The 55,565-nt window shown below is 64.9% G+C and carries 62 protein-coding genes and 3 tRNA genes (2 of these 65 running past the window's edge); 26 read left to right on the forward strand and 39 right to left on the reverse strand.

Annotation, left to right across the window (positions count from 1 at the left end; genetic code table 11):
- Window positions 1-9, forward strand: the final stretch of a protein-coding gene (locus CJ028_RS11680) for a hypothetical protein (protein ID WP_105035413.1). It extends 246 nt beyond the left edge of the window; 9 of the gene's 255 nt are visible here — the last part of the coding sequence; the start codon falls outside the window, past its left edge; its stop codon occupies window positions 7-9.
- 82 nt (window positions 10-91) lie between these two features.
- Window positions 92-1,075, forward strand: coding sequence for an o-succinylbenzoate synthase (locus tag CJ028_RS11685; protein ID WP_105035652.1), 984 nt, complete (start codon window positions 92-94; stop codon window positions 1,073-1,075).
- Between the two features lie 86 nt (window positions 1,076-1,161).
- On the opposite strand, the gene ccsB is transcribed toward CJ028_RS11685, so the two are convergent.
- The 10 genes from ccsB to CJ028_RS11735 all read right to left on the reverse strand — a co-directional run bounded on the left by ccsB (window position 1,162) and on the right by CJ028_RS11735 (window position 9,244).
- Window positions 1,162-2,160: a c-type cytochrome biogenesis protein CcsB gene (gene ccsB / locus CJ028_RS11690; RefSeq protein ID WP_105035653.1), complete on the reverse strand. Its 999-nt coding sequence runs from the start codon at window positions 2,158-2,160 to the stop codon at window positions 1,162-1,164.
- 69 nt (window positions 2,161-2,229) lie between these two features.
- Window positions 2,230-3,906 carry a cytochrome c biogenesis protein ResB gene (gene resB, locus CJ028_RS11695; protein ID WP_105035414.1) on the reverse strand — a complete coding sequence of 559 codons (1,677 nt, stop codon included), beginning with the start codon at window positions 3,904-3,906 and terminating at the stop codon, window positions 2,230-2,232.
- Entirely contained in the window at window positions 3,890-4,651 is a 762-nt protein-coding gene (locus CJ028_RS11700; RefSeq protein ID WP_105035415.1) for a cytochrome c biogenesis CcdA family protein, read from the reverse strand. The genes resB and CJ028_RS11700 overlap by 17 nt, the downstream gene beginning before the upstream one ends.
- Complete coding sequence (locus tag CJ028_RS11705) at window positions 4,648-5,229, reverse strand: TlpA family protein disulfide reductase (protein WP_338064137.1); 582 nt, start codon at window positions 5,227-5,229, stop codon at window positions 4,648-4,650. The genes CJ028_RS11700 and CJ028_RS11705 overlap by 4 nt, the downstream gene beginning before the upstream one ends.
- 17 nt (window positions 5,230-5,246) lie before the next feature.
- On the reverse strand, window positions 5,247-5,891 hold the full coding sequence (locus CJ028_RS11710; protein ID WP_105035417.1) for a histidine phosphatase family protein: 645 nt from the start codon (window positions 5,889-5,891) through the stop codon (window positions 5,247-5,249).
- A 49-nt stretch (window positions 5,892-5,940) separates the two neighbouring features.
- Window positions 5,941-6,507, reverse strand: coding sequence for a hypothetical protein (locus CJ028_RS11715; protein WP_129590474.1), 567 nt, complete (start codon window positions 6,505-6,507; stop codon window positions 5,941-5,943).
- On the reverse strand, window positions 6,504-7,130 hold the full coding sequence (locus CJ028_RS11720) for a hypothetical protein (protein WP_105035419.1): 627 nt from the start codon (window positions 7,128-7,130) through the stop codon (window positions 6,504-6,506). Before CJ028_RS11720 ends, CJ028_RS11715 begins: the two co-directional genes overlap by 4 nt.
- Entirely contained in the window at window positions 7,123-7,659 is a 537-nt protein-coding gene (locus tag CJ028_RS11725) for a hypothetical protein (protein WP_105035420.1), read from the reverse strand. The genes CJ028_RS11720 and CJ028_RS11725 overlap by 8 nt, the downstream gene beginning before the upstream one ends.
- A complete protein-coding gene (locus tag CJ028_RS11730; protein WP_105035421.1) occupies window positions 7,653-8,954 on the reverse strand; it encodes a hypothetical protein in 1,302 nt (433 codons plus the stop codon). Before CJ028_RS11730 ends, CJ028_RS11725 begins: the two co-directional genes overlap by 7 nt.
- Window positions 8,951-9,244, reverse strand: coding sequence for a type VII secretion target (locus CJ028_RS11735; RefSeq protein WP_105035422.1), 294 nt, complete (start codon window positions 9,242-9,244; stop codon window positions 8,951-8,953). Before CJ028_RS11735 ends, CJ028_RS11730 begins: the two co-directional genes overlap by 4 nt.
- 78 nt (window positions 9,245-9,322) lie before the next feature.
- Here CJ028_RS11735 and aspS point away from each other — a divergent pair, with 78 nt between their 5' ends.
- Window positions 9,323-10,651, forward strand: coding sequence for an aspartate--tRNA(Asn) ligase (aspS, locus tag CJ028_RS11740; protein ID WP_167395139.1), 1,329 nt, complete (start codon window positions 9,323-9,325; stop codon window positions 10,649-10,651).
- A gap of 137 nt (window positions 10,652-10,788) precedes the next feature.
- On the opposite strand, the gene CJ028_RS11745 is transcribed toward aspS, so the two are convergent.
- The 4 genes from CJ028_RS11745 to CJ028_RS11760 form a co-directional block, all read right to left on the reverse strand.
- Complete coding sequence (locus CJ028_RS11745; protein WP_105035424.1) at window positions 10,789-11,088, reverse strand: Dabb family protein; 300 nt, start codon at window positions 11,086-11,088, stop codon at window positions 10,789-10,791.
- A complete protein-coding gene (locus CJ028_RS11750; RefSeq protein ID WP_105035425.1) occupies window positions 11,085-11,354 on the reverse strand; it encodes a glutaredoxin family protein in 270 nt (89 codons plus the stop codon). Before CJ028_RS11750 ends, CJ028_RS11745 begins: the two co-directional genes overlap by 4 nt.
- Window positions 11,355-11,493: 139 nt before the next feature.
- On the reverse strand, window positions 11,494-11,592 hold the full coding sequence (locus CJ028_RS11755) for a 30S ribosomal protein bS22 (RefSeq protein WP_003792170.1): 99 nt from the start codon (window positions 11,590-11,592) through the stop codon (window positions 11,494-11,496).
- Window positions 11,593-11,701: 109 nt separating this feature from the next.
- Window positions 11,702-12,169, reverse strand: coding sequence for an ArsR/SmtB family transcription factor (locus tag CJ028_RS11760; RefSeq protein ID WP_105035426.1), 468 nt, complete (start codon window positions 12,167-12,169; stop codon window positions 11,702-11,704).
- A 93-nt stretch (window positions 12,170-12,262) separates the two neighbouring features.
- On the opposite strand from CJ028_RS11760, the gene CJ028_RS11765 reads away from it, so the two are divergent.
- The 3 genes from CJ028_RS11765 (at window position 12,263) to CJ028_RS11775 (ending at window position 15,885) form a co-directional block, all read left to right on the forward strand.
- Complete coding sequence (locus CJ028_RS11765; RefSeq protein WP_439099040.1) at window positions 12,263-13,705, forward strand: TrkH family potassium uptake protein; 1,443 nt, start codon at window positions 12,263-12,265, stop codon at window positions 13,703-13,705.
- Window positions 13,698-14,369: a potassium channel family protein gene (locus CJ028_RS11770; RefSeq protein ID WP_105035427.1), complete on the forward strand. Its 672-nt coding sequence runs from the start codon at window positions 13,698-13,700 to the stop codon at window positions 14,367-14,369. The genes CJ028_RS11765 and CJ028_RS11770 overlap by 8 nt, the downstream gene beginning before the upstream one ends.
- A gap of 115 nt (window positions 14,370-14,484) precedes the next feature.
- A complete protein-coding gene (locus CJ028_RS11775) occupies window positions 14,485-15,885 on the forward strand; it encodes a MinD/ParA family ATP-binding protein (RefSeq protein ID WP_105035428.1) in 1,401 nt (466 codons plus the stop codon).
- A 78-nt stretch (window positions 15,886-15,963) separates the two neighbouring features.
- Here CJ028_RS11775 and proC read toward each other — a convergent pair whose 3' ends face one another.
- On the reverse strand, window positions 15,964-16,812 hold the full coding sequence (gene proC / locus CJ028_RS11780) for a pyrroline-5-carboxylate reductase (protein WP_105035429.1): 849 nt from the start codon (window positions 16,810-16,812) through the stop codon (window positions 15,964-15,966).
- A gap of 92 nt (window positions 16,813-16,904) precedes the next feature.
- Between proC and CJ028_RS11785 the strand changes: the two genes are divergently transcribed.
- Complete coding sequence (locus tag CJ028_RS11785) at window positions 16,905-17,867, forward strand: cation diffusion facilitator family transporter (protein ID WP_105035430.1); 963 nt, start codon at window positions 16,905-16,907, stop codon at window positions 17,865-17,867.
- Between the two features lie 3 nt (window positions 17,868-17,870).
- On the opposite strand, the gene tadA is transcribed toward CJ028_RS11785, so the two are convergent.
- A complete protein-coding gene (gene tadA, locus CJ028_RS11790; protein WP_240607223.1) occupies window positions 17,871-18,347 on the reverse strand; it encodes a tRNA adenosine(34) deaminase TadA in 477 nt (158 codons plus the stop codon).
- A 44-nt stretch (window positions 18,348-18,391) separates the two neighbouring features.
- On the opposite strand from tadA, the gene upp reads away from it, so the two are divergent.
- From upp to CJ028_RS11810, 4 genes are all read left to right on the forward strand, one after another.
- The gene (gene upp / locus CJ028_RS11795; protein ID WP_105035432.1) at window positions 18,392-19,024 is read left to right on the forward strand and encodes a uracil phosphoribosyltransferase; all 633 of its coding nucleotides are present in this window, start codon (window positions 18,392-18,394) and stop codon (window positions 19,022-19,024) included.
- A 520-nt stretch (window positions 19,025-19,544) separates the two neighbouring features.
- Entirely contained in the window at window positions 19,545-20,249 is a 705-nt protein-coding gene (locus CJ028_RS11800; protein WP_105035433.1) for a winged helix-turn-helix domain-containing protein, read from the forward strand.
- Window positions 20,250-20,590: 341 nt separating this feature from the next.
- On the forward strand, window positions 20,591-21,052 hold the full coding sequence (locus tag CJ028_RS11805; RefSeq protein WP_439099041.1) for a MarR family winged helix-turn-helix transcriptional regulator: 462 nt from the start codon (window positions 20,591-20,593) through the stop codon (window positions 21,050-21,052).
- 250 nt (window positions 21,053-21,302) lie between these two features.
- Complete coding sequence (locus CJ028_RS11810; RefSeq protein ID WP_105035435.1) at window positions 21,303-22,001, forward strand: SDR family NAD(P)-dependent oxidoreductase; 699 nt, start codon at window positions 21,303-21,305, stop codon at window positions 21,999-22,001.
- Between the two features lie 2 nt (window positions 22,002-22,003).
- Here the strand turns inward: CJ028_RS11810 and CJ028_RS11815 are convergent, their stop codons facing one another.
- Together CJ028_RS11815 and CJ028_RS11820 are read right to left on the reverse strand one after the other, a co-directional pair.
- Window positions 22,004-23,467, reverse strand: coding sequence for a cryptochrome/photolyase family protein (locus tag CJ028_RS11815; protein ID WP_161498968.1), 1,464 nt, complete (start codon window positions 23,465-23,467; stop codon window positions 22,004-22,006).
- Window positions 23,468-23,556: 89 nt separating this feature from the next.
- Window positions 23,557-23,629, reverse strand: a tRNA-Arg gene (locus tag CJ028_RS11820).
- Window positions 23,630-23,856: 227 nt separating this feature from the next.
- Here CJ028_RS11820 and CJ028_RS11825 point away from each other — a divergent pair.
- The 6 genes from CJ028_RS11825 (at window position 23,857) to CJ028_RS11845 (ending at window position 26,547) form a co-directional block, all read left to right on the forward strand.
- Window positions 23,857-24,201: a hypothetical protein gene (locus CJ028_RS11825; protein ID WP_105035437.1), complete on the forward strand. Its 345-nt coding sequence runs from the start codon at window positions 23,857-23,859 to the stop codon at window positions 24,199-24,201.
- 89 nt (window positions 24,202-24,290) lie between these two features.
- A complete protein-coding gene (locus CJ028_RS11830; RefSeq protein ID WP_105035438.1) occupies window positions 24,291-24,479 on the forward strand; it encodes a hypothetical protein in 189 nt (62 codons plus the stop codon).
- A 205-nt stretch (window positions 24,480-24,684) separates the two neighbouring features.
- Window positions 24,685-24,861: a hypothetical protein gene (locus CJ028_RS20965; RefSeq protein ID WP_161498969.1), complete on the forward strand. Its 177-nt coding sequence runs from the start codon at window positions 24,685-24,687 to the stop codon at window positions 24,859-24,861.
- A gap of 125 nt (window positions 24,862-24,986) precedes the next feature.
- Window positions 24,987-25,724: a flavodoxin family protein gene (locus CJ028_RS11835; protein ID WP_105035439.1), complete on the forward strand. Its 738-nt coding sequence runs from the start codon at window positions 24,987-24,989 to the stop codon at window positions 25,722-25,724.
- Window positions 25,725-25,814: 90 nt separating this feature from the next.
- A complete protein-coding gene (locus tag CJ028_RS11840; protein WP_240607224.1) occupies window positions 25,815-26,111 on the forward strand; it encodes a carboxylesterase family protein in 297 nt (98 codons plus the stop codon).
- 16 nt (window positions 26,112-26,127) lie between these two features.
- Window positions 26,128-26,547: a DUF1294 domain-containing protein gene (locus CJ028_RS11845; protein WP_105035440.1), complete on the forward strand. Its 420-nt coding sequence runs from the start codon at window positions 26,128-26,130 to the stop codon at window positions 26,545-26,547.
- Here the strand turns inward: CJ028_RS11845 and CJ028_RS11850 are convergent.
- Window positions 26,544-27,113: a hypothetical protein gene (locus CJ028_RS11850; protein WP_105035441.1), complete on the reverse strand. Its 570-nt coding sequence runs from the start codon at window positions 27,111-27,113 to the stop codon at window positions 26,544-26,546. The two genes, CJ028_RS11845 and CJ028_RS11850, sit on opposite strands and share 4 nt — an antisense overlap.
- Before the next feature lie 420 nt (window positions 27,114-27,533).
- On the opposite strand from CJ028_RS11850, the gene CJ028_RS11860 reads away from it, so the two are divergent.
- On the forward strand, window positions 27,534-27,998 hold the full coding sequence (locus tag CJ028_RS11860) for a hypothetical protein (RefSeq protein ID WP_129590475.1): 465 nt from the start codon (window positions 27,534-27,536) through the stop codon (window positions 27,996-27,998).
- Window positions 27,999-28,338: 340 nt separating this feature from the next.
- On the opposite strand, the gene CJ028_RS11865 is transcribed toward CJ028_RS11860, so the two are convergent.
- From CJ028_RS11865 to serS, 12 genes are all read right to left on the reverse strand, one after another.
- Window positions 28,339-30,084: a SulP family inorganic anion transporter gene (locus tag CJ028_RS11865; RefSeq protein WP_105035444.1), complete on the reverse strand. Its 1,746-nt coding sequence runs from the start codon at window positions 30,082-30,084 to the stop codon at window positions 28,339-28,341.
- A 460-nt stretch (window positions 30,085-30,544) separates the two neighbouring features.
- Window positions 30,545-33,064 carry an MMPL family transporter gene (locus CJ028_RS11870; RefSeq protein WP_105035445.1) on the reverse strand — a complete coding sequence of 840 codons (2,520 nt, stop codon included), beginning with the start codon at window positions 33,062-33,064 and terminating at the stop codon, window positions 30,545-30,547.
- 5 nt (window positions 33,065-33,069) lie between these two features.
- Window positions 33,070-33,729: a TetR/AcrR family transcriptional regulator gene (locus CJ028_RS11875; RefSeq protein ID WP_105035446.1), complete on the reverse strand. Its 660-nt coding sequence runs from the start codon at window positions 33,727-33,729 to the stop codon at window positions 33,070-33,072.
- A 63-nt stretch (window positions 33,730-33,792) separates the two neighbouring features.
- Window positions 33,793-34,434, reverse strand: coding sequence for an MBL fold metallo-hydrolase (locus CJ028_RS11880; RefSeq protein ID WP_105035447.1), 642 nt, complete (start codon window positions 34,432-34,434; stop codon window positions 33,793-33,795).
- Entirely contained in the window at window positions 34,434-35,528 is a 1,095-nt protein-coding gene (locus CJ028_RS11885; RefSeq protein WP_105035448.1) for an S-(hydroxymethyl)mycothiol dehydrogenase, read from the reverse strand. The genes CJ028_RS11880 and CJ028_RS11885 overlap by 1 nt, the downstream gene beginning before the upstream one ends.
- A gap of 106 nt (window positions 35,529-35,634) precedes the next feature.
- Window positions 35,635-36,138, reverse strand: coding sequence for an SRPBCC family protein (locus tag CJ028_RS11890; RefSeq protein ID WP_105035449.1), 504 nt, complete (start codon window positions 36,136-36,138; stop codon window positions 35,635-35,637).
- Between the two features lie 22 nt (window positions 36,139-36,160).
- Window positions 36,161-36,886, reverse strand: a complete 726-nt coding sequence (locus CJ028_RS11895) for a mycothiol-dependent nitroreductase Rv2466c family protein (protein WP_105035450.1) — start codon at window positions 36,884-36,886, stop codon at window positions 36,161-36,163.
- A 173-nt stretch (window positions 36,887-37,059) separates the two neighbouring features.
- A tRNA-Ser gene (locus CJ028_RS11900) sits at window positions 37,060-37,150 on the reverse strand.
- 90 nt (window positions 37,151-37,240) lie between these two features.
- Window positions 37,241-38,527, reverse strand: a complete 1,287-nt coding sequence (locus CJ028_RS11905; protein WP_105035451.1) for an LCP family protein — start codon at window positions 38,525-38,527, stop codon at window positions 37,241-37,243.
- 65 nt (window positions 38,528-38,592) lie between these two features.
- Window positions 38,593-38,677: transfer RNA gene (locus tag CJ028_RS11910), tRNA-Ser, on the reverse strand.
- Window positions 38,678-38,797: 120 nt separating this feature from the next.
- A complete protein-coding gene (locus CJ028_RS11915) occupies window positions 38,798-39,613 on the reverse strand; it encodes an HAD family hydrolase (protein ID WP_205684010.1) in 816 nt (271 codons plus the stop codon).
- Complete coding sequence (serS, locus tag CJ028_RS11920) at window positions 39,610-40,890, reverse strand: serine--tRNA ligase (protein ID WP_105035452.1); 1,281 nt, start codon at window positions 40,888-40,890, stop codon at window positions 39,610-39,612. Before serS ends, CJ028_RS11915 begins: the two co-directional genes overlap by 4 nt.
- Before the next feature lie 63 nt (window positions 40,891-40,953).
- Between serS and CJ028_RS11925 the strand changes: the two genes are divergently transcribed.
- A complete protein-coding gene (locus CJ028_RS11925) occupies window positions 40,954-41,949 on the forward strand; it encodes a diacylglycerol/lipid kinase family protein (RefSeq protein WP_105035453.1) in 996 nt (331 codons plus the stop codon).
- Here the strand turns inward: CJ028_RS11925 and CJ028_RS11930 are convergent.
- A complete protein-coding gene (locus tag CJ028_RS11930; RefSeq protein ID WP_105035454.1) occupies window positions 41,938-42,393 on the reverse strand; it encodes a hypothetical protein in 456 nt (151 codons plus the stop codon). The genes CJ028_RS11925 and CJ028_RS11930 overlap by 12 nt on opposite strands.
- 24 nt (window positions 42,394-42,417) lie before the next feature.
- Window positions 42,418-43,374, reverse strand: coding sequence for a prephenate dehydratase (gene pheA / locus CJ028_RS11935; protein WP_105035455.1), 957 nt, complete (start codon window positions 43,372-43,374; stop codon window positions 42,418-42,420).
- Window positions 43,375-43,409: 35 nt separating this feature from the next.
- Here pheA and pgm point away from each other — a divergent pair, with 35 nt between their 5' ends.
- Window positions 43,410-45,026 carry a phosphoglucomutase (alpha-D-glucose-1,6-bisphosphate-dependent) gene (pgm, locus tag CJ028_RS11940; protein ID WP_105035456.1) on the forward strand — a complete coding sequence of 539 codons (1,617 nt, stop codon included), beginning with the start codon at window positions 43,410-43,412 and terminating at the stop codon, window positions 45,024-45,026.
- Here pgm and CJ028_RS11945 read toward each other — a convergent pair.
- Complete coding sequence (locus tag CJ028_RS11945; RefSeq protein ID WP_161498970.1) at window positions 45,023-45,727, reverse strand: amidase domain-containing protein; 705 nt, start codon at window positions 45,725-45,727, stop codon at window positions 45,023-45,025. The genes pgm and CJ028_RS11945 overlap by 4 nt on opposite strands.
- Window positions 45,728-45,761: 34 nt before the next feature.
- A complete protein-coding gene (locus CJ028_RS20970) occupies window positions 45,762-45,899 on the reverse strand; it encodes a hypothetical protein (protein ID WP_161498971.1) in 138 nt (45 codons plus the stop codon).
- Window positions 45,900-46,091: 192 nt separating this feature from the next.
- Here CJ028_RS20970 and CJ028_RS11950 point away from each other — a divergent pair, with 192 nt between their 5' ends.
- Window positions 46,092-47,507 (forward strand): GH1 family beta-glucosidase, encoded by a 1,416-nt coding sequence (locus CJ028_RS11950; RefSeq protein WP_105035458.1) that lies wholly within the window; start codon window positions 46,092-46,094, stop codon window positions 47,505-47,507.
- Window positions 47,508-47,609: 102 nt separating this feature from the next.
- On the opposite strand, the gene CJ028_RS11955 is transcribed toward CJ028_RS11950, so the two are convergent.
- The gene (locus tag CJ028_RS11955; RefSeq protein ID WP_105035459.1) at window positions 47,610-48,533 is read right to left on the reverse strand and encodes an LLM class F420-dependent oxidoreductase; all 924 of its coding nucleotides are present in this window, start codon (window positions 48,531-48,533) and stop codon (window positions 47,610-47,612) included.
- A 10-nt stretch (window positions 48,534-48,543) separates the two neighbouring features.
- The gene (locus CJ028_RS11960) at window positions 48,544-49,419 is read right to left on the reverse strand and encodes a DNA-methyltransferase (protein ID WP_105035460.1); all 876 of its coding nucleotides are present in this window, start codon (window positions 49,417-49,419) and stop codon (window positions 48,544-48,546) included.
- Between the two features lie 49 nt (window positions 49,420-49,468).
- Here CJ028_RS11960 and CJ028_RS11965 point away from each other — a divergent pair, with 49 nt between their 5' ends.
- Window positions 49,469-49,807, forward strand: a complete 339-nt coding sequence (locus CJ028_RS11965) for a GNAT family N-acetyltransferase (RefSeq protein WP_105035461.1) — start codon at window positions 49,469-49,471, stop codon at window positions 49,805-49,807.
- Between the two features lie 47 nt (window positions 49,808-49,854).
- Here the strand turns inward: CJ028_RS11965 and lplAB are convergent, their stop codons facing one another.
- A complete protein-coding gene (gene lplAB / locus CJ028_RS11970; RefSeq protein ID WP_105035462.1) occupies window positions 49,855-50,907 on the reverse strand; it encodes a lipoate-protein ligase LplAB in 1,053 nt (350 codons plus the stop codon).
- A 9-nt stretch (window positions 50,908-50,916) separates the two neighbouring features.
- The gene (locus CJ028_RS11975) at window positions 50,917-51,777 is read right to left on the reverse strand and encodes an alpha/beta fold hydrolase (RefSeq protein WP_105035463.1); all 861 of its coding nucleotides are present in this window, start codon (window positions 51,775-51,777) and stop codon (window positions 50,917-50,919) included.
- Between the two features lie 79 nt (window positions 51,778-51,856).
- On the opposite strand from CJ028_RS11975, the gene CJ028_RS11980 reads away from it, so the two are divergent.
- From CJ028_RS11980 to CJ028_RS11995, 4 genes are all read left to right on the forward strand, one after another.
- Window positions 51,857-52,378 (forward strand): MarR family winged helix-turn-helix transcriptional regulator, encoded by a 522-nt coding sequence (locus tag CJ028_RS11980; protein WP_105035464.1) that lies wholly within the window; start codon window positions 51,857-51,859, stop codon window positions 52,376-52,378.
- A 5-nt stretch (window positions 52,379-52,383) separates the two neighbouring features.
- Window positions 52,384-53,826: an MFS transporter gene (locus tag CJ028_RS11985; RefSeq protein WP_205684039.1), complete on the forward strand. Its 1,443-nt coding sequence runs from the start codon at window positions 52,384-52,386 to the stop codon at window positions 53,824-53,826.
- 157 nt (window positions 53,827-53,983) lie between these two features.
- Window positions 53,984-54,901, forward strand: a complete 918-nt coding sequence (locus CJ028_RS11990; protein WP_105035466.1) for a DMT family transporter — start codon at window positions 53,984-53,986, stop codon at window positions 54,899-54,901.
- A gap of 124 nt (window positions 54,902-55,025) precedes the next feature.
- Window positions 55,026-55,565, forward strand: partial view of a 2-hydroxyacid dehydrogenase gene (locus tag CJ028_RS11995; protein ID WP_105035467.1) — the 5' portion only. 381 nt of this gene lie beyond the right edge of the window; only the first 540 of its 921 coding nucleotides appear in the window; its start codon is at window positions 55,026-55,028; the stop codon falls past the right edge of the window.

Here is a 55,565-nt window from a genome sequence, read left to right on the forward strand (position 1 = left end):
CAGGACTAGCCCGAACGGGTAAAACCCCGCTCTGGCCGTCTATCCAGCCGGAGGCTGACACACTGGAACCATGATGCCCTCACTGGATGCCATGGTCCCCCCCTTGGAAGAGCTTCTCGGTTCCGCGCACGTCGTCTCCCTGAAACTGTTCGACCGGTTTCGTGGGTTGGACAGCCGGGAAGCACTGCTGCTGGAAGGCCCGGAGGGCTGGACCGAGTTCTCGCCGTTCGTCGAGTACGACGACGCCGAGGCCACCAACTGGTTGCGGGCCGCCATCGACTTCGGCTGGCAGAGCACGCCCCACGCGCTGCGCACGAGCATTCCGGTCAACGCTACCGTACCCGCAGTTCCGGCCGAGAAGGTGGCCGAGGTCCTCGCGCGTTTTCCCGGATGCCGTACCGCCAAAGTCAAGGTAGCCAGCCCCGACCAGACCCTCGCGGACGACGTCGCCCGGGTGGCCGAGGTGCGCCGGGTGCTCGGCCCTGAGGGACGTATCCGTATCGATGCGAACGGGCTGTGGAACGTCGACGAAGCCGAACACGCCATCCACGCGCTGAGCGCTTTCGACCTCGAGTACGTCGAGCAGCCCTGCATGACCGTGCCAGAGCTCGCCGAGATCCGCCACCGAACGACCTATCTCAGCGTGCCGATCGCCGCCGATGAGAGTGTGCGCAAGAGCGGCGATCCGCTCGCCGTGGCTAGGGCCGGCGCCGCCGACATTCTGGTGATCAAGGCGCAGCCGCTCAGCGGCATTCGCGCCGCGCTGTCAATCATTGGCCAGACCGGATTGCCCGTCGTGGTGTCCAGCGCCCTCGACACGTCGATCGGGCTGTCGATGGGCGCGCACCTGGCAGCATCCGTTCCGGGACTGTACTTCGACTGCGGCCTTGGCACCGCCTCGCTGCTCGCCGAGGACGTCACGAGCGAGCCACTGCTGCCGGTCAACGGCGCCGTCCCGGTGCGCCGGGTCGTGCCCGATGCCGCGCTGCTGGCGCAGCACGCGGCCAGCCCCGAGCGCCGCGACTGGTGGCTCGGCCGCCTGACTCGCACCCACGCGCTCATCGCCGCCGAGTAACCCCAGGATGCTTTCTGCGAGAGCGGGAAAAACGTTGCTTCAGAGTGGCCGAAGCAACGTTTTTCCCGCTTTCGCGACGGGACCAGCTAGAGGCCCGAGTAGGCGTGCAAGCCCTTGAAGAACACGTTGACGATGCCGAAGTTGAACATGACGGCAGAAAAACCGATGATCGCCAGCCAGGCTGAGCGTGATCCGCGCCAGCCGCGGGTCGCCCGGGCGTGGATGTAGCCGGCGTAGATGACCCAGATAATGAAGGTCCACACTTCCTTGGTGTCCCAGCCCCAGTAACGGCCCCAGGCTTGCTCGGCCCAGATCGAGCCGGCCATGAGGGTGAAGGTCCAGAGGATGAAGCCGATGATGTTGATGCGGTAGGCCAGGTTCTCCAGCGTCGCCGACGACGGCAAGGTGGCCAGAAAACGCAAGCGAAGAGCGGATGCGATCGGCCCGCTCGACGCGGTCGTCGCCTCGGCCACATGGTTCTCGCGCCGGAACTGCAACAGCTGCACGGCCGACAGGGCGAAGCCGAGCGCGAACATGCCCGTAGCCAGCGACGCCACGAAGACGTGAATGACCAGCCAGGCGGACTGCAGCGCCGGCGGCAACGGAGCTACCTCGACGTAGAACTGCAGGGCAGCCACCCCCAGGAGCACGAGCACCAGGCCGGTGACGAAGGTGCCGAGAAAACGCAGGTCGGAGCGGGTCAGTACGATCAGGAACACCGTCATAATGAGCAGCGTGCCCGTCATGGCGAACTCGTACATGTTGGCCCACGGCACCCGATCAGCGGCGAAGCCACGCATGATGGTGGCCGCGAGGTGCAACGCCCAGGCCAGAACGGTGAGAGCGACTCCCACGCGTAGGCTCGACGACCGGCCGTAGGGAAGCGCGGCGTCGTTGTCCATGCGAGCGCTAATGCGCGACAACACGGGCCGTTTCAGCGTGAGTGTGCTGCCGGCGGATGCAGCGGAAACCGCTGACGGAGCGGCATCCGCTTCGACCAGGTCTGCCTCGATCGCACCGACGGCGCTGGAACGGCGGGCCAGGTCGATGGCAAAGGCGATGAAGGCGAGGGCGTAGACAGCCATCGCCGAGTACAGCGCGTAGAGCGAGTACGAGTTGAGCAGTGCGGAGTCAGTCAGATTCACGATGTAAGCCTAAGTCGATTCGGGGGTGGTGACGACGGTTTGGTGGGACTTGAGCAGTTTGAGGTGACGATCGGCCACGGCAGTCACGGCGGCCTCAAGGGCCGGGTCATCGCCGCGGGCGAGGCCGGCGTACTCAATGTGCACGGTGCCGTCGGCGCGGGTCGTTGCCTTCACCCACAGCCGGCGGCGCGGCACGAGCAGTCCGGTGAACAGGCCGAACAAAACGAGCATCGAGAACGATATCAGCCAGATCTGCGTCGGGTCGTGGTGAATGTCGAAGCTCGCAAAACGTGGAACCGACTGGGTGAAATCGCCGGCCGCTGATGCGGCCGGATTGTGATCGACGAAGCTGACGGTGCCGAGGCCATTCGGCAGCTCGACCGATGCGCCCGGCTTCAGCTCGATCGAGGCAACGCCGGTCTTACCGCCGGTCTGCCGGGTCAGGGTATCGGTGACGAGCGAATAGACGGATGTCGGCACGCCGGCATCGAGACCGAGGTCACCGGTATAGACGTTCAGGGTGAGCAGCGGGTATTCCAGGTCGGGGTAGCTGGAGAAGTTCGCGCCGGAAGCCGCCTTGTCCTGGGTGGGATAGAAGAAGCCGATCATACCCAGTTGTTCGGCCAGGCCGTCGGGGACTTTCACGATGCCCAGCGACGTAAGGTTGGCGTCCTGCGGCAGGAACGGCACCGAGTCGGAAAACACGACGGTTCCGTCGGGGGCGGTGACCTGAATGGTCGGTGCGTACCCGTTGCCAAGCAGGTAAATGCTCGTACCGTTGGTGCGCAGCGGTCCGTTGACCTTGACGACGCCGGGCTCGGGCGCCGCGCCCTTGGGCGTGACCGTGACGTCGGCGGTGAAGTCGATCGGCTGGCCGTAGGCCTGCAGGTTCTGCTGTTCGTAGGAGACCGAGAAGTCATCCAGGCTCAGCGTGTACGGGTCGAGCGTGGTGTCGTCGAAGAATCGTCCCGGGTTGAAGGAGTCGTAGGCGAGCAGGGTGTTCACGAAGGTCTGGCCTTCAACGAGCACGCGCTGGCCGCTGAAGCCGTAGCCACCGCCGAAGCCGACGGTCACGAGAATGCCCACGAGCGCAGCGTGAAAGATGAGGTTGCCGGTCTCCCGCAGGTAGCCACGTTCGGCCGAAACGGATGACTCGGTGTCGGAATCAAAGCGGGCGACGCGGTAGCCGCCGGATTTCAAGATGGTGCGGGCGTGCGTGATGGCGGCGCGGGCATCCGTTTGCGCTGGTGCGGCTTGAGTGGTGAATCCGGACAGGCGCCCGAGTCGGGCAGGAGTGGTCGGCGGCTTGGCGCGCAGGGCCTGGAAGTGATGTTTGGTGCGCGGGATGACGCAGCCGATGAGCGAGATGAACAGCAGTAAGTAGATCGACGAGAACCACGCCGAAGTGTAGACGTCGAAGGCCTGCAGCTTGTCGAGCGTCGGCGCGAGGTCGGGGTTGTCGGCGAAGTATTGGGTGACGCCGTTCGGGTCGGAGCTGCGCTGCGGTACGAGCGACCCTGGAATGGAAGCGATGGCCAGCATCAGCAGCAAAAACAGGGCGGTGCGCATGCTCGTGAGCTGGCGCCAGAACCAGCGGAGCCAGCCGGTGAGGCCGAGCTTGGGCTGCACGACACCGGCTTGCGGCGTTTGTGGGCGGGAGTCGTAGTGGTCAGATGGCCGGGACAAAGCTGCCAATCACCCCTTGCAATTCGAGGAGCCAGGTGTTCCAGATGCCGCTCACCATGAGTACTCCGATGACGACGAGCAGAACCCCGCCGAACAGGTTGATGGCACGAATATGCCGTTTCAGGAATGCGACCGATCCGGTGGCCCAGTTGAGGCCGAGGGCGATCAACAGGAACGGAATTCCGAGGCCGAGAGAATAGAACAGCGCGAGCAGGCCGCCTTGCCACGGCGAACCGGTGCCGAGGCTGAGCGAGTTGATGGCGGTGAGGGTGGGGCCGGTGCACGGCGTCCAGCCGACCGCGAAGACCGCGCCGAGCACTGGCGCTCCGGCCAGGCCCATCCTGGGGCGCCAGTTGGTCTTGATGGTGCGCTGCATGGCACCGAACTGGCCGACGAAAACCAGTCCGAGCAGAATGACCACGACGCCGGCGATGCGCGTGATCAGGTCGCGGTAGGAGTTGAGCCAGAACCCGGCGGCGCCGAAGACAACGCCGGTGAGCACGAACACCACGGTGAAGCCGAGCACGAACAGGCCAACGCCGGCCAGGAGCCGGGTGCGGCCGCGTCGGTCGCGCTTGGAGGCGCCGGTACGTCCATCGGTGAAGCCGCCGATATAGGCGAGGTAGCCGGGTACCAGGGGCAGAATGCACGGGGAGGCAAAGGACACCAGCCCGGCGAGCAGTGCGATGGGAATGGCGAAGAGCAGCTGACCGCTGAAGACGATCTCTCCGAAGGGATTGTTCACTCGGTCGTGCCAGTCTCCGCGATCGTGTCCCGAATCAGGGTTTCTAGAATGGACGGCGACGTAACTTGGCCGAGAATGCGCGCAGCGACCCGGCCTTCGGCGTCGAGTACGAGCGTGGTGGGCACCGCGTTCGGCGGAATGCTGCCGCTGAAGGCGAGCTGCATGGCTCCGGTATCGACGTCGAGCACCGAGGGGTAGGTCACGCTGTAGGTCTCGTTGAAGGCGATGGCGTTCGGTGCCTGGTCGCGCACGTTCACGCCGAGAAAGCTCGCGCCCTCGTTCTCGAACTGGGCGTTGAGGCTTTGCAGATCGGATGCCTCGGCGCGGCACGGCGCGCAGCTTGCGTACCAAAAGTTCACGACGAGAACTTCGCCGAGCAAGGCTTCGCTCGTGACCGTTTCGCCCGTCTCGGTCACGCCGGAGAAATCGATGGCCTGGCCGCGGTCGGCGAGGGCGATCTCGGTGACGCTGCCGTCCCCGGCGATGAAACCCTTGCTCGAGCCCTCCCGATACTGGTCCGCGAGCGGGTCAGAGGAGCAACCGGCCAGCAGCAATGCGGCGGCAGCCAGTGCGATCACAGGGAGCAGACGGCGGTTCATACTGCACCCACATCGTTACTCGGGTCAAGAAGAGCCTGCGCGGGGCTGACATAAGCGGTTTCAGCGAAATGGTCACCGTGCCAGGAGAGGGTGGTGATACTCGACAGGTCGCAGCGGCGTTGGCGCGGATCATGGGCGAGGCGCTCGTGCGCGAGAGAGCGGTGCACCATCCAGATCGGCAACTGGTGGCTGACCAGCACGACGTCGCCCTCGTCGACCGAGTTCCAGGCGTCATCGATCGCGGCGAGCATCCGCTCGGAGACGGCGCGGAACGGTTCGCCCCAGCTCGGCTTCAACGGGTTGATCAGGGCCAGCCAGTTGCGCGGGTCGCGCAGCGCGCCACCCTGGCCGCGCATCCGCTTGCCTTCAAAGGCGTTCGTCGGTTCGATGATGCGTTCGTCGGTATCGATGGCCAGAGCGAAAGCTGCGGCGATCGGGGCGGCCGATTCCTGCGCGCGCTGCAGCGGCGAGGCGATGACGCGCACGACAGCGCGGCCGCGTTCGACCAGTTCGTCGGCGGCGGCGGCCGCCATGAGCGCGCCACGCTCGGAGAGCCGGTAGTTCGCCAGTCGTCCGTAGAGCACGCGTTCGGGGTTAAAAACCTCACCGTGACGCACGAGATGCACTTGACTGGCTACCACCCGACCAGTCTACGGAGGCCCCAGCCTAGAAACCGCCGTGAGAGCACCGCTAGGCGTCCACGATGCTGATGCTCCGGGCGAGGTCGTCCACGATCGGAAGCAACTCGGTCAGGAGCGCAATGTTGAAATTGGCGGCGATCATGACCACGTCCAATCCGTTCTTTTGCCACGCATACTGGGCGATCGCGGCAATGTCATGATCGGGCTCCCCCACGTCTGCATAGCGGATGCTGCGCACCCCGTCACCGAGCAGGTCCGACAAGAATGTCGTCACCATGACCGCACTCGTTGCGGCGGGGTCGTGCACCGCCGCGAGGTCGTCGAGGGTCAACTCGGGTGAACTCGTGGGGTACAGCACGCTCACAAAAAAGACAAACTCCGCCGGGTTAGCCAGGTAGACAAAGCGGGACTCGGTCTCCGGTCGGTCGGTCGCGATCGAGTGCAACGATTCATCGATCCAGCGCGCGGTCGGCTGATCGAGGGAATAGGCATCCGTCAACAGACGCGTGATGGTGCCGGCCCAGTCGTCGAGATCGGCGAACTGATTCCAGGGCCACTCCTCGGGAACGTAAAGCCAGAGGTCGCGATCAAAATCCACCCGAATGGTTGCGGTCATGACCACGCCACCGATTCCATCATGACGTCGAAGAGTTCGGTGAGAGCCTCGACGATTGGCGTGAACTCCGCAATCGCCTGCCCAGACACCGTGAGCGCTGCGACCAGAAAAGTACCCGGTGCGCCAGGGACCGGCCACGTGTAGTGCACGGTGCGCACAGCGGCCACCGTTAGTTGATCAGCACGCGGCAGATCAACGAGTTCGCGCACGCAGCGTCCGGCTCGGGTCACGGCAACTGTCGCGTTCAGTTCCCGTGCCTGCATGCGTTCCACGAGCAGGGCGACTGCCGTGTCTGACGGTGCGTTCGTTCGCACCTCGCTCACCACAATGCCCGCTGAGACTGGTACCAGCCACGAAATCGCCAGCGGGAAAATGAGGTCAATCCCGCCGGCCTGGCGCGCTTCGGCCGCGATGGTACGCAGGCCGTCCCCGAGTCGTTTCTTCTGCGGCCCGTAACTGTCATTCGGCAGTCCGGCAAACTGTCGATCGACGAGATTCGTTATGGCCTGCTCCGCCGACTCGCCCACCGGAATCAGCACCCAACCCGGGGGGAGAACCAGGCGGTACGCGCAGCGAGCACGCGGCGCCGCCGCCACTGTTGGCGGGATGACCGATTCAGGCATCCGCTGACGCAGGCTTTCGTGCGCGACGCGTGCGAACCGATGGACCCTCACGCCACGAGCTCGGCACGAGATGCACCCAGCCCAGGATGTCGCGTACGACGAAGAGCACCCATGCCGTCAGGTAGATGAAGAGGGCCAGGGTACCTTCATTGTGAATGCCGGGCGCCCCGAAATATGCGGTACCCAGCGGAATGGAGAAGAGAAAGGCGACGAAGGTGAACCACGCGAACGTCGCACGCCCGGGTTTAGGAAACCGTCGCAGTGACAGTGGGATGGTGAAAATGGAGAGGAACATCAGTCCAATTGCCGGAATGAAGAGCGTCCAGGACTGCGGATTGAACGCCGGATACTCGGCACTCCAGCCGAAAAACCCGCCCTGATCCTCGGTCGGCGTCGAGCCAGTTGCGAGCCCGAGTACAGCGATGACGAGCGCCGGCCCCATACAGACAATGACGAAGAAGACGACGGACCCGAAGAATACGAGGTCTGAGATGCGGTGGGCTTTTTTCTGCCACCCCGGTTTCACCATGACGCTCCCACCCTCCACGTTGCCTGCTCATTCACGTTCTTGTACCAATCGTCCAGGGAGGCACCCGCGTTGAGCACTCCATCTACAGCGTCGGGCATGATGGGGTTGAGTACCTGTGCCGGGAGTCCGAGCTGGTCGAGGGCTAAGTTCGCCCCCTTGAGCGCGGAAGGGATTGCCAGTTCCACGCGCTGGAAACCGATATTGACCTTGGCGAGGCCAACGAGCAGATCATCGCCGGGGCCGCCCGCGCCCGCTCGCGCATTACTCAACACCCGCGACGCCTTGGCGTTGGCGACTCCCTTGGTCGAAAACACTTCCCGGTACCAGCCCACCTTGTTCGAAAGTCCGACCTTACTCGGGAGCACGCCGTTGAAGCTGGCGGACACCGAGCGCAGGGGATTCTTACTGGTCCCCAAATTGGTGAGGTGGGCCACTCTGGTCGTTTTCAAGGCGGCCATCGTGCCCTTGAGCGCCACGCCGGCGATGGCGGCGACACCCAGGCTGGCGAACGTGAGCGCGTCCAGTCCAAACTCGATCCACGAAATTTGTCCGGTGCTGGCGAGCACCAGGCTCAGCAGCGCCGTTGCCCCGGCGATGGCCAGCGCAAATGGGATCAATAACGGAAAGAACAGACTCAGAATGGCGAGGCCCGCCGCCAGGTAACCCAGAATATTCTTGATGGTCGTCAGTACGGCAGCATTTTCAGCGACCCACCCGCTGAAGTCATCCCAGAGGGAGTCATTGAGGCCGTCCTGATCGATTGCGGTCGCGATTTGCTCCGCGGCGACGGCCGCGGCAGCATCGCGCAGTGAAATCGCGTCGTGATAATTCTGCAGGGTGGCGGCGAGTTGGACCGACAGATCGTCAACGACCGACTCGTGCGCGAGGGCTAGTCGCTGGGCATCCACCTGGTCTGCCGGGTCGGTCGCTCCGCGCGCCGCGTCGGAGTAATGGTCGGCCCACGACTGCGCGGTCGCGGCTTCGGACGCCGCGTAATCACGCGCATCGATCGCCTGCCGTGCCATAGTTTGGGCCATTTCCAGGGAATCGGCATAGACGGAAAGCGATGATCCCGCCGTCTCATATCGGCCGCGCAGCCGCTCCAGCCGGCCGGCGACGTCGCCGGACAATTCCACGATTGCCGACACGGCCTCACTCCGGCCCAGTCCATCAGCGGCAATGAGCCGACGCAGTTCATCGGCGGAGTCGCGCACGGCATCCGCTGTCAGCGTGTATTTGGTCGCCGCTGTGCGCACGCCGGTCGGATCGCCCGGAAGCGGGTCGTAGCCGCTCACGAGGCGGGGGTCTCGGTCAGTGCTCGAGCGAGTTCGGAATCCACCGATTCGAATCCGTCCGCCACGGCTTGCCCCATCGTGTGCAGCTGCGTGAGCTGCTCGGTCAGTTCATTGCGTCGATCGTCCCATTTTGACGAGAAATCGTCGATAACGCTCGCCAAGTGCGCGTGACCGACCATGGCCCCCAATTCCGCACTCACGGCGCTCGCATCGCTGAGGCCGCGACGAACGGCGTCAAAATTTTCGGCGAGGCTGCGAACGGCCCCAGTATCGACCTCGAGTCTATTCATGGCACCGTCCCTCCCGGAGCTCACTCTACCGGGCACTCATCGGCGGGGACCCTCGGTGGCTCCGGCTAAACTCGACCTGTGACTTCGCGCGTATTGATCAAGAACCTGTCCGCTCTCGATGACGGCACCGTATCGGTGTCGGGTTGGGTCGACACGGTGCGGGACCAGAAAAAGGTGCAATTCGTCGTGCTGCGCGACGAATCCGGTGCCGTGCAGCTGGTCAACCCGCGCACAACGGATGCCGATGGCCAGGTGGTCGCCGACGAGCCCGCCACGAGCATCTCCGGTCTCGCCCAGGGCACCTTCGTGACGGTCACCGGGCAGCTCAAGCACGACGAGCGGGTCAAGCTCGGCGGCATCGAGATCAAGCTGGCCACGCTCACCGTGGTTTCGGCCGCCATTCCGGAGACGCCGATCGCCGCCGACTCAAGCCTCGACAAGCGCATGGACTGGCGCTTCCTCGACCTGCGTAACCCCAAGCAGAACCTCATCTTCCGCATCCAGACCACGTTCGAGCACGCCCTGCGCACGTACTGGATCGAGCACGACTTCATCGAGCTGCACACCCCCAAGCTCATGGCGAGTGCGAGTGAGTCCCGCGCCGAACTGTTCGAGGTCGGCTACTTTGACACCAAGGCGTACCTCGCGCAGAGCCCACAGTTCTTCAAGCAGATGGCCCAGTCCGCCGGCTTCGGCAAGATCTTCGAGGTGGGCCCGGCATTCCGCGCCGACCCTTCGTTCACGAGCCGCCACGCCACCGAGTTCACCAGTGTCGACTCGGAGATCAGTTGGATCGACAGCCACGACGACGTCATGGCGCTCCACGAAGACCTCATGGTGGCCGGGTTCACGGCCGTCAAGGCCAAGCACGGCGACGAGGTGCTCGCCCTGTTCGACGTTGAAGTGACCGTTCCGAGCACGCCGTTCCCGCGTATCCCGCTGGCCGAAGCCAAGGAGATCGTGAAGAGCCGCGGCTACGAGGTTCCCCGCGACGACGACGACATGGACCCGGAAGGCGAACGCCAGATCGCCGCCTACGTGGCCGAGAAATACGGACACGAGTTCGTGTTCCTCACCGACTACGCCTCAAGCATCCGCCCGTTCTATCACATGCGTCACGAGGGTGACGCGTCGATCACCAAGAGCTACGACCTCATCTTCAACGGCACGGAGATCTCCACCGGCGCCCAGCGCGAGCATCGTATTGAGATTCTCGAAGCGCAGGCAATCGAGAAGGGTCTCGACCCCAAGGAGATCGAGGGCTACCTCGACTTCTTCCGCTACGGCGTGCCGTCGCACGGCGGTTTCGGCATGGGCCTGGCCCGCGTCTTGATGCTCATGCTGCACCAGGCGAGCATTCGCGAGGTCACCTACCTGTTCCGCGGCCCGACCCGCCTCGAGCCCTAGCCGGCCCCGCCTCAGGCCGCCTCGAGCCGTGAGTTCAGGCCACCGAGCCGTGGGCCTCGGCCCGTTTTTGGCGAAAAATGGCCTCAAACTCAGGGCTCGGCGACAGTAGCTGTCTGAAACTCACGGCTCGGCGCCCGCTAGACCTCGAGGTCGACCGCCAGGCGATCGGCTACGACGGTGCGAATGAACGCGCCGACCTTTTTGTGCTCCGGGTGCTTCTGGTAGCGGTCGAGGGCCTCGAGGTCATCGAAGTCGGCGATGAGCGCGACGTCCCAGTTTTCATTACCGGCAACATCCGGCCCAACCGTCAGAGCGCGAATCTCGGGAACGACACCCACCAGGGCCTCCAGGCCGGCCACGATGCCCGCGGCATCATCGGCTTTCTTGCGGGGCGTGAGGGCGGTGAGCTTCCAGCAGACGATGTGGCGAATAGTCATGAGACCTCCAGTAGGGCGGTGCGCAGGCGCACGGGATCGATGCGCCAGTAGTTGTGCACTTTGCCGTTGATGAGGAGCACCGGAATGTCCTCGAGGTAGCGCTCGTGCAGTTCGGCGTCATCGAGAATGGAACGTTCGTCGAACGTGATTGTGGGGGCGCCAGGCTCGTCGGCGAGCTTGGCGACGACACTGCCGACGAGGTCCCGGGCGTCGTCGCAGAGGTGACAACCGGGCTTGCCGATCAGGGTCAGGTGTGCAGTGGCCATTGTTCCAGCCTACGGCGACTTCCACCCCGAGACGACGGTCGTGGCGCACCGAACAGGGGACCGGTCGGTGACAGCAAAAAGCGCCAGTCCCGAAGGGCTAGCGCTTTGCTCGAGGATCGGCCAAGAATTCTTGGTCGGCCTACTTCTTATTACGACGCTGGTGGCGAGTCTTGCGAAGCAGCTTGCGGTGCTTCTTCTTCGCCATACGCTTGCGTCGCTTCTTAATTACAGAACCCACACGGACCTCACAAGTATTGGTTTAGTCGCGGGGCCCGCGACTGACACGAAAACACCATTCTATCGGACAAAACCTGCTCCAACTACTCAGGGGGCGGATCGGGCCCGAACTAACCGTTTCTGCGCCACTTTTTCGCGGTGGCATCTTTGACGACGTGCGACATCTGCGAAGCGTCAGCGAATGCCTTACCGATCGCCGAAGCGAAGGCACGCTGCTCCTCTTTCAGCCCGGCGTCAGCCTCCAGATCGGCGTCCTTGACGGCCTGGTCGAAGTCGACGCTGAGGAACGGGATCAGCCAGTCCTCGATCTCTTCGAGCGGAGAATACTCCAGCCGATAGAAGCGGTGCTGCCCGTCTTCCCGCACGGTGACCAGACCGGCCTCGCGCAAAACCTTGAGGTGCTTGGAGACAGTGGGCTGGCTCAGCCCGAGGTGCCCGACGATGTCGGACACGCTCAGCTCGCCGCGGATGTCCCCGGAAGGACCGCGAATTTCACCCGACGGAACAGCGCGCTCCAAGAGGATGCGCAGAATGTCTCGCCTTGCCGAATCCGCCACCACGGTAAAGATGTCTGCCATAACTTCAGGGTAGTCATTACTGCTGGGTAATCACCACCGCCGCGTAGTACCATTTCAAACTGGCAATAGTCGCAGGTCAATCGGGGGTTCCAGGTGTTGTCTCGAACCGGAACTGAACCATTTTTTCCGCGCCCGCTCTCCATTTTGGTGCGCATCCGCGACGGAGTGGACTCCCTCGCTCACAAATCGCCGTCGCGCTTCGCCATTCTGGTGTTCACCGCGCTCATCATGGTCTTCACGGTGCTGTTCTCACTGCCGATCGCCTCTTTCGATCGCACCATCACGCCGCTGCACGACGCACTGTTCACTGCGGTGTCGGTCATCTGCGTCACCGGCCTCACCACGGTCGACATGGCCACACATTGGTCAGCGTTTGGCAACATTCTCGTATTCATCGGTGTCAATATCGGTGGCATCGGCGTCTTGACGCTCGCGTCGCTGATGGGACTGGTCATCTCCCGGCGGCTCGGGCTGCGCGCCAAACTGATGGCAGCGAGCGACTCCAACCCCTCCCGCATCCACGCCGGCCCAGTCAACGAGGGCCAGACCGTGCGGCTCGGCGAGGTCGGCAGCCTGCTGCTCACCGTTGCAATCAGCGCGTTCGTCATCGAGGTCGGCGTGGCAGCGCTGCTCTTTCCCCGCATGCTGCAGGCCGGTGTATCCCTAGGCGAAGCGGTCTGGCACAGCTTTTACTACGCTGCCATGGCCTTTACCAACACCGGTTTCAACCCAAACCCCGGCGGCCTCAGCCCGTTTGCCGACGACTACTGGTTTCTCGGCGCGCTCATGATCGGCGTGTTTCTCGGCAGCCTCGGTTTTCCGGTGATTTACGCCTTTGCGCGCGGTTGGCGCAAGCCGCGCCGCTGGTCAGTGCACGTCAAGCTCACCCTCGTCACGACCATCGCCCTGATGATCCTCGGAATGATCTTTTACATCATTCTCGAATTCGATAATCCCAAGACTTTCGGGTCGCTCAATGCCGGCGACACCATCTTTCAATCGTTGTTCATGTCGGTGATGACGCGCTCGGGCGGCTTTGCGACCATCGATATCAGCGACCTGCACGGGTCGAGCCTGCTGCTCAGCGACATGCTCATGTTCATCGGTGGCGGGTCCGCGTCAACCGCGGGCGGTATTAAGGTGACAACCCTGGCCATCCTCTTTCTCGCCGCGTTTGCCGAAGCACGCGGCAAGCAGGAGATGGAAGCGTTCGGTCGCCGTATTCCCAGCGACATCCTGCGCCTCTCGGTCAGCGTCGTACTGTGGGGCGCGACCACCGTCGCCGTCGCGAGCATCCTCATTCTTCACATCTCGAAGCAGCCCTTCGACGTCGTGCTGTTCGACGTGATCAGCGCTTTCGCGACCTGCGGCCTGTCGACTGGGCTGACAGCTGACCTGCCGCCTGAGGGCGTCTACGTGATGGCGGCGACGATGTTCATGGGCCGGGTTGGTACAGTGACTCTCGCGGCAGCACTGGCCGCAAGTCACAGCAGGCAACTATTTAAACGCCCGGAAGAGAGACCCATCGTTGGTTGATCGCATCAAACACGACGCCCCCGTGCTCATCATCGGGCTCGGACGGTTCGGCGCGGCCACCGCTGGCCAGCTCGACCGACTGGGCCGCGAAGTACTCGTCGTCGACACGAGCGAAGCGCTCGTGTCGAAGTGGTCTGAGCGGGTGACCCATGCCGTTCAAGCGGATGGCCGCTCCGTCGAGGCCCTGCAACAAATCGGCGCGCAGGACTTCTCGATCGCCGTCTGCGCTGTCGGCTCATCGGTGGAAGCCAGCGTTCTCATCGTGGCCAATCTGGTCGACCTGAAGATTCAGCAGATCTGGGCTAAGGCGATATCTAAGTCGCACGGCAAGATTCTCGAACGCATCGGCGCCAACCACGTCATCTACCCCGAGGCCGAGGCCGGCGAACGGGTCGCCCATCTGGTGTCCGGCCGCATGCTCGACTTCATCGAGTTCGACGACGACTTCGCCCTCGTGAAGATGTACCCGCCGAAGCCCATCCGCGGCCACACCCTCGTCGATTCCGGCGTGCGCCGCAAGTACAACGTGACCGTCGTCGGCGTCAAAAGCCCCGGCAAGCCGTTCACCTACGCGACCCCGGAAACCGTGGTGTCCAACCATGACCTCATCATCGTGTCGGGCGCCGAGGCCGATATCGAGCGGTTCGCCGCGCTCGGTTCCTAGCGCTCCCCCCTATTTGGGGGAGACGACCGGCTAGTCTCCTAATACGGACATTTCTCGCAGCAGCTCACCCGAGGTTGCGCGCTGACGATGTGTGCGCGAACGGAAAGGCTCACCCATGTCACCCGACGTGCCCGCTCTTGCCAACACCCCAGCCGACATTGTCGCCGCTGTTCAGACCGACACGACGGGCGAGGTGACCATCGATGGCTCCCGCCGGCGCGTCACCGGCACCGATGAAGCCGGAGTTCGCGAAGAGATCATCGGCCTCGTGGTCGAGACGGCTCGCAGCCGCGGAAGGTCGGTTCTGCTGCAGGTCAGTGACCAGCAAGGCGACTGGCCGCTCACCGTGCATCCCAACGGGCGGGTTGAGTCGGCCGGACCGGTCGTTGTTGCCAGCCGACCGAAGCCGGCGAACACCGCACCCCTTCCGGTCAGACCCGCACTCGATGAACCGACCCCGTTTGCCACGCTGCTGCAACCACCCGTCGCGGCGCCGGCGAGTGCCCTGTTCGAGTCGTTACTTCTCCCCACAGCGGTGACGCCCGCACCGGATGCCACGCCCCCGTCACCCGCAGCGCCACCCGTTGCGCCCAACCTGGCCGATTTCCTCAGCTCCCGGCCGCCGGCACCAGCCGGACCGGCCGAGCAGGGCTGGCAGGGCGCCGTGCGCCGCCTCAGCGGGGGCCTCGTCTCGCCTACACCGAGTTCCACCGAACGCCAGCAGCGCACCGCCATCGCAGCCGTGCAGCGCAGCCTGAACGGCCCGCGCACGATCGTGGTGCTCAACCCCAAGGGCGGAGCGCACAAGACCACGGCGACACTGCTTATCGCTGCCACGTTCGGCATCTACCGCGGCGGTTACACGCTCGCCTGGGATAACAACGAAACCATGGGCACGCTGGGCGTGCGCGCCCAGGCCGCCCGGCACACCAACACTGCGGTCGACCTGTTACGCGACCTCGACCGGTTCGGCGATGCCCGTTCCCGGGTGGGCGACCTCGATAACTATGTGCGATCGCAGGGCGACGCACAGTTCGATGCGCTCGCCTCCGACCTCGATCCGGCGGGTGCAGCGAGCATCGACGACGACGCCTTTCGCAAACTCCACACGACGCTGAGCCGGTTCTATCGGGTGCTGGTCATTGACACCGGTAATAACATGCGAGCCAGCAACTGGGAGGCTGCGGTCGATACCGCCGACCAGCTGGTGATCGTGTCGACCATTCGGGAGGACACGGGTTACGGTGCGGCCTCACTGATCGACGGTCTGCGGCAGAAGGGTCACGCGGACAAGGTTGCCCAGGCCGTCACAGTGCTCGCGTCGCCGTCGAAAACCGCCGACGAGCAGCTGTCGAAGCGTCTGCACGACCATTTTCGCCAGCTCACCCGCACGGTCGTCGACGTTCCGTACGACGCTTCGCTGGTCGGTGGCGGCCCGCTCAACGTCGACGCCCTGGCGCCACGCACCCGTACAGCGTGGCTGCAGGCGACGGCTGCCATCGCTGAAGGGCTGTAGCGCAGGGCTGCTGGCCAAAATTTCGCTGGCCCAGGCGCAAACAACAGAGAGACCAGAGACCCGGCCGGGCGCGGACCGCTAGAAGGCGGCGAGTTCTTTCGCACGCGCGAGGGCGGCATCCGTTGCGGTGTCGAAGAGTTCCTTCAAGCCGCCCTTTTCGAGCTCCCAGACGGCTCGCTCGGTCGTGCCGGCCGGGCTGGTCACCTGGCGGCGCAGTTCGCTCGGTGACTTGTCGGACACGGCGAGGAGCGCACTCGCGCCGAGGAAGGTTCCGTTAACCATGACGGCGGCCTCTTCGGGCGTGAACCCCTTGGCAATAGCCGTTTCGGTGAGCTGCTCGATCAGGTAGAACACGTAGGCCGGACCGGAACCGCTGATGGTGCTGAGCGCGTCGAGCTTGCTCTCGGGCACGACCAGCACGTCGCCGACGGTCGCGAAGAGGGCGCGCGTGAGTTCGAGGTCGGCATCGCTGGATCGGGTGCCTGCGCTGATACCGGTGACCGCCATTCCGACGACGGCCGGGGTGTTCGGCATGGTGCGTATGACGTGCACGGGTTCGGGCAGGAGCGATTCAAAGGTGTCGATCGTCACGCCGGCCGCGACGCTCAAGACGAGCGTGCCAGGAGCAAGCTCGCGTCTGATCTCAGCGAGCAGGTCGGCGACCATATAGGGCTTGACGGCGATGATGACGATCTGGGCGCCGTCGATGGCCTTGAGGTTGGCGTCGGAGTCGACCTCGGTTGAGTACGCGGTGACGCCCTCGGTATCGGCCAGCTCAGCGGCCTTCGCCGCCGTGCGGTTGGTGACCCGGATGCCACCCGTTACGGTCACACCCGGCTTCAGCAGGCCGGCCAGAATGGCGCGGGCCATGGAACCGGCGCCGAGGAAGGCGATCGTGGGCAGAGTCACGTTCTGGGAAGAAGTCATCCGACCAGTCTACTTTTTGCGGCATCGGACTGGCCAAAAGGGTCGCCCCTGGCGCAGCCTTTGACCGGTGAGCCCGGTTCTAAGATGATTTCATGAGCGCATCCGGCGGAAACAAAGCAATCGTGGCAGCATTCGCGGCCAATCTGGGCATCGCAGTCACCAAATTCGTGGCCTGGGGCTTCTCCGGATCGTCCTCGATGCTCGCCGAGGGGGTGCACTCGGTAGCGGATGCCGGCAACCAGCTGCTCCTGCTGCTCGGCGGTCGCAAGGCGAAGAAGCGGGCCGACCTGGAGCATCCGTTTGGCTATGGCCGGGAACGCTACGTCTACGCCTTCGTGGTGTCGATCATTCTGTTCTCGATCGGCGGGGTGTTCTCGCTCTATGAGGGTTTCGACAAGCTGCAGCACCCGCATCCGCTCGAGAATGCCTGGCTGCCGATTCTGGTGCTCGCCATCGCGATGGTGCTCGAAAGCTTCTCGCTGCGCACGGCGATCAAAGAATCGAACCATGTGCGAGGAAACCAGACCTGGGTACAGTTCGTTCGCCACGCCAAAGCACCCGAGCTGCCCGTCGTGCTGCTCGAAGACGTCGCGGCCCTCACCGGCCTCGCCTTCGCTTTCGTGGGGGTCGGCCTGACCATCCTCACCGAGGATCCGATCTGGGACGCCGTCGGCACGCTCGCCATCGGCGTGCTCCTGGTTTTGGTCGCGATTATTCTCGGTATTGAAACCAAGAGTCTGCTCGTGGGCGAGGGCGCCAGCAAGAAAGACCTCGACGCCATTGAAGCGGCCATTCTGAATGGCCCGGAAACCAAGCGCATCATCCACTTGAAGACGTTCTACCTCGGGCCGGATGAGATCCTGGTCGGTGCCAAGGTGGCCTTCGACGGAGAGCACCGCTTTACCGACGTCGCTGCCGATCTCAATGCCGTCGAAACGCGGATTCGCGCGGCGGTGCCGCTGGCCCGCACGATCTATCTCGAGCCCGACATCTTCTTCGACCCAAACCTGGCCAACCCGCCAACCGACACCTTTGTGATCAAGGGCCTGGAGTAGGCCTCAGCGACCGGAGCGGCGGGCCGGGTCCTCGAAAAACGCCCGCAGGATCTCGCCGCACTCGGTGTCGTTGACACCGGCGAAGACCTCAACTCGATGGTTGAGGCGACGGTCGCGCAACACGTCGTAGACCGAGCCGGCCGCGCCGGCCTTCGCATCCCAGGCGCCGAACACGACGGTGGGCACCCGTGCGGCCAGGATAGCGCCGGCGCACATCACGCAGGGTTCGAGCGTGACGATCAGCGTGCAGTCGGTCAGGTGCCAGTCGCCGGTGTGCGCGGCAGCCTGCCGGATGGCGACGATCTCGGCGTGCAGGGTCGGGTCCTGGCTCAGTTCCCGCTCATTGCGTCCGCGACCGATCACCCGGCCGGCGCTGTCGACGACGACGGCCCCAACCGGCACATCGTCGGAGGCCAGGGCTGCGCGCGCTTCGGTCAGGGCGAGCAGCATCCACTCGGTGTGCTGATCTTGTGCTCGCATGCTGACCTCAAGTCGTGGGGATTGCCTCTAGTAGAATTGAGCCTATGCGAGTCCATGTTGCCGACCACCCGCTCATCACGCACAAGCTCACCGTGCTTCGCGATAAGGACACGTCGTCACCGGTGTTCAGATCGCTCGTTGAGGAGCTCATGACGCTGCTCGCCTACGAGGGCACGCGCGGCGTGCGCGTGGAGGCCGTCACCGTGCAGACTCCCGTTTCCGCCGCCCAGGGCGTGCGCATCAGCGACCCCAAGCCGCTCGTCGTGCCGATTCTGCGCGCCGGCCTCGGCATGCTCGAGGGCATGGTCAAATTGCTGCCGACCGCCGAGGTGGGTTTTCTCGGGATGGCCCGCAACGAAGAAACTCTGCAGCCCACGACCTACGCCGAGCGCCTGCCAGACGATCTGTCGGATCGGCAGTGCTTCGTGCTCGATCCGATGCTGGCCACCGGCGGATCGCTCATTGCCGCCATCAACTTTCTGTTCGACCGCGGCGCGGTCGACGTGACGGCCATCTGCATCCTCGCCGCTCCGGAAGGCCTCGCCGCCGTGGAGAAAGCCCTGGCCGGCCGCGAAGTGACGATCGTGCTGGGTGCCGTGGACGAGAAGCTCAATGAGCAGGGCTACATCGTGCCCGGCCTCGGCGATGCCGGCGACCGCCTGTACGGCCTGGTTTGACCACCTGATCGGCGAGACCCGGCTGGCGCACGCAGGTTCTGCGACCGACAACACGCCAGGCCGGGTTCACATCAATAATCTTTGATTAATTACATTCTGAGCACGGAATATTTCATAAAGTCGTGATTGTGCACGGATTCGCCTAAATGGGCGTTGCCCCGCGAACGTGGTGCGCGTCATGCGGCGACTTACCGCGACGCCAAATTGACACACGGCGTCACATTCCGCTTTACTCGCAGTTATGACAACCAGCGCACGCCCCCTGACCTCCCTCGAGGCCCCCGGGACTGCCGCCATGATGATGGCCGGCACCCCCGCCATCCGCTGTTGCCGAATGTGCCGCTAACCGAGACTTCCCCCTCGCGTCCTCTTCCTGACTGATTTCACTCATCAGGCCGACGCCCCGAGCGCTTGTTTGAAGCGCTCGCCCTCCAGCCCCACGGGCTATCCGGAGCCATCACGAAGCAGCGCTTGCGCGCATCCGTCGAGCTCCCTTCGATCGAACAGTCAAGGACCCTTCATGTCTCTCGCACACATCCACGCCACTCGCCCCACACACTTCAACCGCCCCGACCTGACCCTGGCGCCGCCGGTTGCCGCCCCGCGCATTCGCGCCGTGCCGACCGGCACCGAGGCCCGCGGCTTCGTGCTCTACGTAGGCATCGACGAGGCCAAGGCGGCCGCAGCCGGCACGAGCCTGAACCGCATCGTCGAGGCCCTCAAAGCCCTCGCGTCCGACATCGCTCCGTCTGCCGAGACCTATGCCGCCGTCGCACTGGCACCAGAGGGCGCCGGCGGACGCGACGTGGACGTCGTGCGCCTCGCGCTGCAGGACCCCGCCGCACTCGCTGCGCACCGCGCAGAGCCCGAGGAGCTCGACCGGGCCCGCAGCGGCGTCGTCGTCGATATCTCCCGCAAGCGCGTCATCCTCGACAACGAGACGGCCGCACTGACCTACAAGGAGTTCGAGCTGCTGCAGTATCTCGTACTGCGCGAGGGTCGCACCATCGCCCGTGCCGAGATCATCTCCTCGCTGTGGAACTCCGCCGACGAAGAAGACACCCCGAATGAGCGCACCATCGACGTGCACGTTCGTCGCCTGCGCTCCAAGCTCGGCCGCTACGAAGACATCGTGCGCACGGTGCGCGGTGTCGGCTACCGCTTCGACCGCCACGCGGACGTCGCCATCCGCCAGTCGACCACGCCGAGCCCCGACCTGTTCTAAGCCGGCCTGGCTGGCGCCACCGGACGCTGTACGATGACGCGATTAACGGACTGAGGGCCAGTCGCAAAGGCTACGACTGACCCTCTTCCCTTGCACCAAGAGTGTCCTGCAATCACATTTCACGTCTTCCGCCACAGCAAACGGTTGACGCACCTAAAACATATAACGAATAGGTAACGGGCGCCACCTTTCGTCGACAAAATCATCTGCGAGTTTCATGCCAAGTACCTGATTGTTGCCCGGCCCCGCGGATGCTGGCCCCGCGGCCCGCGCGGTGCCCGCTCCCCGTTGGAGTCTCTATTCTTGGAGAACGACGTGGTAGACGAGGCGAGGAGCCGCAGGTGGTGGATCGAACGGTCGCGGTGGGTGCGTGGGAATCCCTGTTTCGGGCCCAGGTCGCCATCATGCGCAGTCTGGCGGCGAATTTTCCGTCGAAGGAAATCTCCTTCAACGAGTACGACGTCATGTTCAATCTGTCTCGACAGCCGGACCGGCGCATCCGCTTGCGTGATCTCAACCAGCACGTGCTGTTGACCCAGCCGAGCGTGAGCCGCCTCGTGGACCGCCTCGTCTCGCGTGGCTACCTGCACAAGCACACCGACCCGACCGACGGGCGCGGCGCCATCATCGAGCTGACGGATGCCGGGCTCGCCCTGTTTCGGCGGGTGGCCGTTGATCACATGAAGTCCATAGCGCAGCGGATCGGTGAGACGCTCAGCGAAACCGAATTGGAGCAGCTGACCGTGCTGTGCGACAAGCTGCGGATCGATTGCCCCGGCGACGGCGCGGCGAGCCAGCACTAGGCGAACAGTGGGCGATGGAACGAGGACCCTACCCCTCGTCCCACCGAGGCAGTCCCTCGCAGGAATGCCTTCCTCACCGGGCGCCCGAACATTGCCCGGTGAGAAGCTCAGGCGCAAGCACGTATCGGATTTTGGAAATCAAAACGAATACAAACTAGTGAATTTGGCTCACGTCTGCTGATCGTATCCCAGCTTGGGGGTGGAAAGCTTAATCTTGCGTAACCCCACAGCATCCCGTCTACGCTGAAGTATGACTTCCCTCGCCGGTTCCTCCATTCTCGTCGTCGGCGCCACCGGGGGGCTGGGCCGTGAAATCGCGCAGATTCTCAGCGTGGAGGGAGCCCTGCTCACCCTGCACGGACGCACCCCGGAGCGCATCGCCGATCTGGGCATTCCAGCCGCGAGGGTAACTGGCGACCTGCTGGAGCCGAAGACGGCCGCCCAGCTCGTGGCAGTCGCGCTGAACGCGCATGGGCGTCTCGACGGCGTCGTCAACGCGGCCGGAGTCGTGGCGTTCGGGCCAATGGCGGAGGTCTCGGACGACACCATCGATATTCTGATGGCGGTGAATGCCTCGGCACCGATTCGTTTGCTCCGCGCCGCCTATTCCGCCCTGGTCGAATCCTCGAGTGCGCATCGTGATCCGTTCTTCCTCACGCTCAGCGGCGTCGTGAGCGAGAGCCCGACAGCGAACATGGCTGCCTACTCGGCATCCAAGGCCGCACTCGCAGCGTTTGCGAAAGCGGCCGGGCGTGAATTGCGTCGGGACGGCATCCGCTTTCTCGATGCCCGACCCGGCCACACCGAAACAGGACTGGCTACCCGACCGATTCAGGGGTCAGCGCCCCGGCTACCGGAGGGATACAGCCCAGCGGATGTCGCCCGTCGCCTAGTCGACGCAATCATCGCCGGCGAGCGCGACCTGCCGAGCACCGCTTTCGCCGGCTAGCCTTACCAGTGGGTGCGCTCACGCTCCTGAGCGACGACCGCGTCTCGGTCCACAAGACGTCTCAAGCCGGCGAGCGGCTGGGCCATACGATGATTGCCGCGGATGTGCGGCTCCACTCGGTCCAGGAAAGCCCAGTAGCCGGCGGTGAATGGGCAGGCCTGTGGCCCCAGCCGTATTTTGGGATTGAACCGACAGCTGCCGCAAAAATCCGTCATCTTCGCAATGTAGGCGCCACCGGAGGCATACGGCTTCGTCGCGACGATTCCGCCGTCCGCGTGCTGGGACATACCGACGACATTGGCCGGCATAACCCAGGGTGTCCCGTCGACGAAGGCATTGATGAACCAGTCCGACAAAGCGGACGGCTCGTACCCGCGCTGCAACGACCAGTTGCCGAGAATCATCAGCCGCTGAATGTGATGCGCCCACCCGGTGCGGGACACCTCATCCAGCACGTGGCTCAGGCACCGCGCTTCGACGGCGCCACCGTTTAACTCCAAGAAAGCCGGCGGAAGCGGCTCGTGGGCAGCGAGAAAGTTGCTCTGCGCAACGTAATTCTCGCCGAGGTGCCAATACAGGTGCCAGACCCAGTCCCGCCACCCCATGACCTGGCGCACTACCGCTTCAACGCTCGCCAGCGGCACGCCACCGGCGCTATGGGCCGCGACGACCGCGTCGATGACCTCCTGCGGGTGCAGCAGGCCCAGGTTGAGCGGAACGCTCAACCGCGAGTGGGCCATCGTGCTGTCCCCGATCAGCGAGGCGTCCTCGAAGGGCCCGAAGTCTGACAGCCGCGTTTCGATGAAATCATCGAGAGCAGCGAGGGCCTCCACGCGGGTAGCGGCGAACCGGCGCGGGCCATCCTCTCCGATCAGGTGCACGCGGCCGCCCCTGACGAGCTCGTCGAGGTCGCGACGGACTTCATCGTCGATGTCATCCTCCACCGGGGCCCACGGGTCGGGCAAACCGAGACCGACCGCATTTTTCGGGGGAGGCTGACGGTTGTCGTGATCGAAGTTGAAGCGCCCGCCCTCGGGCTCCGGGCCGCGCATGAGTGTGCCGGTGGCTGTGCGCACGTGTCGGTAGAACTGTTCCATCACAAGTCGGGATGCGGGTCGCCCGTCAGCCCAGCTAGCAAAGTCCTGCTCGCTCGTCACGAATCCCCTACTCGGCAGAACGGATGCCCCCAAATCGGCAACCAGGGCGCGCGCTCCCCACGAGGTGGGGTTGATCACCTCCAGTTCGCGACCAGCAAGCACGTCCCGATAATGCTCTGCCCGCAGGAACTCTGCGCGGTCACCCAACTCGCGGGCACGGTGGCGAAGCGCACTCAGAATGAGGTGTGCTTTCGCCCGGTGATAAGTGCGGCGCTCGAGGAGCGCAGATGCTTCAACCAGCACAATCGGCCCACCGTCGTCGTAGTGCGGGCCGAGCTGGTCAGCGAACAGAAAGCGTGGAAGGGGCACGATACCGATTCTACGTAGGTTGCGTCGGCCGGGCCGGATACGCACAAAAAAAGCCCCGTCCGACGTTACGTCGGACGGGGCTGAAGGTGTGCGCCCGAAGGGATTCGAACCCCCAACCTTCTGATCCGTAGTCAGATGCTCTATCCGTTGAGCTACGAGCGCATGTCAATCCCGCGAACTGTAACGCCCGGAGACAACTTGAAAACTATACCAGCTATCGGGCGCTCCCCGTTCCATCAGGCCAGGCAAGGGGCGTCAAAACCGGTCATTCCGCGCCGACGCTCTGCTTTGGTGCAAGAGATTTCTGCGAATGACTCATTCTCTATGGCACTTTTCGGGGAAAAGTGCTTACGCAAGGCCTGGTAAATAGCCACAAAGGGGGGTGTCCAATGAAGGAATCAATATCGCAGCTCCATGGGCACACCCTGCGACTGGCCATTTTTGGCCCGGGCGCCGCCATCGTCTGGGCCGCCCTCACACTGCTTCTCGGCACTCTATCGCCGGCCTCCGCCGACACCGAGGACGCGCCACCCACACTTCTCACCACGGCCGCAAGCACCCTGCTGCCAGCTGCTATCGACCCGACACCAGCCACTCGCCCAGCGCCCGCTCCGGTGGTAGACGTTCCGCGTGGACGGTCGGCCGATCGCACCACAGCGGGCGTTCTCGCCCTGAGCGGCGTCGCGGTCCTTCCGTCAACGCCAACGTTCGACCCCGGGTCCACTCCCGACTGATGGGTCTGCCCTGCCATTTTGCCGGCACCACGCAGACCGAAGCCTTCCCTCTGGGAGCACGCCATCACTCATTTAGGAGCACCACCACCATGAAAACAGTCATCAAAAAGGGCCTGTACTGCGCCCTTCTCGTCGGGGGCCTCTCGCTCATCGGAATCTCCGCGGCCAACGCTGCCGAGGCACCCAACACCACCGGCGCCGACGGAATCGTCTCGGGCGACCAGGTCGTGACCGACTTGGTCGCCCGATCACTCTCACCGGCAACGCCATCTCGGTAATCGGCAACTCGTCGAGCACGGGGTCAGACACCGGCAGTGCAGCTCCGGTAACCCAGCCAGCGGCCGCGAGCGCGAGCCCCACCACTACGGGTGCAAACTCACTGCTCGGCGGCACCCAGGTCGTGCCCGTCGTAACGGCTCCGATGCAGTCGCACGAGGCACGGGCACGGGCAGTTCTTCTCTCGCCGCGCTGCGACTGACGCCGTTGTTCGGGTCAACGCCGGCCGGCTCCACTCTGGCGAGCACGGGAACAACCCCGCTGCCGTTCCTCGCACTGGGCCTCCTGCTCGCCCTGCCCGGACTTGGCCTGTCTGGTCGCGGCCTGATTGGGCGCGGCCTGATTGGGCGCGGCCTGATTGGGCGTGGCGGCGCCACCGCCTAGCCGGCAGCATCCGTTCATAGCCGCCGGGCGCTTCGACCACCAGGTTGAAGTGCCCGGTGGTGGCGCGCTCGCGACACCAAAATCAACCCCTGTCATCGATCCGGGTCGAGTGATTTACTTACCGGATGAACGAGACGAGCCCCGCCGAACGCGAATCCTTTGATTACTCCAGCCTGCGCGCCGTCTTCATCAACTGCACCCTCAAACGCAGCCCCGAGGTCAGCAACACCCAGGGCATTGTCGACCTCAGCGCCCGCATCATGCGGGAGCAGGGCGTGCAGGTCGAGCTGATTCGCGCCATCGACCATGATATTGCCACCGGGGTCTACCCCGACATGACCGACCACGGCTGGCAAACGGATGCCTGGCCGTCTCTGTTCGAGGCGGTTCAGGCCGCCGATATCCTCGTACTGGCCGGTCCAATCTGGCTCGGCGATAACGGCTCGGTGACCAAACGCATCGTGGAACGGCTCTACGCCCACTCGGGCGAATTCAATGAAAAGGGCCAGTACATCTTCTATGGCAAAGTCGGCGGTGCCATCATCACCGGCAACGAAGACGGAGTGAAACACTGTACGTCGAACCTGCTGTACAGCCTGCAACACATCGGCTACTCAATTCCGCCCGCCGCTGACAGCGGCTGGATCGGCGAAATCGGCCCCGGCCCGAGTTATCTCGATGAGGGATCTGGCGGTCCGCAGAACGACTTCACCAACCGCAACACCACCTTCATGAGTTGGAACCTCATGCACCTCGCCTCAATTTTGAAGAAGAACGGCGGCATCCCGGCCTTCGGCAACCTGCGCCAGGACTGGGACCGCGGAGAACGATTCGGGTTTGAACCTAACCCGGAATATCGGTAGCACAGCCTCAGCTTCGCCGGATCGGGGAACCCAGTGGTACTCCAAACAATCTCGACAGAGTCTTCCCGTGTTTGCCCCCACCCGCGCTGAATGCGCTCGACGTGCGCGTCACCGGCGGCGTGGTGCGCGGCATCCGTGAAGGTACTGGCCTGGCGCGGCATCCCCTACGCGGCTCCGCCGATCGGTGGCCGACGGTTTCGCGCTCCGCAGCCCGTCATTGCCTGGCCCGGAGTACGGGACGCCTCCTGCTACGGCGACGTCGCCCAGCAGTCGTACCGCGGCCAGTTCAAGGGTGCCAGCCCGCGCGTGCGCTCCAGCGAGGACTGCCTCACCGTGGGTGCCACGAACTCCAACGAGTGCCGCGAGGGGATTTTGCCGGCGCTGTGACCTCTAGCATGGGGGCATGGTCATCGCCCGCTCCCGCCGTGCGGTGGGTCGCGCCAGCTACCTCGCGATCGCCGCATTTGCCGTCGTGTATCTGGTCGGCGCCGTGTATTGGCCCCGGCCGCTCTGGGTGGTCGGGATCTACCTGGTTGCCAGCCTGATCTGTTTTGCCCTCTACGCGACCGACAAGCGTCGGGCAAGGCTCGGCAGCTGGCGCATCTCGGAACGCACCCTACTGTTCTGGGGCTTCATCGGCGGCTGGCCGGGCGCCATAGTGGCGCAGCAGGTGCTGCGCCACAAAACCCAGAAGAAAAGCTTTCGCGGGGTGTTTTGGGCCACGGTTGCCTCAAACGTCGTGCTCTTCGTTGTCGTCAGTACGCCGATATTCGACCGGCTGGTCGCCCACGCGATCACCGACGTCAGTGTGCTCGGAAACTAATATTCGTTGAACTCCGGGCTGGTCGCCGCGTCGTGCTTGGCCTTGAGAATGGCGAGGTTGATCAGCACGAACGCTTCCAGGCGTTCACCGCGATGTTCGGCGTAGTCAGGCTCGCGCTGGTCGACGGCCAGCTCAATGAGCTTCGACGAGACGGCCGAGCTGACCTCTTCGCTCGCTGACCGCTGCGCACTCGACACGATACGCGCTACCTGGTCGTTGTCATCGGCAACAGCGTCGAGGGCGAGCGTCAACCGCTCGTGCACACGAAATCTCAGGGCGAATTGCTTGAGGTCGTGGCGCTGGTCATCGGTAAAGCTCAGCCGCCACTTCATCGCCGCGAGATCGCGGCCCATTCGGCTGACCCGCCGGGCATACTCCTCGTTCTGCCGCGCCAGCCGATGTAGTTCGCTTCGGGCGTTGTCGGCGTACCGCCCGGAGTCGTAGTCGAAGTGCTCCCGCAGCGCTCCAACGATGATGTCGTTCTTCACGGCCATCCGCACGGCGGACAGTGCGATGAGCAGGCCTTCATCAACCGTGCGCTCGAGGTCGGGCAGCTCGGCGTTCACGTCGGGTTCGCTGACGTGTTCGTGAGCGTCGGCACGACGCCGGGACCGGTTCCAAATGATTGCGCCACCACTTCCTCGTGCAGGTGACCTCCATTTTATCGGTCAACTGGGTGACTGCTGCGCGGGCACCAGGGTGAGAAAAATGGCACCCCTCCGTGGGGCTCGTTGAGCGCGCGACCCGCCGAACTATTTCCCAATCATGAGAAGAAGTCATACCCCGGCCAGTCGTAAACGATTTTGACGTCGACATCTCGGCCGACTACGTCGACGCTGTCGATGCCAACGGGAACTCCCAGCGCCCCGGACAGGGGGAACGTGGCCTGACGAGTCCGAAATTGCGTCCAACTATCTAAGACTTCGCCCCCGACAGTCTGGATTTTTAGCTGCACCGGGCAGCCGTGAGGTGCGGGTCGGGGGAACGTGAATCCGGAGTTGGAGCGCGCGCAGGGCTCGTCGGCACCGCTCGACCGACTCGTCGAGGACCTCCAGCGCCTGCGCAACACGGCGGGCGACGTCTCATACGCCGAGATCGCCGCGCTGATCACCCGCGGGAGTGAGGCGCAAGGGATCACCCCGGCCGCGGCCCGGGGCGCCCGATCGTCGGTCTTCGATGCCTTCCGCACGGGGCGTCGCCGCATCAACGCGGTGCTGGTCGAGGAGATCGTGCTGGCCCTCGGCGAGGATGACGCCGCTGCCGCCCTCTGGCGCAAGCGGTGCCTCGACGCCCGACTCGCCGCGCGGCGTCCGGCCGGCGCGGTCGGCATAGACCGACCGGGTGGGCCTGCCGAGTCGGCCGCCCCGCATCCACCGGTCTCGCTACTGAACGTCGCTGCGCCGATGAATGCTGAAGAGAATGCCCGACTTGCCCGGTTGGCAGGCGCCTGACGGTGCTGCCGGTGATTCGCTTGAAACGTGCGCTCGGCCTCATGCCCAGGTGGTCAGCGCGGCATGCGCGAGATCGTAGTTGCTTTGCAATATCGAGCGTGCCCAGAATCCGGGCGATCTTGTTCGCGTGTGCTGCCTAGATTTCTTTTCTTCGACCCCGTGCGATGAAACAATTCCCAGCCCTTGTGGTTGAAACTCAACGATCACATTATGAATGTGTCGTGTATCGAGGTACGTCGCAATCCGTCCCTTCCCGAGGGATCCCGCAGACGATGCCAAGCAGCCGCCTTCCGTTGTGCGCCGAGGCATCCGCCCTGAGTCATGGGCCATCGAGAATGCCTCAGATCGCCCCGCCGATATCGTCGCGAAGCTCCCCACTTGCAACATCAACCGCGGCGCCCACCGTCGGCGCGAACCGCTCGGGTGAAAACCGGTCACCCAGTCCGACGGCCTGAAGTCGGTCCTTGACCGGTCCCTTCACCTCGGCGAGCACGAGCGTCACCCGCCGAGACGCGAGGTACTCGTCAAGCTCGAGCAATTCATCGATAGCGGTCGTGTCGATATCGGTGATCGGTTCGGCGGCAAGGATGACGGTGTGAATGGGCGTGCCACCGGCCTCCGATTCCCGCTCCGCCCGCCGCAGCACCGAGCGCACGTAATCATCAAAGATGCCGCCGTTGGCAAAGAAGAGCGGGGCGTCGAAACGCACGATGACGATGCCGGGAACACGATCGGCATCCGGATGCCGTGAACGGTCATGGTAACCGCGCACACCCGGAATGCGCCCGAGCTCGGCCCGGTACGGACGCCACGCGCGGATCACGAACGCGACCAGGGACAGACCGATCGCCACGAGAATGCCCTGCAAAACGCCCACCAGAAAAACGCCGAGGAACGCGGCGATCGAGAGCAGGGCATCCGTTTTGTCGATCCGCCACAATCGCGCGACGCCCGAAACGTCGAGCAGGCTGGCTGCGGCCACAATGACCACGGCGCCGAGGGTCGCCGACGGCAGGTACCCGGTTACGCCGGGGGCCACGAGCATGAAGATAACAATGATCAGCGCGCCGACGACAGGCGTCAGCTGGGATCGCGCTCCTGCCTGCTCGGCGACGGGCGTGCGCGAAGTGGAGGCGGAGACCGGAAAGCCGCCGAAGAACCCGCCTCCGATATTAGCGAGTCCGAGACCGGCCATCTCTTGACTGCCGTCCACACTGTCACCGCGGCGCGCCGCGAGCGTGCGGGAGAGCACCCCGGTGTCGGCGAAGGCGATGAGCGCGATGCCCAGCGCCGGTCCGATCAGCGAAACCACGTCGCCCCAGACGAGTCCGCCGAGCGCCGGGGCAGGGAGCCCCTGCGGCATGGCACCGACAATCGGCAGCACGTTCTGCAGGGAGAAGATCGCCGTGACCACAATGGATGCGACGACCGCGATCAGTACGCCAGGGATGCGTCCGCCGAGCAGGAAACGCAACCCAACGATGACGGCGAGGGAGGCAAGGCCGAGCAGCATCGCGCCGACGACGATGCTCCCCGCCGCAGCGCCCTGCACGATGGCGCCAATCCCCTGGATCGGGCCGGGCGCCTCGATGGAGAACCCGAGCAGCTTGGGAATCTGCGAAATGATCACGAGCAAAGCGACGGCGTTGAGGTAACCGACCCGGATCGGCTTGGAGAGCAGGTCGGTGACGAAGCCGAGCCGGAACAGGCCGGCGATGAGCAGGGTGAGGCCGACCATCAGCCCGAGGAGTCCGGCGAGCGCAATCGCTCGCTCAGTGTTGCCGAGCGCCAGCGGCAGGATCGACGCAGCGATGATGGGGGCGAGCGCAGAATCGGGTCCGAGCACGAGGATGCGCGATGGGCCGAAGACGGCGTAGACAAGCAGCGGCACGATCGTCGCGTACAGACCGGTGTACGCGGGCAGCCCGGAGGCCTCCGCGTAGCCCATACCGGCCGGGATCAGCAGGAAGCTGAGCACGATGCCGGCACGCAGGTCGGGCACTAGCCACGCGCGCTGGTAATGCAGGGCGGTGTTCAGCCCCGGTATCAGGCTGTAGGCTACGCCGCGGAATCCGCCGGTTGGCATGCCCTAACGGTAGTCCGGTCCTTGTCTGCTGTCTGGACTTCATCGAGTGTTCCGCTGCCGTCGCGTCGAGCGGATGCTGATTTGCGAATGATTACCCGAACGCGACGACCAGAGCCGGTCTCGCCAGCACGAGGCTCGCCGGCGTCAAGAGCGACCGTCGCTAGGTGCATACTCTGGACGTGAAAAAAAGAGGCCGAAATTTTACAGGTCCGGGTCATGTGCAAGAAAATTTTGCGTGTGCGAACCGCAGTACTACTGCGCCGACCCAACAGTCGTCTGAAGCTGCAAGAGTCGTCGCCCTGCGTGAGTTGGACAATACGTCGCTCGGCCTGAGTCTGGCCGACCGGGCCTGCTCCAGGCGTTCGGCCGAGCCCGCTTCAACGGCTGAATCACAGTGCTCGTGGGTCAGTCAGTGACCAGAGTTGAGCCCGAAGCAACCATTCACCGCTCTCACGACCGGTTAGACGATCGAGGTTGGGACACGCTTGGGCGCGGCCACCGGGTGCGAGCGCTCAAGTGAGGCACCCTCCACATCGACGTTGGGCAGGATGCGCTCCAGCCATTTCGGCAGCCACCACGCCGCGTCACCGAGCAAATGCATCACAGCAGGGATGATCAGCAGCCGCACCACAAACGCGTCGAGCAGTACGCCGCCGGCGAGCCCGAAGCCGATCGACTGGATCATCACCGAGTTCGAGAAGATGAAGCCGGAAAAGACCGAAGCCATGATGAGGGCGGCCGCAATCACCACCGTGCGCCCGGCATGGACCCCGCGCTGCACGGCCAGGCGTGACGAGGCACCGTGAACGTACGATTCCCGCATGCCGCTGACCAGGAACAACTGGTAGTCCATCGCCAGTCCGAACAGCACACCCACGACGAGAATGGGGAGGAAACTCAGGATCGGCCCGGGGTCATGAATGCCGAACACTGCGCCGAGCCAGCCCCACTGGAAGACCGCCGTGATCGCCCCGAAGGATGCGAACAGCGACAAGACGAAGCCCAGGGTCGCGGTGATCGGAACCAGAATGGACCGGAACACGAAGATCAGAATGATCAACGAGAGCCCAACGACAACGAGAAGGTACAGCGGGAGCGCTGCGGCGAGTTTCTCACTCACATCGATGTTTCCGGACGCGTTGCCGGCGACACCGAGAGATACAACACCGTCGAGGTCGATTCCTCGGAGGTCACGTACGAGCTGCTCGGTTGATTCGCTGGTCGGCCCGTCGGCCGGAATAACCTGGAAGGCGAGGAGCAGATCATCGTCGGATGCTCCGATCGGCGCGACCGCGACGACATCATTCTCCGCTCTCAGTGCGGTTCCGATACGCACCTGTTCAGCGCGCAGGTCCTCATCCGTGATGGCTGTCTCGAGATCGGCGACGACGAGCAGCGGGCCGTTCACGCCGGCGCCGAATTTGTCGTCGGCCAGCTTGTACGCGTTGTACGCGCTCGAGCCCAGCGGTTCGGACGAGCCAGCCGGGAGGCCGAGTCGCATCGAGAGCGCGGGGATCGCCACGATCAGCAGCACGACGACACCCACAACCACCGTGACGACGGCGCGCACGGTGTTCATCGGCTTGACCGGAACGCCGGCCGAATTGCTGGCATGACCGACCCGGGCGCGGGCCTTCTTCGTGAGTATCTTCGTACCAGCCAGGCCGAGCAGCGCCGGAGTCAGGGTGATGGCGATCAGAATCGCCGCGAAGACGCAGACGGCACCGACCGTTCCCATGAGCCCGAGAAAGGGAATGCCGGTGAGGTTGAGAGCGAGCAGGGCGATGAGCACCGTGGCGCCCGCGAACACGACAGCGTTGCCGGAGGTGCCGTTCGCCAGTCCGATCGACTCCTGCACGGGCAGGCCACGGCTCAGCTGGGTGCGATGCCGGTTGAGAATGAAGAGCGAGTAGTCGATGCCGACCGCGAGCCCCAACATCACTCCCAGAACCGGGGTGACGGAGAGCATCTCGACGGATCCGGACAGCGCGAGGGAAGCGAGCACACCGACGCCGACGCCGATGAGCGCGTTCAACAAGGGAAGTCCCGCGCCGATCAGGGTGCCCAGCATGACCAACAGCACGATGGCCGCCACGATCACGCCGCCGATCTCTCCCGGGCCGAGAATCTCGGGAATGCTGGAGGCAATGTCGTTGGAGACTTCAGCTCTGACGCCGTCGATCCCGGAGTCGTTCATCTCCGCGACAACGGCTTCCTTCGACTCTGCCGGTACCAGGCTGAGCGAGGTGTCGAACTGCACACTCGCCACGGCGGTCGTCTCGTCGGTCGATACCTGACGGATACCGGCGGCCAGGTCGAGCAGATCCGCTCCCTGTTCGAGCGTGGTGCTCTGGGTAGCGAGTTCTGCGCGGATCGCGTCGAGTGTCGTCTGTTGGGCGGCGATCGCGGCTGCGCCCGCATCAATCTGAGCCTGCTGCGCATCGAGCGTCGGTTGAGCGGATGCGAGCTGACCCGCCGCCTCGGCCTGCGTGCGGCTGGCATCGAGCTGCGCTTGTCCGGCATTGGCCTGCGCCGTGGCCGCATCGATCTGCGCCTGCCCCGCATCGATCTGCTCCGTTCCAGCGGTGATCTTCTGCCGCCCGTCGACGACCTGCTGCGTCTGGTCATCGATCTGGGCTTGGGTATCGAAGGGATTCGTCGCCGATTTCACATCGTGGAGACCGATCGTGCGTGTGAGCAGGTCGCCGATGGCGGTTTTCTGCGCGCCGGTGAAGGCGGAGTCGTCGGTCGTGGTGAACAGGACCGTACCTCGCCCGCCGCTGACTGCCGGAAACTTTGCCGCGAGCTCGTCGCTGACCTTCTGAGTGGCGGTGCCGGGGATACTGACGGACGACGTGAGTGTTCCGCCGAAGGCAGCGAACGCAGCGACGGCGAGGCCGAGAATGACCACCCACGCAATGATGACCACCCACGCTCGGCGGGCGGAGAACCGACCCAGTCGGTAGAGAAGCGATGCCATTATTCTCAGATTCCTTCTTGGGGGTCGGTGGGGGCATAGCCGGTGCGGATGCTACCGATCAGGCGGTCAAGCAGTTCAAGCCATACTTGTCGCGAGGCGGTGTCGAGTGAACCGCCCGTCAGGGCGAGCCAGCGGCCGGACACCACGGACACGCCGTTCATTACGGAGCTGACGAGGATTGCGACCTCGAATTCGTCAATCGCGCCGGCGCGGTCGGCGATCTCTGCCGCGAGCTGTTCGGTAGCTCGGGTGAACACGTCGCCAAGGCCGTGCGGGGACCGACCCTCGTCACCCGCAGCACCGAGCACGCCCGCGAGATAGGAGACGACGGGCGGCAGATCCATCGCCCGGATGGCCGTCGTGATCTCCTCGAAGAGGGCCACCCGGCTGCTATCCCCGGCGGGATTCGATGCCGTCGCCGCACGAAATTCATCGACGGTGGCGCTGAGCACCCGCGTGCAGGTGGTCATGATCACATCGTCGAGCGATGAGAAGTGGTTGAACACCGTGCGCCGGGAGACGCCGGCGCGCTCGGCGAGTTCGTCGACGCTGAATTGTGGTTTGCCTCGCTCGCGAATGAGCGAATCGGCGGCATCCAGAATGGCCTGGCGGTACCGCGCCTTGAGTTCGGCGCGGCGATCGGGGGCGGTGTTGGGAAATGTCACCTGCTTACACTAAGTGCAACGACGCACAAAGTGCAAGACGAACTCGAGGGAGCTACTTATGACTCAGTGCCCGCGAGTGATCCACTCTTCGCGGTCGCGCGCCTCGTCGCCGATCAGCGTGGACTGACCGTGCCCGGTGCGCACCACGGTGGCAGCCGGCAACGTGAGCAGCTTGGCGGTGATCGAGTCGATGATCGTCGGGAAATCGCTGAACGAGCGGCCGGTTGCGCCCGGCCCACCGTGGAAAAGCGTGTCGCCGCTGAACACCGTGTCGAGTTCCGGCAAAGAGAAGCAGACCGATCCTGGCGAGTGCCCCGGCGTGTACAGTACCTCAAGCTCGATTCCGGCAACGGCGATGCGTTGGCCGTCTGCCAGCGCGTTCGGGCGCGTGCTCGCCGCAGCATCCGCTGGAAAGACCATCTCCCACAGCATGGTGTCGGCTGAGTGCAGCCAGACCGGGGCATCCGTTGCGGCGCTCACGCTGGCGGCTGCACCGATGTGGTCGTTATGCCCGTGGGTGCACAGAATGGCCAGCAGCTTGCGGTCGCCTACTGCCTTCAGGATCGCGTCGGCGTCGTGGGCAGCATCAATGACGACACATTCGGTGTCGTCGCCAACGATCCAGACGTTGTTGTCGAGGTCCCAGGTTCCGCCGTCGAGGCTGAAGGTGCCGACTGTGACGAGGTGGTCAATGCGTGCGCTCATCAGAGCACTACCACCGAGCGCAGCACGTCACCGAGTGCCATTTTCTCAAATGCAGCCTCGATCTCACCGATACCGATCTTCTCGCTGACAAATTCGTCGAGGGGCAGCCGTCCCTGCAAGTACAGGTCGGTCAGCATGGGAAAGTCGCGCTCCGGCAGGCAGTCGCCATACCAGCTCGATTTGAGCGAGCCGCCGCGCCCAAAGACATCGATAAGAGGGATTTCGAGCATCATCTTGGGGTTCGGCACCCCGACCAGCACGACCGTGCCGGCAAGGTCCCTGGCATAGAACGCCTGCCGCCAGGTTTCCGGACGGCCAACCGCGTCGATGACGACGTTGGCGCCGAATCCGCCGGTCAATGCCTGTACGGCTGCGACGACGCCAGCCTCATCGAGGTTCGACGAGTCGATGGAGTGCGTGGCACCGAGCTGCTGGGCCTTGGCGAGTTTCTTGGGGTCGCGGTCGATGGCGATGATGACGGATGCTCCAGCCAGACGTGATCCCACAATCGCAGCATCCCCCACCCCACCGCAGCCGATCACGGCGACCGAGTCGCCTCGGCCGACGTTGCCCGTGTTCATGGCCGCGCCGATGCCAGCCATGATGCCGCAGCCGAGGAGTCCGACGGCCGCGGGGTCGGCATCCGGATTCACCTTGGTGCACTGCTTGGCGTGCACGAGGGTCTTTTCTGCGAAGGCGCCGATGCCGAGGGCCGGGCTGAGCTCAGTGCCGTCGGTGAGGGTCATCTTCTGGGTGGCATTGAAGGTGTTGAAGCAGTACCAGGGTTCGGCCCGCTTACAGGCTCGACATTCTCCGCAGACGGCGCGCCAGTTGAGCACCACGAAGTCGCCGACCGCGACGTGGGTGACACCTTCGCCGATGACGCTGACCCGCCCGGCGGCTTCATGCCCGAGCAAGAAGGGGAAGTCATCATTGATGCCGCCCTCCTTGTAGTGGAAGTCGGTATGGCAGACGCCGCACGTTTCGATGTCCACGATGACTTCGCCTGGACCGGGATCGGGGATGACAATCTCGACCAGTTCGACTGGCGCGCCTTTCGAGCGGGCGATGACGCCTGTGACCGTGATGGGCATGGAACTCCTCCGTTCGAGGGGTGGCTAAGACTCCTCTCACTTTATCGGAAGCGTTCGAGGTACGACGGCCTCCTGGCAGCACGACGGGTCAGGACCGGGCAACCTGTTACGACTGGGCCCGCTCGCCTGCCTCGGTGGAAACCTCGGCGATTCGTTTGATCGCGGCGAGGGTTTTCGGGATGCCGTCGAGGGCTTGCTGGGTGCGGTCGGTGATCTGAGCGTGCGCCTCTTCGCCGAACTTCTCCTCGAACATGGCGATCCCGCCCGGCAGGAACTCCCACGACTCCGTGACCCTCGTCCCGGTGTCTGCGGCGGCGAAGCTAAAGCCCCAGCGCACGAAGCTACCGCCCACCACCCAAGCGAACTCGCGACCGCGCTCCGCCTTCTCGACCTCAGACCGGGTCTCCCAGGTCCGATGCGGGAGCTGGTTGCGCCCGGTGAACCAGGCACCGACCCGACCGGCCTCGGCCTCGTCGTCCCACCAGCATGACGTACAGACCGGGCTCCACTCGCCGGTGCGGGTGATATCAGAGATCATGTCGTAGAGAAACGCGGCCGACGCCTCGACGATGACTGACTCCTGGTGGCTGAGGGTGCTCGTCTCATTCATGCATTTACCCTAGCGGAGGAGGTCATTTCTTCTGCCGCCGGCTGCCGCCGTGCCAGTCCTCCTGCTTTCCGACCGTGGTCGCGTCAACTCCGAACGCGGCCAGCTGTGGCTGCTCGCGCAGGCTGCGCTTGAGCTCGGCAAAACCCGGGAAGCGGGCTAGAGCGACTACGTGGTCCCACAACTCGACGGCCGAGTCCTCGTCTGGTAGCCGGCTGATCACCGGCCCGAAGAAGGCTACGCCGGTGGGAGGCTCGAAATGGATGATGGGCGTGCCCACGTCTTTTCCCGTCAGCGAGAGCGCCTCGTCCGTCTCCTGCTGAATCTCCATGTCCCATGACTCGTCGTCGAGAGCTTCTGCAAGCTCGAGCGGCAGGCCCGCCTCGGCGAGAATCGGTTCCGCAAACTCACGCGTGCCGCGGAGCTCGCGCATCTCGGACTCGTCCGGGACTAGGGCGGTGTCGAAGATGTGGGCTCCGAAGGCGGCGTAGAGCGGTGCCATCGCCGCTCGGCCGTGCTCCGCTCGCGCCCGGGCAGCTACCCGCAAGAGCCTGAGTCCGGCGGTGTGGCCAGCTTCGTACTCGGGAGGGAAGTGCGCGTCGTAGTCGACCTGGGCATTGATGAGGCGCAACGAGATGAACCGCCAATCCACGGTGTAGTCGCGCTGCTCCTGCACCTGTCGCACCCACTTGCTGGTCATCCAGGCGAAGGGGCAAACCGGGTCGAAGTAGAAGTTGATGTCGGCGTCCATTCATCCACCCTAGGCGAGTGCCGCGAAACACGACCGAGTTCGACCTGCCTGGACGCCGTTGCGAAGCGCCTCGATAACGCTGCGGCCATTCAACTGTTGCCAAAACGGGTTTTTCGGGCAAAGGAAAACCCCTGAGTCCCAGTGTTTACGGGATTCAGGGGTTCGAATGGCTGCGGAGACGGTGGGATTTGAACCCACGGTACCCCGTAAAGGGTACTCCACCTTAGCAGGGTGGTGCACTAAGCCGAACTATGCGACGTCTCCTTGGTATCTGCTTGCGCAAACACACTCGTCCATCTTAGCCGTACCGCGGGCATCCGCTCTGACCATGAAAGAACGGATGCTCGAGCCCGGCTACCCTTGCTCGCTCAGCAGACGCCCGTTCGTGCAGGTGTAGTCGCCGGCCGTCTGGCCCTTCACCGACTCCGACAGGACAACACCGGGAGCCTCCGTGGGCACGGGCGCCTCGGTGACCGCCGGATCGGCTGCCACGGCAGGATCAGTGGTCGCGGCCGGGGCGGGAGCCGCGTCTACTGGAGCGTTCGGGTCGGCCACGGTGCCGCGGCCGGTGGTTCCACTCAGGGTCAGCGGCTCATCGGCAGCGACCGCCTCGAACAGGTCGTCGAAGGCCGGCTGACTGGCCTTCACCCCGCCCGCCACATTGCCGGTGGGCACCTGCGCAAAGACAACCTGGTTGAGGTCGATGTCCTTCAGCGCGATGGCAATGGATGCGAGGGTGGTCACGCTATTCAAGCTGTCGGACAGACGCATGTTGCCCGTGACCGCCTTGGCCAGGGCGTACACCTTGGTCGGGTCGGAGAGCGTGTCAGCGCTCTGGATGGTGCGCACGAGCGATGACATGAACAGCTGCTGGTTGTTGATGCGCGTCAGGTCGCTGCCATCGCCGAGGCCGTGGCGGGTGCGTAGAAATTGCAAGGCCTCGTAGCCCTCGAGCACGTGCTCGCCCGGATCGAACATTATTCCGGTGTATTCGTCTTCGATGCGCTCCGCTACGCAGACCGGCACGCCGCCGACGGCGGAGGACATGGCCATGACACCACTGAACTGCGCCTCGGCCGCAAACGGAATGGAGAGACCGGTGAGCTTCTCCACGGTCAGCACCGTGCAGGCGAGCCCGCCGTAGGTGAGTGAGGTGTTGATCTTCTGGCTGCTCATGGCGCTGAACGAACCGCCCTCGGGGTCGGGGCAGGAGGGGATGGGGACGTACAGGTCGCGGGGAAAGCTGATGACCGAGGCGTTGCTGTGGTCTTCGGAGATGTGCAGCAGCATCGTCACATCGTTGAGGTCGCCGGTGGAGTCCTCCGGGCCAAATGCAGCGTCCTGGCCGACACGGCTGTCACTACCGACGATGAGCATATTCACCCCGCCGTCGATGGCACCGATCGATGGAACCGGGCCGTTGGTCTCATTGGCGAGGTGCACGCTCGGCTGCACACTCGCGGCGACGTCGTAGGTCGCGATGGCACCGACAGAGAAACCGCTGACCAGAACCACGGCCACGCTGGCCGCGAGGAACTTCGCCACGGTCGCGGCGCCGTTCGATTTCTTCAGTCGGCCGTGACGGGCAACGGTTTTGAGGTTCTTGGAACCGTTCGAGCGGGGGCGAAGTTGGTCGCTCACTCATGTCCTCTCATCGGGTTGTTGGCTGGTCGGCCTGAGGCCACAGTCGTTGTGCGCCTGTAATGCGGAGGGCGTGGGATTCGAACCCACGAGACATTTCTGCCCACCAGTTTTCAAGACTGGCTCCATCGGCCGCTCGGACAGCCCTCCCGGTTGCCCACTCCCCGCGCGAATCGCAACGCGAACAAGAATTGGGCGAACTGGCCCGATTCTAGCCGATGGCAGACTGCACAGGCTGACAGAGCGGCCTGATAAACGGCTGGATGCTAGTCAGAGCGTGCGCAACACTGTGGCGAGGCCGTCGGTTACCACGTTGCCGGTGATCTCCGATGCGGCGGCAAGAACGTCATCGGGCGACTCCCCCATGGCTACACCGCGGCCGAATTCGGCGGCCCATTGCAGCATGTCAATGTCGTTGCGACCGTCGCCGACGGCCATTACCCGGTCGCGGGGAACACCAACAGACACCCGCACCCGCTCCATCGCCGTGGACTTATTGACCCCGTCGGGGGCAATGTCGAGCCAGGCGGTCCACCCGATGGCGTAGCTGACGCGGTTGAGCCCCATGCGCTCGACCACCTGGAGAAAATCCTCCATGTCGTGGTCGGGTGAGATGACGACCACGCGGGTCGCCGGGTGCTTCAACAGCTCGTCAAAGTCGACCCGTTCGCTATCCATACCGATCGTGGCATCCGGAATCGGCTCGGTATAACGGTAGAAACCGTGCTCGTCTTCTACCGCGAACCGGGCCGAGGCAAGGTGCGCGCGAATCGAGGTGAGCACATCGCGCGGGTCAAAGGTTTCAACCCATTCACGGCGGTAGCCCAGCGGCGCTTCGGCGTCACGGTGCATGGTGATGGCGCCGTTTGAACAGACCACGTAGCGCGGTGAGATACCGAGTCGGTCGAGCACCGGCAGGGCTGCTGCGGCGGAACGCCCGGTGGCCAGCATGACCTCGTGCCCAGCAGCGGTAAGCCGGGAGACCTCGTCGATCACGGCCTGGCTGATCGAGCCGTCCTCGTGCATGGTGGTGCCATCAATATCGAGCGCGACGAGCCACCGCTCGGTCGTTGACTCCGCGGTCACTTCGCCCCCTTCACCGGGAGCGGCGTGAGTACCTCGAGGCCGCCGAGGTAGGGCCGCAGCGCCTCGGGGACGCGCACCGAGCCATCCGCTTGCTGGTGCGTTTCGAGCATGGCGACGAGCCAGCGGGTGGTCGCGAGCGTGCCGTTAAGGGTGGCGACCGGCGAGGTCTTGCCCGTTTCGGTGCGGTAACGGATGTCGAGACGTCGCGCCTGGTAGGTGGTGCAGTTGCTCGTGCTGGTGAGCTCGCGGAAGGCGTTCTGGGTGGGCACCCAGGCCTCGATGTCGAACTTGCGGGCGGCGCTCGAGCCGAGGTCTCCGGCAGCGACGTCGATCACCCGGTAGCTGAGGCCGAGGGACTGCAGCATGCCCTCCTGCAGGGCGACGAGGCGGTCGTGCTCGGCCTCGGCGTTCTCCGGCAGCACGTAGGTGAACATTTCGAGTTTGTTGAACTGGTGCACGCGAATAATGCCGCGGGTGTCTTTGCCCCCCGAGCCGGCCTCGCGGCGGTAGCAGGTGGACCAGCCGGCATAGCGCAGTGGCTCTTCGGACAGGTCGAGGATCTCGTCTTTGTGGTATCCGGCGAGCGCGACCTCGCTCGTGCCGGTGAGATACAGGTCATCGGCGGGTAGGTAGTACACCTCGTCGTTGTGCTCGCCGAGAAAGCCGGTGCCGTCCATGATCTCTGGGCGCACCAGGGTGGGGGTGATGAGTGGCACGAAGCCGGCTTCGAGCGCGCGGTCGAGCGCCATGTTCATGAGGGCGATCTCGAGGCGGGCGCCGATACCCTTCAAGAAGTAGAAGCGGGTGCCAGAGACCTTGGCGCCGCGGGCCATGTCGATGGCACCGAGCAGTTCGCCGAGCTCAAGGTGGTCGCGCGGTTCAAAGTCGAAGACCGGGGCCTGACCGTGGGTGCGCAGGGTCGCGAAGTTTTCTTCGGCGCCGGACGGAACGCCGTCGATGATGGGGTTCGCGATGGTTTTGACGATCGTGGTGAAACGGGCGTCGGCATCGCCGGCGATGACTCCGGCGGCCTTCACTTCGGCGGCGAGGCTTTGCGCTTGGGCGACGAGCGCCTTCTTCTCGGCGCCAGGCGCCGAAGCTACCCGCTTGCCAAACAGGTTCTGCGCGGCGCGCAGGTCTTCGAAAGCCGTGATGGACGCCCGGCGTTCAGCGTCGGCGGCAAGCGCGGCATCCACCGCCCCAACGGAGTCGCCACGAGCCTCCTGCGAACGCTTGAAGAGGTCAGGGTTTTCGCGTAACAGCACCGGATCAATCACTCGGCCAGTCTACAAGCGCGAGTTGGCGGGCAAACGCGAGGCCAACCCAGTAGCCTAGGCCTCGTGAGCGCCTCCGAAAACCTCGCCCAGCACGCTGCGGTCGTCTATAACCCGGTGAAGGTCGACCTCGCTAAGTTGCGGACGAGCGTGACCATGGCGGAGCGGGCCGCCGGCTGGGGTATGACGCAATGGTTTGAAACGACCCGTGACGATGTCGGTCAGGCAGCCACGAGACGGGCACTTGACGCCGGCGCAGCTATGGTGCTCTCGGCCGGCGGCGACGGAACGGTGCGGGCCGTCGCTGAGGCGCTTCGTGAGTCCGGGGTGCGCATGGCCATCGTTCCATCGGGTACCGGTAACCTGCTCGCCCGCAACCTGCTGCTACCGCTCGGCAGCATCGACGCCGCAACGGCGATCGCGTTCAATGGTATCGACAAGCCCATCGACCTCGGAATCGCTATCGTGACCACCGACGCCGGCGCGGTTGAGGAACACGTCTTCCTGGTCATGGCCGGGCTCGGCCTCGACGCGCAGATGATCGCTCACACCCGCGATGACCTCAAGAAACAGGTGGGCTGGCTCGCCTACGTCGACGGCGTCGCGCGGGCGCTGCCGAAAGCGCGACCATTTCGCATCCGCTACAGCGTTGCGGGGCGCGTCGACCGACCGGCGCAGGTGAGCGCCATTCTCGTCGCCAACTGCGGGTTGCTGCCGGGCAATCTGCAGTTTCTGCCCGACGCGCGCCTCGACGACGGCATTCTCGACATTGCGGTGCTGCAGCCCAAGGGCGTGCTCGGCTGGCTAACCATTTGGCGCCGAGTGACCTGGGAGAACGGGGTGCTTCGCCGCTCGGCGGTGGGTCGACGCATGATTCAGGCCACCGAATCGTCGAATGAACGCGTGATGACAACACTACGCGGGCCCGATATTCGCATCGTCCTCGAACACGCGCAGGATTTTGAGCTCGACGGCGACGAATTCGGCCTGGTGCGCAAGGTGCGGCTGCGCGCCGACGAAGGCGCGCTCATCGTGCGTGTGCCCGCTGAATCAGGTGTCTGAGCGGCGCGACGTCCGAGACCGCCAGCGGATCGCCTCGACGAAGAGCAATCCGATGACTGTCGCAAGACCAACGCCGACCATTGAGGGCAAGACACTATAGGTCAGCTGTTGCAGAACGACTTCAAAGGGAATGTCATCGCTGCTAAAGCTTCCGCTGTTACCCCGGTAGGACTCGTAGATCGAACGCGCCTGCAGTACGGGCCCCGCGATAATGAGCGCCGGGCCGATCACCCACAGGGCAACGATGAACGGATTGCGCGGTTCAAACTGGTCGAGCAGCGCGCCGTCGTCTGGCACGGGCACCGAGTCGCGCTGGTCTGTGCCGACGGATACTTCTGGCCGGTCGGGAGACTTCGGCGCGAACAGCTCGGTCATCGCTGAGCTGGCGTCGTCGGGCTCGTAGCCACGCTGGAAGCGCGCATCATTGTTTGGGTCGACGGTCATTCGGTGGGCTCCCCCGCGATGTGCTTATTCAACGGGTTCCCCCGCAATCAAACCGCGCAACCAGTCGCGGGCTTCGATGAAAATGTCGTCGTCGTACCGCGAGGTGAACTCGATCGGGCGTTTGTCGGCCCGCGGATAGGATCCGAGAAAGATCACCTTGGGGCTGAATCGACGAAGTCCCAGCAGGGCGTCGGCGACCCTCTCATCGAGAATGTGCCCCTCAGCGTCGACGACGAAGCGGTAGCGACCGAGGGAATCGCCAATCGGCCGGGACTGAATCAGGCTGAGATTCACACCGCGGGTGGCGAACTGCTCGAGCATGTCGAGCAGGGCGCCGGAGCGGTCACTCGGCAGCTCAATGATCAGACTGGTCTTGTCGGCTCCGGTCGGCTCGGCGAGTTCGGCGGTCCGACCGACCAGTACGAAGCGGGTGACGGCGTTCGGGTTGTCCCCGATATTCGACGCGAGAACGACGAGGTCGTGGTGCTTGTCGATGCCGGGAGGGGCGATCGCGGCATCCGCTTGTGTGGTGTCGAGCAGGGAAGACGCGGCGGCGACGTTGCTCGAGGCGGGGATGTGCCCGTGACTCGGCAGGGCACGTTCGAGCCAGTTGCGGCACTGGCCGTAGGCGACCGGATGCGCGTTGACGACACGCACATCGGCCAGCGTCGTGCCGGGGCGGGCGACCAGCACGAAATTCACCGGCACCAGGTATTCGCCGATGATGCGCAGGTTCGGCACGCTCGCCAGGGCATCCTGCGTGGCCGTGACTCCGCCGTCGACCGAGTTCTCGATGGCGATCATGGCCGCTAGGCTCTGGCCGCTCACGACATCCGCGAAGGCCTCGCCCACGTTGTTGACCGGGCGCCAAATCTGGCCGCGCGCTTCGGGCACCTGGGCCAGCGCCGCTTCGGTGAAGGTGCCGGCCGGGCCGAGATAGCTGTAGGTCTGGGTCTGGGGCGGATTCGGCGAGTCGGGCATGGCTGACAGCCTACTGGGAGTGCCAGACTGTGCTCATGAGCCAACGAGCAGGAACCCGCGCCCAGGAATCTGATTTGATCGACGTTGATGGGCTGGTCAAGGCCTACTACGACCTGAAACCGGATGCCCGGGTGCCGGCCCAGCGGGTCGTCTTCGGCACCTCCGGACATCGCGGCAGTTCACTGAACATCGCGTTCAACGAGGACCACATCAGTGCCACGACGCAGGCGATCGTGGAATATCGCGCGGGCCAGGGCATTACAGGGCCGCTGTTCATCGGCACCGACCCGCACGCGCTGAGCGGCCCGGCCTACACGACCGCCCTGACGGTGCTCGTCGCCAACGGCGTGCGTGTGCTCGTGGACGAGTTCGACGACTACGTGCCCACCCCGTCCCTGTCGCACGCGATTCTGGCTTACAACCGGGCCGAGCACGGCGACCTGGCCGACGGCATCGTCGTCACCCCGAGCCACAACCCGCCGATGGACGGCGGCTTCAAGTACAACCCGCCGCACGGCGGTCCAGCCGACAGCGATGCAACCTCGTGGATCGCGAACCGGGCGAACGAGCTCATCGCCAATGGCCTGGACGGCGTGCTGATGAGCGAGCCGAGCGCCGTGGAAACCTACGACTTTCGCGGCAACTACGTGAACGACCTCGAGAACATCATCGACATGCGGGCCATCCGCACCAGCGGAATCCGCATCGGGGCCGACCCGCTCGGCGGCGCGAGCGTGGGTTACTGGGGCGCCATCCGTGACCGCTACGAGATCGACCTGGTCGTGGTCAATCCTTCCGTCGACCCGACCTGGCGTTTCATGACCCTCGACTGGGACGAGAAGATCCGGATGGATCCGTCGAGTGCGTCTGTCATGGCATCCGTTGTCGCCCACAAGGACGAGTACGACATCCTCACCGGTAACGACGCCGACGCCGACCGGCACGGCATCGTGACGCCCGACGGCGGCCTGATGAACCCGAACCATTTTCTGGCCGTTGCCATCGACTACCTGTACAGCCACCGCGAGGGCTGGAAGCCCGACGCCGCGGTCGGCAAGACCCTCGTCTCGTCGACCATGATCGACCGGGTCACCGGCTTTCTCGGCCGCGACCTGTGGGAGGTGCCGGTTGGTTTCAAATGGTTCGTACCCGGCCTGATCGACGGCTCGGTGGCCTTCGGCGGCGAAGAGAGCGCCGGAGCGAGCTTCGTGCGTTTCGATGGCACCGTCTGGACCACCGACAAGGACGGCATTCTGCTGGCCCTGCTCGCCTCCGAGATTCTCGCCGTCACCGGCAAGACCCCCTCGCAGCGCTATGCCGAGCTGGCCGAGCACTTCGGCGCTCCCTCGTACGCCCGAGTGGATGCCGCCGCCACGCCCGCGCAGAAGGCCGCGCTGGCCAAGCTCGACGGTTCCATGATCACGGCCACCGAACTCGCCGGTGAGAAAATCACCGATGCCTTTAGCGTGGCGCCCGGCAACGGCGCGGCGATCGGCGGCGTCAAAGTGACAACCGAGAACGCTTGGTTCGCTGCGAGGCCGAGCGGCACCGAAGACGTCTACAAGATCTACGCGGAGTCGTTTCTCGGCGACGACCACCTGGCCCAGGTTCAGGCCGAAGCCAAGGCGATCGTCGACGCTGCGATCGCCTAGGGAACGCTCCAATAGTAGGCCGTGCCGCCCGGATGGTCCACGGTGATCGCCGTGTCGACCGAGCGGTAGTCGGAATCCAGGGTGTGCCCGGCGAACGAAATCGTAATCGTGTCGCCGACCTTCTCGACCCTGGTGACGATGCCGGTGTGATCGCGATCGCCGGTGTTGTCCCAGTCGAACTGCACGATGTCACCGACCTTGACCTGGTCGCGCTGCTGGTCGGTGAGCGCTGTGGCCTTGCCGGTCTGCGCGATGTAGTTCATGAATGCGGTGGAACTGCGCCAGGCCGCCGACGCGTCGTAGGCGTTGCCGTTCTTCGGGCTCGACCAGACGCCGTCCATGGTCCAGCCCCGGGCGATCATGGCCTGGCTGGCGAAGTTGACGCAGTCGTTCTCACCGAGCACGCCCCACTCGGCGGAGTTGTAGGTTTCGAGCTTCCAGTGCGCGAGCAGGTAGTCGATCTGCGCGGCGACCGGGGCGCTCAGGGCAGGCTCCGCTTCAACCGGGGCCGCAGTGGCCGTGTCGGCGGGGGTGGCGCGAGCGGGTTCCTGCGTTGCAGCTGAGGCGTCGGCATCCGTTGTCTGCGCCGTCTTTGTGGGGTCGGAGGGACCCTCGAGGGCCTGCACAACGAGCGCGGTCGCGCCGACCGCGAGAACGGCACCAACGGCGCTCGTCAGGCCGAGTCGCTGCCACCTTGTCAACTGCACTGTGTACTCACTTTGTTTTGAGGATTGACTAAACGCTGAGGGCGGCGCTCAGATAGAGGCCGATCGCCGCGAGGGCGACGACCACGCCAACGATGAGAACCCCGATCAGAAACCGGCGTCGGGTGCGGCGCTGGTCGGCCTCGGAGGGTTCGTTGTTGTGCAGCATGTTTCGAGCTTAGCCGCGACCAATATCGCAAGTCCTGAATGCCGCGTGCACAACTGCGGAGATCGTGTTTGTTGGGGCCGATTACTCGCGATTCCGGGCGCTATTCGGCCCGATATCCACATTTGTGTACCGGGGGCGCGGGAGGACCCCGAAGCACTGGTCGAATGCGCCGCCGCGGGGTACCGTCGTGTCATGTCGCAGATCGAACCCACACCGTTCACCTGGCCGCACGGATTTCTCTGGGGGTCGGCCACCGCCGCCGCGCAAATCGAGGGCGCTGGCCATACCGGCGGCAAGGACGACTCAATCTGGGACGCCTTCGCGCGTGTTCCCGGTGCCATCGCGGGCGGTGACGACCTCGAAACCGCGGTCGATCACTACCACCGGATGCCCGCCGACGTGCAGTTGATGGCTTCGCTCGGCCTCGACGCCTACCGGTTTTCGACCAGCTGGGCGCGGGTGCGCCCGGGCGATCGGACTGTGAACCCCGAGGGGCTGGATTTCTACTCGCGGCTGGTGGACGAGCTGCTCGGCGTCGGTATTCTGCCCTGGCTCACCCTGTACCACTGGGATCTGCCGCAGGCCCTCGAGGAGAAGGGCGGCTGGGCCAACCGCGACACGGCCTACCGGTTCGTCGACTACGCGAGCGATGTTTACTCCGCGCTCGGCGACCGGGTCACGCACTGGACCACCTTCAATGAGCCCTTCTGTTCCTCGCTGCTCGGCTACGGATCGGGCGCCCACGCGCCGGGCCGGCAAGACGGCCGGGCGGCCATCGCGGCGGTGCATCACCAACACCTCGCGCACGGGCTCGCGGTGAACGCGCTGCGCTCTGCGGGCGCTCAGAATCTAGGGATAACCCTGAATCTCACCAATGCCGTGCCGCGCGATGCCGCCGACCCCGTCGATGTCGAGGCGGCCCGGCGGCTCGATTCGCTCGCTAACCGCATCTTTCTCGACCCGCTGCTGCGCGGCGCTTACCCCGACGACACCCTGCACGACCTCGAGCCGTTCGGGCTCGCTGAGGTCATCCACTCCGACGACCTGGAAATCATCGCCGCCCCGCTGGATTTTCTCGGCGTCAATCACTATCACGACGACCTCGTGAGCGGCCATGCGGATGCCTCGGCGAGCGACTCCCACGCTGGTGGCGCCGAGCGTCCGGTGGGGTCACCGTGGGTCGGATCGGAGTACATCACCTTTCCCAGCCGGGGGCTGCCGCGCACCGCAATGGACTGGGAGGTCAACCCCGACGGACTGCGCCTGCTGCTCGTGCGGCTCGGCAAGGAGTACGACCGGCTCCCGCCGCTCTATGTCACCGAGAACGGCGCCGCTTACGACGACACGGTGAGCGCCGACGGTGCCGTGCACGACGTCGAACGCACGGAGTACATCGTGGCGCACATCAACAAGGTGGGCGAGGCGATCGCGGCCGGCGCAGACGTGCGCGGGTACTTCGTCTGGTCGCTGCTCGACAACTTCGAGTGGTCCTACGGCTACGAGAAGCGCTTCGGCATCGTACGGGTCGACTACAAGACGCTGCAGCGCACGGTGAAGGACAGCGGGCGCATGTACGCCAAGCACCTTGAGGCGACGCACGCGGGCTGAGCGGCCGCAGGAGAGCGGATGCCGCCAGCCGGCAGCATCCGCTTCTCGCGGCGCTCGTTAGAACTCGCGGCACTCGGCAGAGCTCGCGACCCGCGGCGCGCCTCAGCGCAGCTGCGGAACGACCTCGGCTGCTAGAAACTCGAGGTGCTCGAGATCGGACAGGTCCATGATCTGCAGGTAGACGCACTCGACGCCGGAGTCGGCGAGCGCGCCGAGCCGGTCAACGATCTCGGAGGCCGTACCGGCCAAGCCGTGCTCACGCAGTTCTGCCGGTTCGCGGCCCACGGCAGCGGCCCGGCGGACGAACTCGGCCTCGTCCCGGCCACCGACGGCGATCAGCGCGGCCGAATAGGTCAGCTCATCCGGGTCTCGGTCGATGGCCTCACAGGCCGCCCGCACGCCGTCGAACTTGGCCGCTATTTCAGCGAACTCGGGAAAGGGCAGGTTGAACTCGGTCGCGAATCGGGCGGCGAGTTTCGGGGTGCGCTTGGCGCCGCCGCCACCGACGATCACTGGCACCCGCGACTGCACCGGCTTCGGCAGCGCCGGCGAATTGACGAGCGTGTAGTGCTCGCCGGCAAAGTCGAAGCGGCCCCCGACCGGGCTGTTCCAGAGCCCGGTGATGACTTCGAGCTGCTCCTCGAGCATGCCGAACCGCTTGGCCGGGAACGGGATGCCGTAGGCGAGGTGCTCCTGCTCGAACCAGCCGGTGCCGAGCCCGAGTTCCACCCGGCCGCCCGACATCTGGTCGACCTGGGCCACCTGAATCGCGAGAATGCCCGGCGGCCGGTAGGTCACCGAGGAGACCAGTGTGCCCATACGGATGCGCTTCGTCTCGCGCGCCAGCCCGGCCAGGGTGGTCCAGGCATCCGTCGGGCCGGGCAGGCCGTCGCCGTCGCCCATGACCTGGTAGTGGTCGCTGCGGAAGAAGGCGTCGAAGCCGAGCCGCTCGGTGGTCTGCGCGACGGCCAGGATGTCGTCGTAGCTGGCACCCTGCTGGGGTTCGGTGAAAATGCGAAATCTCATGGGTTCTCCTTTATAGAAAGTCGATGTCGGGCACCGGCTTGAACCGCGCACGCATCACGGCGAGCGCCTCGGGGTTCTGGTCGATGAGCACGAATCGGCGGCCGAGGGCGGCGGCGACCGCGCCGGTGGTGCCGCTGCCGGCGAAGAAGTCGAGCACCCAGTCGCCCTCGCGGCTCGACGCCTGGATGATGCGGCGCAGAATCCCGATCGGTTTCTGGGTGGGGTAGCCGGTTTTCTCCTTGCCGGTGGGCGAGACGATCGTGTGCCACCAGACATCCGTCGGCAGTTTTCCCTTGGCGACTTTTTCTGGCGTGACCAGCCCGGGAGCCATGTACGGCTCACGGTCGACGGTAGTGGAGTCGAAGTAGTACCGGGCCGGATTTTTCACGTAGACCAGAATTGTGTCGTGCTTGGTGGGCCACTTGTTCTTGGATTTCGCGCCGTAGTCGTAGGCCCAGATGAGCTCGTTGAGAAAACACTCCCGGCCAAACAGGGCGTCGAGCAGCACCTTGGCGTAGTGCGCCTCGCGGTAGTCGAGGTGCAGGTAGAGCGTGCCGTCGTCGGCGAGCACGCGCCAGGCCTCGATCAGGCGCGGCTCCAGAAAGGCCCAATAATCTTCGAACTGGTCGTCGTAGCCGAGCAGGTCACCCTTGATGCGCTCGTAGCGCTGCCCCTTGAATCCGGTGATCGTTCCGACCGCGTGCGAGCCGTCAGTTGCAACCGAACGCACCGAGGTCGTGGTCTGCCGCTTCTGCGACCGGCCGGTGTTGAACGGGGGGTCGAGGTAGATCAGGGTGAATGCGCCATCCGGCAGGCCGGTCAGCACCTCGAGGTTGTCGGCGTGGATAACACGGCTCGGGCTGGTCAGGGTCCACTCGCTTGGCATTTGTCCATTCTTTCAGCCTGCGCGCCGCCTCTCGGCATAGTCTGTCGGGATGACTGCTGAATCGATCACCATCCACTCGCAGGATCTGGCGGAAGCCGGCACTCTCGAGGTGCGCCACGACCCCGAGCAGAGCCGCTACACCGTGTTGCTCGATGACGAAACCGTCGGCGTCGCCGACTACATCACCACAACCGCCGCGGTGCATTTCACCCACACCGAGGTGAATCCGGCCAAGCGTACCCACGGTTTGGCGAGCATTCTGGTCGAACAGGCCCTCGACGATGTGCGCGTGCGCACCGACCTGGCCGTCGTGCCGGACTGCTCCTATGTGGCGCACTGGATCGACACCCACGCCGAGTACCAGGATCTGCTGACGCGGGGACGGTAACCCGAGCGGATGCGGCGGCCCGCCGCGGGCATCCGCTGATCGCGGTTTTAGGGAACTCGGGTCAGCCACGCCTCTGTACTGAACTTGTTCGCGACCAGTTCGGTGGCCTTGGCATATTCCTCGGCGGTGACGTCACCCTCGGTGGCGCCGTAGAGGCCGGTGAAGGTCTCCTTCATGCGGTCGATGATCGCGGCGCGGCTCAGGCCGGTTTGGCTACGCAGGGGATCGACGCGCTTGGCCGCGCTGGTGATGCCCTTGTCGCTGAGTTTCTCGCGGCCGATGCGCAGCACCTGCACCATCTTTTCGCCGTCCATGTCGTAGCTCATGGTGACGTGGTGCAGTACGGCACCGCTGCCGAGGCGTTTCTGGGCGGCGCCACCGATCTTGCCGGCGGGGCTCGTGATGTCGTTGAGCGGCTGGTAGTGCGCGTCAATGCCGAGGGACTTGAGCGCGGCGATGACCCACTCGTCGAGAAAAGCGTAGGAGTCGGCGAAGCTCATGCCCTGTACGAGATCGGTCGGTGCGTAGATGGAATAGGTGATGACCGAGCCGGCCTCCATGAACATGGCGCCGCCGCCGCTGATGCGCCGCACCACGGTGAAGCCGTATTTAGCGGCGTTCTCCGGGTCGACCTCGTTCTTGAGCGACTGAAAACTGCCGATGACGACGGCCGGTTCGTTCCACTCCCAGATGCGCAGGGTGGGCTGCCGTCGTCCCTCGCCGACCTCGGTCGCGAGCACCTCGTCGAGGGCCATCTGCAGCACGGGCGCGACGGGCTTCTGCGAGTGGATGATCTGCCAGTCGTAGTCCCGCCAGGTGCTCGCCTGCGCGAGCGAACGGCGAATCGCCACGGCCACGGCCTCCGGCGAGAATCCGAGCAGAACGGCACCGCTAGGGAGCGCGCCGCGCACCGTAGCGGCGATCGTGGCCGCCGCACTGCCGGCGGGCAGGCCGGTCACCGCGGAGTTGATGTCTTCGAGGGCATCGTCGGGCTCGAGAAAGAAGTCCCCGGCCAGACGAAAGTTGGCAATGACATCGTCGACGACATCGAGATCTACGACGACTAGTTTGCCGCCCGGAACCTTATATTCACCATGCATGGTTTCAGCCTACGGCGTGCCGCCCGGCGTTGGCGGCAGGCGCTCGTCGAGCCAAGCCACGAGGTCGCCGATGACCTCGGAGCGGTTGGTCTCGTTAAAGACCTCGTGCCGTGCGCCCGCATACACGACCAAGCGCACGTCGCGCAGCCCGGAACGCTTGACGTAGGCGTTCACCAGTTTGAGGGCGCTGCGTTCGCCGCCGACGGTGTCGTCCCCGCCGACCAGCACGAGCATCGGCAGGTCGGTGGGCAGGTCGCGAGCTGGCCGTCCGAACAGTCGGGCGGCCTCGCGAAGGCCGAACAGCTTCGCCAGCGGCGTCGCCGTGGTGAGCGGGTCGGCGACGAAAGCCGCAGCCACGGCCGGGTCACGGCTGAGCCACTCAACCCCGGTCGTGCCGAGCGTCTTGTGCTTGCGGTTCAGGTCACCGCCGTCGAGATAACCGGGCCAGCGATAGGCGGTGCCCGAGAGCACGATCGCGTCGTACTCGGCGGCGTGCTCGTTCACGATCATCTGCACCATGAACGATCCCCAGCTGTGCCCGAGCAGCACGAGCGGCAGTGTCGGGTTTTCCGAGCGGATGATTGTGCTCAACTGATGCACGCCGGCCACCGCCGCGCGCAGCCCGCCCGCGCCGAGCCGACCAAGCTTCGTATGGTCGCTGCCGTGCTGGGCGAGGCCGGTCTGGCCGTGGCCGAGATGATCGTCGGCGTAGACCGCGTACCCGGCCCGGTTGAGATCCGCGGCGAGCGCGGCGTAGCGCTGGGCGTGTTCACCGACGCCGTGGGCGAGCTGGATGACGGCACGCGGGGCGGCGACCGGCCAGACGTAATAGGTAATGAGCCGGCCGTGGGCATCCGTATATGTGGGCACGAGGCCAGTCTGCCCTGTTGCGGGGCAGAGAGCGCTAGGCAATGTACTTAGCAAGGCTAATTTGCTATGCTAAGGATCTATGGAATCGCGAACACACCCAAAAACTGCCGCCCTCGGCGTCATCAAGGCTCAACCACCGGTCAGCACACCGCAGCAGGCCGCAGCACCCCCCACAGCCGCACCCAACACCACCGAACTCAGCCACGAATTTCGCCTCGCCAACGGCCGCCTGGCCCGGCGACTGCGCCAGGAGAAGGCCGAGAACGAACTCGGCAGCGGCCAGTTCTCAGCGCTCGGAGTGCTCCACGTGCACGGACCGTTGACGCTGACCGAACTCAGCGAGTTCGAGCGCGTCACCCCGCCGTCGATGACCCGAACGGTGAAATGCCTCGTCGATGCCGGTCTCGTCGCCCGCACCGATTCCACCCTCGACGGCCGCAAGATCGTGCTCACTACAACGGATGCCGCGAGCGAGATGATGACCGAAACGCGCAAGCGTCGAGATGCCTGGCTCGTACAACGAGTCGCCCAGCTCAGCCCGGAACAGCACCGCGTGCTCGCCGCCGCAACGCTGATCATGAAGGAGCTCGCCGACAGTTGAGTGCCATGTTTCGCTCGCTGAGCGTCGTCAATTACCGCATCTGGTTCGCCGGGGCTTTGGTGTCGAACATCGGCACCTGGATGCAGCGCACCGCCCAGGACTGGATCGTGCTGACCGAGCTCACGAACTACGACGCGACCGCGGTCGGCATCACCATGGCGCTGCAGCTGGGCCCGCAGTTGGTACTCATGCCGTGGTCTGGACTCATTGCCGACCGCTTCAACCGGCGCAAGCTGCTTATCCTCACCCAGACCCTGATGGGTCTGTTGGCCCTCGGCCTCGGCATTCTGACCGTGCTCGAGGTGGCCCAGCTCTGGCACGTCTACCTGTTCGCGCTCGGCCTCGGCGTCGTGGCCGCGATCGACGCACCCGCCCGCCAGGCCTTCGTCTCTGAGCTCGTCGTTGAAGACAATCTCTCCAACGCGGTCGCCCTCAACTCCGCCTCCTTCCACGGCGCGCGCCTGATCGGCCCGGCCGCCGCCGGCCTGCTCACGGTCGCCGTCGGTGCCGGGTGGGTGTTCCTGATCAACGCGGTCACCTTCGCCGCGACCGTCTTTGCCATGACCCTGCTGCGCACGCACCTGTTGCGCCGTCAGCCGAGGGCCTCGCGTGAGCGCGGGCAGCTCCTGGCGGGCTTCCGCTATGTGCGCGGTCGCTCCGACATCATCGTCGTCATGATCGCGGTCTTTCTGATCGGCACCTTCGGCCTCAACTTCGCCATTTTTACTTCCACGATGGCCACGATCGAGTTCGGCCGCGGAGCTGCGGAATTCGGCCTGCTCAGCTCCATCATGGCCATCGGCGCCGTCGTCGGCGCTCTGCTCGCCGCCCGCCGCAGCCGTGCCCGACTGCGGCTCATCGTGCTCGGCGCGGCTTTGTTCGGCCTGGCCTGCGGGCTGTCAGCGATCATGCCGACATATACCACTTTCGCCATATCTCTCACCCTGGTCGGACTGTCGTCGCTCACTCTCATGACCACCGCGAACGCCTACGTGCAGACGACGACCCGGCCGGAGATGCGCGGCCGCGTGATGGCGCTGTACATGGCCATCTTCGTCGGCGGCACTCCCCTCGGCGCGCCGCTCGTTGGCTGGGTAGCGGATGCCTTCGGCCCGCGTTGGGCGCTCGGCCTCGCCGCGATCTCGGGCTTGCTGGCTGCGGCCGTCGTGCTGTTCTGGATGGTGAGGTATCGCCGGTTACGGGTGCAGCTGCATCCGTTCACCGCACCGAGGGTGCGCGTGCTGCACGACGGCGACGGGCGCGATGTGCCGTTCGCCAAGCCGAGTCGCGGGGTCGGGACCGCCGTGCTCGAGCGCGAGGACGAGGAACCTGGCCCCGATCGCGCCGCGGACCCCGCTCTGAATCCGGATCGCGAAACTGCCGCCGAACGCAACCGCGAAACCGCCACCCGCGAGATCGCAATCGTCGAGGCCACCGCCCCGCGCTGAGTTCGGGTGCTGACTGGACAACTTCGAGGGGTGCGGCGCTGTCGACACCCCTCGAAGTTGTCCACTGAGGGCCAGCGCGGGACGAGCTAGGGTCGAAGGGCAGACTCTCTTCGAACACCAGGCAGGCCATGACCACTCTCACCACCCGACCACGCGCATGAAGGCCACCATGGCGCTCGTTGTCGCCACCCTGCTCTGGGCCGGCAACTACATCGTCGGCGGTATCGCCGTGCAAACCCTCTCCCCCGTTGAGCTCACCTGGCTGCGCTGGCTGCTCGCCTGCCTTCCGCTGCTGATTCTCGCGCAGGTGGTCGAGCACCCGAACTGGGCCTCGGTGCTTCGCCACTGGCCCCGATTGCTGCTGCTCGCAGCCCTTGGCGTCGGCGGCTACAACCTGCTGCTCTACACCGCCTTGCAGTACACGACGCCGCAGTCCGCGTCGCTCATCAACGCCGCGAATCCGGCCGTGATGGTGGTGCTGGCGGCGGTGCTGCTGCGCGAACGCATTGGCTGGCGGGGTATCGCCGGGCTGGCGCTGGGACTGGTGGGAGTGGTGCTGATCATCACGAATGGTGCGGTCGCATCTGTTTTCACTCGCACGCCCAATGCTGGCGACCTGCTCATGGTGGGCGCGATCGTGGTCTGGAGCCTCTATACGATCGTCGGCCGCGGGCTGCCGGTGCCGCCGATCACGGCCACGGCTGTGCAGGGCACGTTGGTGGCCGTGCTGCTCGCGCCGGTCGCACTGCTCGGCGGGGTGCGCTGGCCAGCGGATGCCGCCATCGGCTGGGCCGTGATCTTCATCGCGATTTTTCCCTCGATCGGCTCCTACGTGCTGTGGAATGCTGCTCTGAAGAGCGTTCAGCCGGGCCGGGCTGGCCTGTTTCTGAACCTGATCACGGTGTTCACGGTGATCATCGCCGTCGTGCTCGGCGCCCAGTTGACCACGCCGCAGCTCGTCGGCGGCGTGATCGTGTTCGCCGGTGTTGCGCTGAGCACGCTTCGGCCGGCGGGCCAGCTGGCGCCCCAGCCGGCGCTCGATCCGGCCCGACCCGACCCGGTGCGCGAGCGCTAACCGGACGGGGCCCGGGCCCGGGTCACGGGCCCAGTTTATAAACTGGGCCCGTGGACGGGGCCCGGGCCCCGTCCAATAACCGACGCGAATCTTGGGCGCAGAGCAGGCGAAGTAGGCTCGGGGGATGAGTTCATTACTGGTCAGCCTGCCCGACTCCGTGCTGCGCGAGGCGGTCGGAGAACTCCCCGACGGCGTCGAGGTCGTCGAGTGGGCGCTCGACGGCCCGTCGCCACGGCCCCGGTTCGACATCGTCGTCACGCCCTACATGGGTAAAACCGACCGGCTGGCACACCTCGCCGGCGTCGATGCCGGGCTGGTGCAGAGCCAGTCCATCGGCTACGAGGGCGTCGACCGGATCCTCCCCGCCGGGCACGTGTTCGCCAATGCGGCCAGCGTGCACGAAACCTCCACCGCCGAACTCACCCTCGCGCTTATTCTGGCATCGCAGCGCGGTATTCCCGATTTTGTGCGCGCCGCCGACGCCGGCGAGTGGGCGCCCGCGCAGCACGCCAGCCTCGCCGACCGCACCGTGCTGCTGCTCGGCTATGGTGGTGTCGGCCACGCCATCGAGAGTCGGCTGCTCGCCTTCGAAACCACGGTGCTACGAGTCGCCCGCACGGCTCGCAGTGATGATCGCGGTGAAATCCACGGCTTCGAGTCCTTA

Origin of the sequence: Cryobacterium aureum (assembly GCF_002954245.1) — a bacterium.
Taxonomy (GTDB): domain Bacteria; phylum Actinomycetota; class Actinomycetes; order Actinomycetales; family Microbacteriaceae; genus Cryobacterium; species Cryobacterium aureum.

Bases quoted from the DNA above. Each gene is read 5' to 3' on its own strand.
- ccsB (WP_105035653.1), bottom strand. From the start codon at position 2,160: ATGGCTGTCTACGCCCTCGCCTTCATCGCCTTTGCCATCGACCTGGCC.
- CJ028_RS11720 (WP_105035419.1), bottom strand. From the start codon at position 7,130: ATGCCTGAATCGGTCATCCCGCCAACAGTGGCGGCGGCGCCGCGTGCT.
- CJ028_RS11735 (WP_105035422.1), bottom strand. From the start codon at position 9,244: ATGAATAGACTCGAGGTCGATACTGGGGCCGTTCGCAGCCTCGCCGAA.
- proC (WP_105035429.1), bottom strand. From the start codon at position 16,812: ATGACTTCTTCCCAGAACGTGACTCTGCCCACGATCGCCTTCCTCGGC.
- CJ028_RS11685 (WP_105035652.1), top strand. From the start codon at position 92: ATGGTCCCCCCCTTGGAAGAGCTTCTCGGTTCCGCGCACGTCGTCTCC.
- CJ028_RS11885 (WP_105035448.1), bottom strand. From the start codon at position 35,528: ATGCCCATCACGGTCACAGGCGTCATCGCCCGCTCGAAAGGCGCGCCA.
- CJ028_RS11845 (WP_105035440.1), top strand. From the start codon at position 26,128: ATGGTCATCGCCCGCTCCCGCCGTGCGGTGGGTCGCGCCAGCTACCTC.
- CJ028_RS11810 (WP_105035435.1), top strand. From the start codon at position 21,303: ATGACTTCCCTCGCCGGTTCCTCCATTCTCGTCGTCGGCGCCACCGGG.
- CJ028_RS11760 (WP_105035426.1), bottom strand. From the start codon at position 12,169: ATGGCAGACATCTTTACCGTGGTGGCGGATTCGGCAAGGCGAGACATT.
- CJ028_RS11830 (WP_105035438.1), top strand. From the start codon at position 24,291: ATGAAAACAGTCATCAAAAAGGGCCTGTACTGCGCCCTTCTCGTCGGG.
- CJ028_RS11955 (WP_105035459.1), bottom strand. From the start codon at position 48,533: ATGAGATTTCGCATTTTCACCGAACCCCAGCAGGGTGCCAGCTACGAC.
- CJ028_RS11980 (WP_105035464.1), top strand. From the start codon at position 51,857: ATGGAATCGCGAACACACCCAAAAACTGCCGCCCTCGGCGTCATCAAG.
- CJ028_RS11990 (WP_105035466.1), top strand. From the start codon at position 53,984: ATGAAGGCCACCATGGCGCTCGTTGTCGCCACCCTGCTCTGGGCCGGC.
- CJ028_RS11965 (WP_105035461.1), top strand. From the start codon at position 49,469: ATGACTGCTGAATCGATCACCATCCACTCGCAGGATCTGGCGGAAGCC.
- CJ028_RS11835 (WP_105035439.1), top strand. From the start codon at position 24,987: ATGAACGAGACGAGCCCCGCCGAACGCGAATCCTTTGATTACTCCAGC.
- CJ028_RS11890 (WP_105035449.1), bottom strand. From the start codon at position 36,138: ATGAATGAGACGAGCACCCTCAGCCACCAGGAGTCAGTCATCGTCGAG.
- CJ028_RS11800 (WP_105035433.1), top strand. From the start codon at position 19,545: ATGTCTCTCGCACACATCCACGCCACTCGCCCCACACACTTCAACCGC.
- lplAB (WP_105035462.1), bottom strand. From the start codon at position 50,907: ATGCATGGTGAATATAAGGTTCCGGGCGGCAAACTAGTCGTCGTAGAT.
- upp (WP_105035432.1), top strand. From the start codon at position 18,392: ATGCGAGTCCATGTTGCCGACCACCCGCTCATCACGCACAAGCTCACC.
- CJ028_RS11895 (WP_105035450.1), bottom strand. From the start codon at position 36,886: ATGGACGCCGACATCAACTTCTACTTCGACCCGGTTTGCCCCTTCGCC.
- CJ028_RS11960 (WP_105035460.1), bottom strand. From the start codon at position 49,419: ATGCCAAGCGAGTGGACCCTGACCAGCCCGAGCCGTGTTATCCACGCC.
- CJ028_RS11745 (WP_105035424.1), bottom strand. From the start codon at position 11,088: ATGACTATTCGCCACATCGTCTGCTGGAAGCTCACCGCCCTCACGCCC.
- CJ028_RS11750 (WP_105035425.1), bottom strand. From the start codon at position 11,354: ATGGCCACTGCACACCTGACCCTGATCGGCAAGCCCGGTTGTCACCTC.
- CJ028_RS11870 (WP_105035445.1), bottom strand. From the start codon at position 33,064: ATGGCATCGCTTCTCTACCGACTGGGTCGGTTCTCCGCCCGCCGAGCG.
- CJ028_RS11775 (WP_105035428.1), top strand. From the start codon at position 14,485: ATGTCACCCGACGTGCCCGCTCTTGCCAACACCCCAGCCGACATTGTC.
- CJ028_RS11865 (WP_105035444.1), bottom strand. From the start codon at position 30,084: ATGCCAACCGGCGGATTCCGCGGCGTAGCCTACAGCCTGATACCGGGG.
- pgm (WP_105035456.1), top strand. From the start codon at position 43,410: ATGAGCCAACGAGCAGGAACCCGCGCCCAGGAATCTGATTTGATCGAC.
- CJ028_RS11985 (WP_205684039.1), top strand. From the start codon at position 52,384: ATGTTTCGCTCGCTGAGCGTCGTCAATTACCGCATCTGGTTCGCCGGG.
- CJ028_RS11950 (WP_105035458.1), top strand. From the start codon at position 46,092: ATGTCGCAGATCGAACCCACACCGTTCACCTGGCCGCACGGATTTCTC.
- pheA (WP_105035455.1), bottom strand. From the start codon at position 43,374: ATGCCCGACTCGCCGAATCCGCCCCAGACCCAGACCTACAGCTATCTC.
- CJ028_RS11785 (WP_105035430.1), top strand. From the start codon at position 16,905: ATGAGCGCATCCGGCGGAAACAAAGCAATCGTGGCAGCATTCGCGGCC.
- CJ028_RS11715 (WP_129590474.1), bottom strand. From the start codon at position 6,507: ATGACCGCAACCATTCGGGTGGATTTTGATCGCGACCTCTGGCTTTAC.
- CJ028_RS11825 (WP_105035437.1), top strand. From the start codon at position 23,857: ATGAAGGAATCAATATCGCAGCTCCATGGGCACACCCTGCGACTGGCC.
- tadA (WP_240607223.1), bottom strand. From the start codon at position 18,347: ATGCGAGCACAAGATCAGCACACCGAGTGGATGCTGCTCGCCCTGACC.
- CJ028_RS20970 (WP_161498971.1), bottom strand. From the start codon at position 45,899: ATGCTGCACAACAACGAACCCTCCGAGGCCGACCAGCGCCGCACCCGA.
- CJ028_RS11840 (WP_240607224.1), top strand. From the start codon at position 25,815: ATGCGCTCGACGTGCGCGTCACCGGCGGCGTGGTGCGCGGCATCCGTG.
- CJ028_RS11725 (WP_105035420.1), bottom strand. From the start codon at position 7,659: ATGGTGAAACCGGGGTGGCAGAAAAAAGCCCACCGCATCTCAGACCTC.
- CJ028_RS11880 (WP_105035447.1), bottom strand. From the start codon at position 34,434: ATGAGCGCACGCATTGACCACCTCGTCACAGTCGGCACCTTCAGCCTC.
- CJ028_RS11930 (WP_105035454.1), bottom strand. From the start codon at position 42,393: ATGACCGTCGACCCAAACAATGATGCGCGCTTCCAGCGTGGCTACGAG.